Origin of the sequence: Winogradskyella ursingii, from assembly GCF_013403975.1 — a bacterium.
Classification (GTDB): domain Bacteria; phylum Bacteroidota; class Bacteroidia; order Flavobacteriales; family Flavobacteriaceae; genus Winogradskyella; species Winogradskyella ursingii.
Window position 1 is genome coordinate 57672 of record NZ_JABFDH010000001.1, and the last position, 57671, is coordinate 115342.

Genomic DNA, 57671 nt, shown 5'->3' on the forward strand with positions numbered 1-57671 from the left:
AAACCATCGTAAAAACCTGCAGAAGCGGTATTTTTAATTTCTTTTAAACCAAAACGCTCCACAGTAACAGGAGATTCAAAAATACGTTCAGGTGTACGAGATGCAGATATTACAACTTCATCAAGTGCGTTACCTTCAATCATCGTTACATCTACTGTTTGATCGTTTGACGTAATTTCAATGGTTTGATCTTCAAATCCGGTGTAACTAACGCGAATAGATAAGGGTGGATTTTGGTCTACCGTTAATGCATAATTACCGTCAAAATCCGATACTGTACCAGAAGACGTACCTACTACTACAATATTTGCACCAGGTAAGGGCAATCCTGTATTGTCCGTAATTTTACCTTTTATTGTGGTTTGAGAAAAAGATGCCACACAAAAAAGCATTGCAAAAAGCTTTAAGATTGTTTTCATTTTAGAGAATTAGTTAATTTATTAGATCAGCAATTTAAATAAATATATGAAAAGTCAATAAGAAATTCTCATAAAATTATGCATGCATAGTAAATTATTAAAAAATTAAAGCCACTACATTGAGTAATCCTCAACTAGGTGGCTTTAAATTATGAATTCTATAATTTAGAAAATTTATTCTACAGTAACAGATTTAGCTAAATTTCTTGGCTGGTCAACATTTTTATTTAACATTACAGCTATATGATAAGATAATAGTTGAAGTGGTATTGTGGTGAGCAATGGTGTTAAACACTCAATCGTTTCTGGGACTTCAATGACGTGATCCGCTAATTCCTTCACATTCTTGTCCCCTTTGGTAACAATTCCTATGATTTTACCTTTCCTGGATTTTATTTCTTGAATGTTACTCACTACCTTTTCATAATGTCCTTTTTTTGTAGCTATAACGACAACAGGCATTTGTTCGTCAATTAGCGCAATTGGGCCATGTTTCATCTCTGCAGCAGGATAACCTTCTGCATGGATATATGAAATTTCTTTTAGTTTTAATGCTCCTTCTAATGCTACTGGAAAATTGAAACCACGTCCTAAATACAAAAAGTTAGTAGCATCTTTATATATTTCGGCCACAGTTTGAACATAAGCATCAGACTTGAGAGCTTCTTCAACTTTACTTGGTATGGTTTCAAGTTCAATTAAATGATGTCTAAATTCTGAACTTGATATAGTACCTTTAGCTCTAGCGAGTCTAAGTGCAATTAAAGTTAAAACCGTTATCTGTGTGGTAAATGCTTTTGTTGATGCCACACCAATTTCTGGCCCAGCATGCGTGTAGGCACCAGCATCAGTTTCTCTGGCAATAGAAGATCCCACCACATTACAAACACCAAACACAAATGCTCCTTTGGATTTTGCCAATTTTATGGCTGCCAAAGTATCAGCTGTTTCTCCAGACTGCGAAATTGCAATTACAACATCTTTCTCTGTTATTACAGGATTTCTGTATCTAAATTCTGAAGCGTATTCTACCTCTACGGGTATTCTTGCCAAATCTTCGAATATATATTCAGCAACCAAACCAGCATGCCATGATGTGCCACAAGCGACAACTATAATGCGGTCTGCTGCCAAAAATTTTTTCATGTTATCCTCAACACCAGCTAGTTTAACTAACGCTTCGTTGCTAAGCAGTCGTCCTCTAAACGTATCGAAAATAGCATTAGGTTGCTCGTGAATTTCTTTGAGCATAAAATGATCATAACCGCCTTTTTCAATTTGCTCCAAATTAAGTTGAAGTTCTTGTACATAGGGATCTACCACTGCATCGCTCTTAATTTTTCTGACCTTTATATCCTTATCTCTTCTAATAATAGCCATTTCCTCATCTTCAAGATAAATAGCATTTTTTGTAAATTCGATAAAAGGAGATGCATCACTGGCAATAAAAAATTCATCGTCACCAATTCCAATAGCCAAAGGGCTACCTAATTTAGCTACAACAATTTCATTTGGTTTATTTTTATCGAATACAGCAATGGCATAAGCACCAATAACTTGATTCAATGCAATTTGAACTGCTTTCCCTAGTTTGATGTTATCATTTTTCTTAACATCCTCTATAAGATTGACTAATACTTCTGTATCAGTATCGGACTTAAAAGTATAGCCACGTTTTATCAATTCCTTTTTAAGAGAATCGTAATTTTCGATGATACCATTATGTATAATAACTAAATCACCTGAGTTGGAATAATGTGGGTGCGAGTTTACATCATTTGGAACACCATGTGTTGCCCAGCGTGTATGCCCAATTCCTAAAGTACCGTCTGTGCTTATTTCGTTTTCTAACTTTTCTTTTAGGTCAGAAACTTTCCCTTTTGTTTTGGATAGTTTAATGTTTTTACCGTCATATAACGCAATACCTGCACTATCGTAACCACGGTACTCTAATCTCTGCAATCCCTTTATAATGATAGGATAGGCATCTCGGTGACCAATATATCCAACAATTCCACACATGGGTTAATTTCTTTAGTTTGGTTCGGTATAATAGATTTCTAGCTGAACTCTCTTACTATCATCTTCTGTATTGCTGCCATGTAATACGGTACCTCTAGGTGTTAAAATAGAACTAATGGGAACAGTTAAATCTGAGTCGTCTGTTGATTGCACCTTACGTTGCATCAATAATTCTTCTAAATTAACATTTAGGGAAACAGACAAGCCTAATTCTACATTAGTAGAATCTCGTATTAAAAGATTATTGATATGTTCTGTAATTTTTAATTTGTATTTGATTCCCTTTCCATTAGGATCTTCTCCAACACGCTGAAGCGGTCCAAGATGACTAGTTAGTGATGCCGAAGGTAAGTTATTGTTAATACCATCTAAAAAATAATCTACCAATGGCGTTTTATTCTGTGCATCATACACATATATGCGATTTGGCTCTTTTTTCGGTGTTTCAACTAACGATTGGTCAACATAAAACACTAGATTAGCTTCGTTTACCAAGCGCTTTGATCTTATGAATTTTCCATTTTCAGTTACCACAAAATCATCCCTAAATGCTTCAAAGGCTCCCTCTTCATCAAAAAGTTTGATTTTTGCTACAGCACCTTCACCACCTTTAAGGAACAATCTACTATCACCATTTTCTTCATCACCGTCATTTAAAGGTAATGTAAAGTCATTTTCAAAAAAATTGACTCTCATAGGCTCAAATGTAAGTTCAAACAAATCCTGTTCTGTTGCAGAAGGATCATCTGTGGTAGCGTTAGTAGGTCTAGTATAATAAATTGTAATATTAGAATTTACTGCTCCGGTGTTAAGTACAATAAAACTACCATCATCGTTAACGGATTCTGCCTTAAAATAAATCCCTCTAAAATATTCGGCAAAATTATTAGCACTACTTAAATCTGCTGTGCCCTGTCTATCTATAATTTTAGTTTTCCAAAAATCTTTGTCTAGATGTAATCTTATACCTGGTGATAATCGTTGAGAAACTTCTAAATCACCGGCATCATTCACAGTTTTGAGAACAAACCCAGCGTCATTTACATTGATATTCCCATCTGGTCTAAGAGAAGATTGTTCTCCATTAATAACAGGAATGGGTTCACTTTCTAAGTCGCCTTCAGTAATTGTTTCCATAGTAGATACCGACATATCAGAAAAATAAGCTTGAGGCTCATTAAACTCTCCATCAGGATCAAAATCCCTTAAAAAATAATTGCTTTGAAAAAGACTTAGTTTTATCGGTTGACTGCCTATAACAGAATCCGTTTCGTAAGTCACATTGCCCATTTCATTAACTTCTATGGCATTGCTAAAATAAGGAAGGTATAAAACAACTGAGTCGATAGTTACCAGTCCATTTTCTATTTCTTCCATCTCGGCAAATTCTGGCTCATAATCCTCTAACGTGAGTTGTGACACAAAGCTCGCTGTTGTACTGCCGTATAAATCCTCATAATAACCTAAAGCAGAAAAACCAAGACTATTGGTTTGTACTGGACCTAAAGCATCTGTATAAGTTAATATATCGTAGGTCTCAGAAAGTTGATTGAAATTAGTGGCATTATCCTCATTGATAATGTCAGATTCCAGTGATGCAAAGTCTTTGTCACAAGCTATAAAGCTTAAAAGCAATAAGCTAACTGTTGTGATTTGAAGGGCATATTTTCTTAATTTCATAGGTGCTATTAGCTGTTGAGTACAGTATTTGTGTAAAATTCGGTATATGGGTCTGCAAATTCTTCAATAGAATGAAATCCTAATACCGGCTTTGATAAATTTTCGATATAAGTATCCAGTTCTTTTGGTAATTCTTCTGATCCTCTAATGACGGCATCAGAATTATCAATCGCAACTTTCATTAGATTAATATAATCTGGTTCTTCAAGTGGTTTGGTTGCCTCGCTATCCAATCCATCAAAGTTTATTTTAGAAACCATATTCTTATCTAACGTGCCATCAAAGGTTTGATTGTAAACAGAGGTCACAATTTTACTTTCTGTGAATAACGGCTCGTCTTTATAAAATTCTTTAAGATAAAGAGGGAGTAATGAAGCTAACCATCCATTAACATGAATAATGTCTGGTGCCCAGTTTAGTTTCTTTACGGTTTCAATAACCCCTTTTGCAAAGAAAATAGCGCGTTCATCATTATCAGGAAATAGTTTGCCGTCTTCATCTGTCAATGTGGCTTTACGCTTAAAATAATCTTCATTATCTATAAAATAAACCTGAATACGCTCTTTAGGGATTGACGCAACCTTAATGATAAGTGGCATATCCAAATCATTAATAACTAAATTAATACCAGAAAGTCTAATAACCTCATGCAGTTGGTGACGTCTTTCATTAATATTACCAAAGCGAGGCATAAATATTCGTATCTGACCTCCTTGTTTATTTACCATTCTCGGAGCCTCAAAGGACATGGAGGAAATCTCGGTTTCTGGTAAATACGGAACTACTTCAGAGGACACATACAATATTCGTTTATCTTTCATGTATAAGGGTGTTATAATGTTAAAAAAACAAGGTTTTAAATTTTTCGATTCAAAAAACCGAAAAGGCTTTAAAAGCTTGTTTGTTGATTTTTATAGCTTTAATTAAAAGTAAAAAACACGCAAAATTACAAAAATTTATGCAGAGTGTCAGTATTATATTATGTTTGCAAGCGTTAATTTTTTGTTATTACATTGAAAATATTTCAGAATAAAACCGAATTATCGTCCTATTTAGACGCTCTTAAAAAAATGGGTTTATCTATTGGGCTTGTACCTACAATGGGAGCTCTTCATCAGGGACACTTAACCTTGGTCAATGAAGCTTTGGAGAAAAACGATAAAGTTGTTGTCAGTGTGTTTGTTAATCCTACCCAATTTGATAACAAAGAGGATCTTAAAAAGTATCCTAGAACGTTAGAAGCCGATGTAACTTTGCTTAAGACAGTAAGTAAGGATTCTATTGTGGTTTACGCTCCAACTGTCGGTGATGTATATGGTGACGATGTAGCTTCACAGTCTTTTTCTTTTGAAGGCTTAGAACATGAAATGGAGGGTGCTTTTAGACAAGGTCATTTTGATGGTGTTGGCACCATAGTTAAGCGTCTTTTGGAAAATGTAAAACCTGACCATGCTTATTTCGGCGAAAAGGATTTTCAGCAATTACAGATTGTCAAAAAATTAGTGGCTCTACAGAACATGCCAGTTGAAATTGTAGGCTGTAAAATTCACAGAGCAAAAGACGGGTTGGCAATGAGCTCAAGAAATGCCAGATTAACTCCTGAGCACAGAAAGGCAGCTACATTTATATACAAAATACTCAAAACTGCCAAAAAAAAGTTTGGCACAAAAAGTGCTAAAAACATTACGGAATGGGTTCAGGAACAATTTCAATTACATCCACTGTTGGAACTGGAATATTTTATAATTGCAGACACCGAGACCTTAAAACCACTTAAAAGAAAATCAACACACAAAACATATAGAGCATTTATTGCTGTCTATGCTGGCGATATAAGACTTATAGATAATATCGCATTTAATTAATTATCTTTGCCATATGCAAATTCAAGTTGTAAAATCTAAAATTCACCGTGTAAAATGTACAGGTGCAGACCTAAACTACATTGGAAGTATTACCATTGACGAAGACCTGATGGACGCTGCTAATATTATACAGGGTGAAAAAGTTCAGATTGTAAATAATAATAATGGGGAGCGGTTGGAAACCTACTGTATTCCTGGTCCTCGAAATAGTGGTGAAATCACCTTAAATGGTGCGGCTGCACGTAAAGTAGCTGTAGGTGATATTTTGATACTTATTACCTATGGTTATATGGATATCGAAATGGCGAAGAGTTTTAAGCCATCTCTGGTTTTTCCTGATGAAACCACAAATCTATTAAAATAGGCCATTGAAGAAAACCAAATCAGTACTAAAAATAGCGTTACCACTTTTAATCGGTATCGCTTTAGTGTGGTATTCTTTAACTCAAATATCGATACCAACTTTAATTCAGTATTTTAAAGATGCCAATTATGGATGGATTTTCCTGGCAATTTTCTGTAGTATATTAAGCCATGCTTCTAGAGCATATCGTTGGTTATATATGGCAGAACCTTTAGGTTTTAAGCCTAGATTTGGTAATAGTTTTATGGCAGTGTATGCTGCTTACCTTATCAACTTTACTATCCCAAGAGCAGGAGAAATCGCACGTGCAACAATTTTAACCAACTACGAGGGTATCCCATTCGACAAAGGTTTTGGTACTATAGTTGCAGAGCGTATTGCCGATTTGTTTATGCTATTAGCGTTAGTGGTACTAGCACTTTCTTTAGAGTTTGAGTTTATTTATAATTTCTTTGCCTTAAAATTTAATCCAAGCACATTGATTATCGGTGCCGTCGGACTACTAATACTAGCAGGATTGATCTTTTTATACATTCAAAAAAGCGTCTCCATATTAGCGCTGAAAGTTAAAACGTTTATAAAAGGATTAATTGAGGGTGCGTTGAGCATCTTTAGAATGAAACACAAATGGGCATTTATAGGTCATACAATATTCATTTGGATCATGTATGTTTTAATGTTTTACATCACAACTTTTGCCTTGCCAGAGCTACACGGAATTTCTGTTGCAGCGATTTTAATTGGCTTTATACTGGCGAGTTTTAGTATTGCTGCAACAAATGGTGGTATAGGCTCTTTTCCTGAAGCTGTGGTAATTGCTTTTTCATTATTCAATATTTTAGAAGAACCTAGCAGAGCGTTTGGCTGGATTATGTGGTCTACTCAGACCTTAGTTATTATAGTAATTGGTGGTCTTTCCTTGGTTTACCTTCCTATTTTTAACAGAAAGAAAATAAGCGTATAGAAATATTTTTTACCTTGCTATCCCAATCTAAGCCATAGCAAAATGAAAAATCTATACACAATTATTGCATTCTGTTTCTTAACCTCTAGCTTATATTCACAAGCGATTTATCAAACTATTGAGTCTAATATTTTAGGTGAAAATCGCGAACTAAAAATTCAACTACCTAGAAATTACAATCCTGAAAACCAACAAAATTGTCCTTTGGTGTTGGTGTTAGATGGAGATTATTTATTTGAGCCTGTTGCTGGAAATATTGATTATCAAGCCTATTGGGAGGATATTCCAGACTGTATTATTGTGGGTGTGACTCAGGGACAGACAAGGGAAAAGGATTTTTTCTATGATGACGAAACATTTTTCCCTGCACATGAGGGAGCTGATTTTTATGAGTTTCTAGCCCAGGAATTACTGCCGTATATAGAAACAAAATATAGCCCTTCAAATTTCAAAATGGTGGTTGGCCACGATTTGGGTGCTAATTTCATGAATTATTTTCTGTTTAAGGATGAGCCTATTTTTAGGGCCTATGTAGCATTGAGCCCAGATTTTGCACCCGAAATGGTAAACAGATTACATAAGCGCTTACCCAGCATAGAACAGGAAACCTTTTATTACATGGCAACAGCAGATGCAGATGTAAAAGATCTTAGAACTGCGATTAACGAATGTGACAACAAGCTCAAAACCGTAGAAAATAAAAACGTACATTATAAGTTTGATAATTTCAAGGATGCCAACCACTACTCATTAGTTGGCAGGGGGATACCAAAAGCTCTCAATGAAATTTTTACGCTCTACAAACCCATAAACGGAAAAGAGTATAACGAAAAGGTACTCACTTTTGAAGGTTCACCTTTTGATTATCTTATTAAGAAATATGATGACATTGAATATTTCTATGGATTTAAAAAGAAAATTATAGAAAACGATATTAGAGCCATCGCTGCAGCTTCAAACAAAAAGAATGATTTAGAATCATTGGATAAATTGGCAAGGATGGTAAAAAAGGAGTTCCCGGAATCTATGTTGAGCGCTTATTATTTGGGTATGCTACACGAAAAAGAAGGAAATTTTAAAAAGGCACTTCAACGCTACAAGTCGGGTCTTTTATTGGAGCCTTCGCAGTACATTGACAAAGAAATTTTACTAGAAAAGATGTACGAAATACAAGATGCTGAAAAAAATTAAATGCATTTCGTCGAAAAAATATGCAAATTAACGATAATATAAGTATGTTTGATATCCCAAATTAAACCTACTTATCATGAGAAAAACTATTCTTATAGTTTTAACTTACCTATTATGTTTGCCTTTACTTGCGCAGGTTTCTTATAAAGACCTCAACTCCGCTAAACTTAATACTACACGTCAGTTAAAAATAAAATTACCCAAAAATTACGACCCTTCATCAGAAGTTAAGTATCCGTTAATCATAGTGTTTGATGGCGATTATTTGTTTGAGCCAGTTGTGGGACAAGTCGATTTTCAAACTTATTTTGATGATATGCCAAGTTCTATAGTAGTGGGAGTTGTGCAGGGAGAAGAACGTTTTTACGATGGGTATTGCGATGAGGTAACGGGTCTGCCAACAGAATCAGGGTTAAGATTTCATGATTTTGTAGCGACTGAGCTCATTCCGTATTTAGACGACAAATATAACACCAGTAAATTCAGGGTTGCCGTAGGTCATGATGTTATGGGCAACTTTATCAATTCTTATTTGTTCAAGGAGCACCCGATTTTTCAGGCTTATGTGAGCATTAGTCCCGATTTGTCTGGTAATGTTCAAGATTATCTTGGAAAGCGATTAGAGGTTTTCGATAAAGATATTTTCTATTATATGGCAACCTCAGAAAACGATGTGATCAATATTAGGGATGCAGTATTAAAAGCAGATGCCCAAATTTCAACAGTTGAAAATAAAAATCTCACTTATTATTTTGATGATTTTAAAAACGAAACACATTACACCTTAGTAACGGGAGCCATTGCCAGATCTTTTGATAAAATTTTTGAATTGTATAAGCCATTGCGTGAAAAGGAATTAAAAGAAAAAGTATTGCCGTATGAAGGAACGTTAGACGAATATCTTACTGACAGATATAATAGAATTGAAGAACTATTCGGAATTAAAAAAGAAATTACAGAAGAAGAGTTTGAAAAAGTTGTTAAGATTGCTGAACAGAGAGAAGATCTAGAATCACTTGAAAAAATAGGGAAACTGGCCAAAAAACTAAAGCCTAATTCCCTATTGGGAATGTACTACCTGGCTCAATATTCTGAAAAAACAGGAAAGACCAAAAAAGCAAAAAAACTATACGAGTCTGCATTAGAGTTAGAAGATGCAACGCATATTACCAGAGATTTTATCTTCTCTAAAATTGAAGAATTAACCGTCGCAGATACAGACCAAAACGAGGAGGATACAGATGAAGACAACTAAAAGAAAAACCATATCAACTGACTATTTTTTCGAAGCCTTATATAAAAGAGCAAAAACTTTTTTGTTCTCCAATGTGCCATCAAAATTGGCAACGCTTAAAGTGTTAGCTATTATAGCTTGGATCAAAGACATCAACTAAAAATGTTTTAATTTAGCCATTTCAAAAATTAAATTATTTTCCCGGTTTTTTGGGAAGAATATATGGCTAAACTAAAAACTACCTTTTTCTGCCAAAATTGTGGCAGCCAATACGGCAAATGGCAGGGGCAATGTACCTCTTGCAAGGAGTGGAATACCATTACGGAAGAGGTCATCCAAAAACCTGAAAAAAGCGATTGGAAAACACCAACATCAGCATCAAAACGGGTTTCAAAACCGCTTCTTATTAATGAAATAGACACGTCACAAGAAGCACGACTTAATATGCGCGATGCAGAATTCAACCGTGTTTTGGGTGGAGGTATGGTTCATGGTTCCTTAACGCTTTTGGGTGGTGAACCAGGTATAGGGAAAAGTACATTATTACTTCAAATTGCACTTAATCTAAACTATAAAACGCTTTATGTTTCAGGTGAAGAAAGCCAGAAACAGATAAAAATGCGAGCTGAGCGCATTAGGCCTAATAGTAGCAATTGCTACATTCTTACGGAGACAAAGACACAAAACATTTTTAAACAGATTGAAGCTTTAGAGCCAGATATCGTGGTTATTGATTCCATTCAAACTTTACATAGCGATTACATAGAATCTTCTGCAGGAAGCATTTCCCAAATCAAAGAATGTACCACTGAACTAATCAAGTTTGCCAAAGAAACTTCCACTCCTGTTTTATTAATCGGTCATATTACAAAAGATGGCCATATCGCAGGACCTAAAATTTTGGAACATATGGTAGATACGGTTCTTCAGTTTGAGGGTGATCGCAATCATGTTTTCAGAATTTTACGCGCAAATAAAAATCGCTTCGGATCAACAAATGAACTCGGCATTTACGAGATGCAAGGTTCTGGGTTACGTGAAGTTTCAAACCCATCCGAAATCTTAATTTCAGAAAAAGATGGAGAACTTTCTGGTAATGCTGTGGCTGCAACTTTAGAAGGTTTGCGACCGTTAATGATTGAAGTACAGGCCTTGGTAAGTACAGCAGTTTACGGCACACCACAACGGTCTGCCACAGGTTTTAATGCCAAACGATTGAATATGCTATTGGCTGTTTTGGAAAAGCGCGCAGGATTTCGTTTGGGAGCAAAAGATGTCTTTTTAAACATTACAGGCGGTATCACAGTAGATGATCCAGCAATAGATTTAGCCGTTGTAGCTGCAATTCTTTCCTCAAACGAAGATGTGGCTTTACAAAGTGATTATTGTTTTGCTGCAGAGGTTGGTCTTTCAGGTGAAATTAGACCAGTGCAACGTGTAGAACAACGTATTTTGGAAGCGGAAAAATTAGGTTTTTCCACGATTTTTGTTTCAAAATTTAATAAGATTGCTTTAAAGAATACTGGTATTAAAATTCAACTTATTTCTAAGATTGAGGATTTGGTTGGATTTTTGGTTTAAGCCGATTAACGTTCCGTCCTCTTTGTAAAATTTACTGGTTTATTTTTCTGTCTTGCTTCGAATATTAAGGTGTGATTCTTAAACAGAACACTAGTCTACAATCTATTGTTAAGATAATCAGTAAGATAACCGGATTTGAGGCTGTTTTTAGTCTATGAAATCAACAATTAAATGTTCTTCGTCGGATATTTTTAGCACTTAATCTAAAAAAGAGAGGGTTTTATTAGTAAGTTCTTGTGTAAATAACTAATATTGTGGTATATATTTAAAAACCGCATAGAAGGTTTTAACGTAAATATATTCCCTCCTAGAATATTTCCATTGAATTAAAATTTTAGTACATAATTATAATCAGTTCCAAACTATTATGGCTTATGTATAAAAAATTACTTATTTATTTTGTGTTTTTTCTTGGTGGGATCTCCAATGCTCAGACAAATGCACCCAGTATTCAAAGTGGTGTTACGTTTCAGTGGAGTGATAACCAAACTAATCAAACACAACCGGCTACAATAGAAAGTGTCACCGTAGACGGTAGTGTTTACTTTAATTTTGGAGTTCCTTCTGCTTATGAAATGACACAATTAGGTCCAAACGGACATGGAACAAACAAAATTAGACTTAACGGAGCCAGGATTGAAAATACAAGCGCAAGTGCCACATGGAATGCTACAGCACTAGGCGCCTTTAGATCGTTAAATTTAAACTATTATTTTGAGGCTAATGGTAATGGTGATAACATTTGTGATGATTTTACAAGTGAAGAAACAACTGATGCTCAAAGGCAGACTTTGTTTTATGCAGATGGTATTAAGGCGACCTCAAGTGGTGTAATTGCCGTAACTGAGCGAAATGCTAATAACTGTTTACATATAGAATTATTTGGCTTTCTTGAAGATAGCACAGTGGAACAATCTTTGGGAGAAACATTTGTTAACCAAACTAATACACAATACGGTTTTGGTGGTACAGGAAGTGCGGGCGATTTGGGTACGCCAGGAGCAATAAGCCCTCCACCTCCAAATTCAGACTATTGGTTGAGCGACAGAGTTATTGAAAATAGAGGAACTATTGGGATTGCCCTATTTTATTTAGATGACATTGCTCCAGCGGGCTCTTTAATAACAAGAGCAACAATTACGTCAGCTACAGTAGATAATGGAGATGGCAAGATGTTTATACTTACCCTACCAGATCAAGATAAGGATGGTCTTAGTGATTTAGATGACCTCGATGATGATAATGATGGTATAAATGATCTTGATGAATCTAATAATATAGATCCTTCAGCTGATGATGATGTTGATGGAATACCAAATTATAAGGATCAGGATTTTTGTACTTTAAATGCTTTTGGTATATGCGATAATTTAGACTTTGACGGTGATGGAATAGCAAATCATTTTGATCTGGACAGTGATAACGATGGTATTACGGATGTGGTGGAATCTAATGGTATAGATTCAGATAGAGACGGAATCGCAGATGGTAAAATAGGACAAACAGCAACTACTTTTGGAATACCTTTCACCGCAGGATCCGGTAATGTACCAGTAAATACAGATGGGATTTCCCATGCCAACTTCTTAGACATCGATTCAGATAACGATGGAATTCCTGATAATGTAGAAGCACAAACTACATTAAACTATCTTGAGCCAAGTGGTGTTGGATCATTGATTGTTGATTTAAATGAAGATGGAATAGATGATGCTTATGGGACGCTCATTATCCCTGTGGATACAGATGGAGATGGAATATACGATTATATCGATTTAGATAGTGATAATGATGGCATTCCTGATATTGAAGAAAATGGAATGGTAAATTCCGTTTCTGGCAATGATACCGATGGTGATGGATTAGATAATAATTTTGAAGGAAGCAATATAAACGATTCTAATGATGTCAATGATGAAATAGATGATCCAAGTTCATCAATATTACCTGATTTCGATGGTGATTTAAGTTTTGGAGGGGATTTGGATTATCGCGATTTGTTGGATATAAATCCACCATTATCTGCAACTGTAGATTTTGATGGTATAGATGATTATCTCTCAGGACCGAGCCTTATTTCGGGCAAAGACCAAATAACATTAATGGCTTGGTTAAAAATAGACACTTCCAATTCTTCCAAGCCTATTTCCGTAATTGGTGGTGAAGGCATTGCAGGATTGTTATTTGTTCAAAATGGAAACACAGTTAGTTTTGGTATTACAACTTCAGCCGGAACACTCAATATCATTAATGGCGGCACAATTGATTATGACGAATGGCACCATATTACAGGGTCTTTTTCTAATCTTACAGGTGAACAATCGCTTTACGTAGATGGTCAATTGGTGGCTCAACACGTAAATGGAAGCAATGTGGGCGAAACACTTCGAGCTTCTAATCAATGGAATGGTCGCTTTGAAATAGGAAGATTTTCTAATGAACAAAACGAGAAGTATTATCTAAATGGCAGTATAGATGAAGTTCGGGTTTTTGATATAAAGTTGCTAGATTCTCAAATACAACAAATGATCTATCAAGAAATTGAAAATAATTCTGGCGTTATACAGGGGAAAATTTTACCAAAAGATATCGCGGATACTAAGTCTTCTACAAAGGTAGGCTGGAATAAGCTTCTTGCTTATTACCCAATGTCTGGTATTGTTAATTCTAAAACTTTTGACGAGTCAGGTAATGAGCGCACACTTAGATTGCATAATATTACCACAGTTCAAGAACAAACGGCACCAATGCCATATGTAACAATATCGGATGGAGCTTGGTCCAACGAAAATACATGGCAACATGGTCCGGTATGGGATATCACAGATATTACGACAAATAAAGATTGGAGTATTGTTAAAATAGATCATGACGTTTATACAAACAGTTCGCATAAACATTTAGGACTAATAATCGATTCAGACAAAACTTTAAATGTATTAGGGAATAATAAAATCGAAAATAGTTGGTACCTGGAGCTCAACGGTACTCTGGACCTTAAAAACGATTCTCAACTTATTCAATCAAGTAACAGTGATTTAGTAACCTCAGCAAATGGTAAAATTTTGAGGAGACAAGAAGGATCATCTAGTGCGTATTGGTACAATTACTGGGCTTCGCCTGTTGGTTCTTTGGGCATTGTCACATTGGATGATAATAATACATCATCTAATAATTCAAATAATTCTAACTTCAATCTCGGAATGTTAAAAGAGCCTAGCGGTAATGATTTTCCGTTTACTAGTGCGTATACCGGAAACGGAAATATAAGTACCTATTGGCTATATACTTTCATTAATGGCGTCAGTTATTTTGATTATGCGTCACTAGATCCAAGTACTCCACTTGGCCCAGGTATTGGTTATACCCAAAAAGGGACAGGTATATCTGGCAGTTCACAACAATATCTCTTTGAAGGGAAACCAAATAACGGAACCATTATTGTTCCAGTTATAGATGCTGGAGGCCCTGGTTCAGTGCCTGCTGAATCAAAAACGGACTTTTTACTCGGTAATCCATATCCCAGTGCCATTGATTTACATAAGTTTATTGATGATAATGCAGGTGTCATAGACGGCACGATTCAATTATGGCAACAGTGGAGCGGCTCATCTCATAATCTACATGAATATAACGGTGGTTATGCTCAGGTCAATAAAACAGGTGCCACACGTGCTTATCAGTTTGTTGGAATTGAAGGTGCGACCAACGGTAACCAAGACGGTACAAAAACACCAACAAGATATTTGCCAGTAGGTCAAGGTTTCATGACCGAAATAGTATCGAGTGGAGATATTGTATTCAATAACAGTCAACGTGTTTTCGTGAAAGAATCAGACGCAGATGGTGCTTATAATAATGGGTCTGTATTTTTTAGAAATGGTGAGAATTCAAGTAATGAGGCAAAAACAGATGATGCAGAAGATAATGATACAATGCAACGATTACGAATAGAATTCAATTCTGTTAATGGTCCTGAGACGAGACGCGAATTGTTACTCGGATTTAGTGAAAACACCACAGATGAATACGATTATGGGTATGATGCCAAAAACATAGAAGAGTACGATGACGATCTCAATCTTATTATGGGAGACGATCTCTCAACTATTCAGGCTTACGGTCCAATTGTTTTTGATAAGGTAGTATCTATGGCATTTAAGGCTTCTGGAAACTACAATTATACCATTCAGTTATCCGAGTCAGAAAATGTATCCGTAGATCAAAAAGTTTATTTGCACGATAATTTAACTGGTGAATACTTTGACCTGAGAAACGATCAGCCGTATGAGTTCTCCTCCGAAGCTGGTGAATTCTATAGTAGATTTGAGGTTGTTTTTCAGGATCAAAATGCAGAGACATTATCTACAATAGATCAAGAAATAAGCGAATTGAGTCTATACTACGCGTATAACAGAAACAAAATTGTTGTATTAAATCCGAAGAATATTGAGCTAAATAGTATAGATTTATATAACATTTTGGGTCAATCAGTTTACAGTAACCAGCGTGTTCACGAAGGATCGTACAACGAGTACACAACCCAAAACTTAGCCACTGGTACTTACATAGTTAAAATAACAGCCAAAAATAATGCGGTGCAAACCAAAAAAATTATTGTGAAATAATATACAAACAAAATATACGAAACGGTCATTTCAATATTGCTGAAATGGCCTTTCCGTTTTTCACTAGAACACAACACCTTATTTTATTAAAATTTCTTTAATTTTGCGCTCTTATAATACGAGACTACAATGAGCCAAAAGTTCCCTGAATATAAAGGACTTAACTTGCCAAAAGTTGCAGAGGAAATCAGTAACTATTGGGAAGCCAATGATATTTTCAAAAAAAGTGTAACGACACGCGAAGGTAAAGCGCCATATGTGTTTTTTGAAGGGCCGCCTTCTGCGAACGGTTTGCCTGGCGTACACCACGTTTTAGCACGTGCGATAAAAGATATTTTTCCACGCTATAAAACAATGAAAGGTTTTCAGGTAAAACGAAAAGCAGGTTGGGACACGCACGGTCTGCCAATAGAGCTGGGTGTAGAAAAAGAACTCGGGATAACCAAAGAGGATATTGGTACTAAAATTTCAGTTGAAGAATATAATGAAGCCTGTAAAAAAGCAGTGATGCGTTATACCGATATTTGGAATGATCTCACTCAAAAAATGGGTTATTGGGTAGATATGGAGAACCCATATATCACCTACAAGTCCAAATATATGGAGACCGTTTGGTGGTTGCTCAAAAAAATATATGACAAGGGGTTAATTTATAAAGGTTACACCATTCAGCCATATTCACCAAAAGCGGGAACAGGATTAAGTTCGCACGAGTTGAATCAACCAGGCACATATCAAGATGTAACAGATACGACTGTCGTTGCTCAGTTTAAAGCAAACGAAGAATCGCTACCGGATTTTCTTAAAAATGAAGGAGATATCTACTTCTTGGCATGGACAACGACACCTTGGACACTTCCTAGTAACACAGCGTTAACCGTAGGTCCTAAGATTGATTACGTTTTAGTAGAAACCTATAATCAATATACCTTTAAGCCAATGAATGTGGTTATAGCAAAATCATTGGTCTCAAAACAATTTGATGGTAAATACAAACAAGTTGAAACTAAGCCAGAACTTCTAGACTACAAAGAAGGAGATAAGAAAATTCCATTTCATGTTGTGAAAGAATTTGTAGGTAAGGATTTAGTAGGCATTACCTATGAACAGCTATTACCTTTTGCGCTTCCAAATGATAACCCTGAAAACGCATTTAGAGTCATTTCTGGAGACTTCGTAACAACTGAAGACGGTACAGGAATTGTACACACAGCACCAACTTTTGGTGCAGATGATGCATTGGTAGCAAAACAAGCATCACCTGAAATTCCACCACTTTTAGTCAAAGATGAAAATGGAAATTTAGTGCCATTGGTAGATTTACAAGGTAGGTTTAGGCCAGAAGTGGGAGAGTTGGCCGGTAAATATGTAAAAAATGAATATTACAATGACGGCGAAGCACCAGAAAAATCTGTTGATGTTGAGCTTGCCATAAAACTAAAAACAGAAAACAAGGCTTTTAAGGTCGAAAAATATAAACACAGCTACCCAAACTGCTGGCGAACGGATAAGCCAATTCTTTATTATCCATTAGATTCATGGTTCATTAAAATTACCGATGTCAAGGGCAGAATGCACGAACTAAACACAACCATCAACTGGAAACCAAAATCAACGGGAGAAGGTCGTTTTGGAAATTGGCTGGCAAATGCTAACGACTGGAATTTGTCGCGTTCCCGTTTTTGGGGAATTCCTTTGCCAATCTGGAGAACAGAAGATGGTAAAGAACAAATCTGTATTGGTTCTGTAAAAGAATTAAAAGCTGAAATGAAAAAGTCAGTCGAAGCGGGCTTAATGAAAGAAGATATTTTTTCAGATTTTGAGGTAGATAATATGTCTGAAGACAACTACGATACCATCGATTTACACAAAAATGTAGTCGATAAAATTATATTGGTTTCAGAATCAGGAAAACCAATGCATCGTGAAGCAGATTTGATTGATGTATGGTTCGATTCTGGCTCAATGCCCTATGCACAATGGCACTATCCGTTTGAAAACAAGGAAAAAGTAGAAGATACTTGGAGAAAAGCCGACTTTATTGCCGAAGGTGTAGACCAAACACGAGGATGGTTTTACACACTTCACGCCATTGCAACCATGATTTTTGATGATGTAGCATATAAAAATGTAGTGTCCAACGGATTGGTTCTGGATAAAAACGGGCAAAAAATGTCCAAACGTTTAGGCAATGCGACTGATCCTTTTGAAACGCTTTCAAAATATGGTGCAGATGCCACGCGTTGGTATATGATAAGCAATGCCAATCCTTGGGATAACTTAAAATTTGATATTGATGGCATTGCAGAGGTAAGTAGAAAATTCTTCGGGACGCTCTATAATACCTATTCATTCTTTACACTTTATACTAATATCGATGGTTTTAAATATGAAGAAAAAGACATTCCACTTAATGAAAGACCAGAAATAGACCGTTGGATTTTATCAGAATTGAACACATTGATTCAAAAAGTTGATGAATACTATGCGGATTATGAACCTACAAAAGCAGCAAGAGAAATTTCGAGTTTTACCCAAGATTATTTAAGTAATTGGTACGTGCGTTTAAGTAGGAGACGTTTCTGGAAAGGAGATTACCAAACTGATAAAATTTCGGCGTACCAAACACTTTACACATGTATGGTTACGATAGCAAAACTGGGAGCACCAATTGCACCGTTTTTCATGGATCGCTTGTACTTAGATTTGAATGCAGTTACTAAAAAAGAGAATTTTGAAAGTGTGCATTTGGCAGAGTTTCCAAGCGTTGATGAAAGCGCTATTGACAAAGTTTTGGAGCGCAAGATGGAAAACGCCCAAACAATATCCTCTCTTGTTTTATCGTTGAGAGCTAAAGAGAAAATAAAAGTGCGTCAACCGTTGCAAAAAATCATGATTCCTATTGATTCGAAACAACAGAAGGAAGAGATAGCAGCCGTTTCAGATTTGATTAAACACGAAGTAAATATCAAGGAAATTGAACTTTTAGAAGATGCTTCGGATATTTTAGTGAAACAAATCAAACCAAACTTTAAAACACTTGGTCCGCGATTTGGCAAGGATATGAAGTTGATTGCCAATGCAGTACGAGGATTTGGTGCTGAAGAAATCAAAAAAATTGAGGAAACAGGCAGTTTAGAGGTAGATATTAACGGAAAAAATGTTACTTTAGGAATTGAAGATGTGGAGATAACATCACAGGATATCGAAGGCTGGCTAGTAGCCAATCAAGGATCGTTAACCGTAGCTTTAGACGTTACTTTAACCGAAGATTTACGAAGAGAAGGTATTGCTCGAGAGCTCGTGAACCGTATTCAAAACCTACGTAAAGACTCTGGTTTTGAAGTAACGGACAGGATTGATGTGAAACTTCAAAATGAAACACAAGTCGCGGATGCTGTAACTGCAAATAAAGCTTACATTAAATCCGAAACTTTAACAGAGAATTTAGAATTATTAGATAACTTAGACAACGGTATAGACATCACTTTTGATAATGTAAGTACCAAATTGTTTATTCAAAAACATTAATGACATGGCAACTGAAACAACAAATAGATACTCGGATAAGGATTTAGCAGAATTCAAAAAAATTATCCAAGACAAAATAGACAAAGCCGAGCACGATTTAGAACTCATAAAAAGTGCTTATATGAACGATCATAATAATGGAACGGATGATACTTCGCCTACATTTAAGGCGTTCGAAGAGGGCAGCGAGACAATGAGTAAAGAAGCAAATTCAGCTTTGGCAATTAGACAGGAAAAATTTATCCGTGATTTGAAAAATGCCATGATCCGTATTGAAAACAAGACCTATGGTGTTTGTAGAGTAACAGGAAAGCTCATAAACAAAGATCGTTTAAAATTAGTGCCTCATGCTACGTTAAGTATTGAGGCGAAGAATATGCAGAAATAATATAAATTCCTATGGAAATAGGAATAGGATGATAAATAATAATATTTTTATCGGATTAACCAGACCTTTCAGGTTTTTAAAACCTGAAAGGTCTTTTTACTTATTAGTCTTTTTTCTAGGTTTTCAATTTATAACCCAAGCCCAGAACAAGTCTCATGAAACGATAAATGCTGACGGAATTTTCAATATTGAGATTAATGGTAATGACATTTTTAAGATCAAAATTGAGACTTCAGAATCGGAAAATATTGTAATTAAATCTCTTAACGATGGCGAATACCAAAACCACTATGCTATCAGTACCAAAATTATTTTGGGGCAATTAAACATTTCGCTCAACCAACTCCCATTTACTACAATTGCAGATGACAAACGAAACGCGCACAAGGTTGTGGCGGCATCACTCTCAGTAATAATACCAAAAGATTTAAATGTGTCAATTAGCAGCGACATCGCTTCGGTCGAGGCTATTGGAGATTTTAAGAATCTTGTTGTTGAACTTAAAAGCGGAAGTTGTAGCGTAGATGGCACAGCAGACTTTGGTACCATACATTCTTTTGATGGTGATATAATTATTAAGACGAGGAAGGCAGATATTAATGCTAAATCCAACAACGGGATTATCTCCATTGCACAATTTGATGTCGCCAATTCCTTCTGGAAATTACAGTCTATAAATGGAAACATAACCGTTACTAAACAAGATTAATCCCTTATTTTTGCCCAAACACCTATTTATGTCGCTTAAGAAAGCCATTATTTTAATTGTCATCATTTTGCTCATTGACCAGCTCAGCAAAATTTACATTAAAACCACTTTTATGCTCAATGAAGATATCTCTGTATTTTCATGTTTTAAAATTGCCTTTGTCGAAAATGATGGCATGGCTTGGGGCACTAAATTGAGTGACGTGTTTTCGTTCATTTCAGATAAGTCAGCCAAACTTATTCTAACGTTATTTAGGATAGTTGCAGTTTCTGGTATTGCCTATTGGTTGTACGATGTGACCAAAAAGCAAAAGTCTAACATTTTAATATTTGCTATCACTATCATATTTGCCGGTGCTTTGGGAAATATTCTGGATTCAGTTTTTTACGGTATATTATTTAGTGATAGTTACCATCAGGTCGCTACCTTTTTACCAGAAGATGGTGGTTATGCAGGCGTGTTTTATGGTAAGGTAGTGGACATGTTGCATTTTCCTATTTGGGATGGCATATTACCAGAGTGGTTGCCAATAATTGGTGGTAAATACTTCTCTTTTTTCAATCCTGTTTTTAATGTTGCAGATGTTGCCATTAGTACAGGTATTGGGATTTTAATCGTGTTTAACAAACGAGCTTTTAATGAGTCGACTAAAACTGATACACTTGATTTGGAGTCACACAATAATCTAGCATAATATCATTTTCTGAAACTTCAAATTGGTGTTGGTCAACTTCAAAAAAAGATAATCCAATTTTTAATGTTCCTGGCTTACAATTGGCTAAAAAACGATCGTAAAATCCTTTGCCATACCCGATTCTGTGACCTTTTTTATCAAAGGCTAAAAGCGGTACAAAAACCACATTGATTTGGGCAGGTTGAAATTCTATCCCATCAATAGGTTCGGGAATATTATATTTATTCTTCTTTATTTTTGTGTTATCCGTCAACAAATAATGAGACATGGTGCAATCAACGAAATTGCTTTTTGATATGATAATGTTTTTGTCCTTTCCAGAGAGAATATTCAAAATATAATCCGTGTTTATCTCTTTGTGTTCTTCAATTGTTAAAAAAATATGATAAAAGGATTTATCCCAAATCTCCAATTTTAAAAGTTGGTTGGCAATGGACAAGCTGTGATCTTCAATTTGTTGGTACGTTAAATCGCGCCTTAGTTCTTTGTATTTTTTACGTAATTCAGCTTTCTGCATCAGTTTCAACGTTTGTAGAAATATGAAAAATTGCGTCACCTTGATATATAATTGGTGATTCATTCACGTTAAAGATATATCCGTCGTTCGGAGCTTTAACAAAATGATTGAAACTTCCATAAGGATCTGTAATATGGCCTAAAATGGCACCTTTCTTAACTTCAGAATTTATAGAAACCGTAGATTTGAACATGCCAGAAAACTTAGCACGAATCCATTTACTTTCAGAGACATAAATACAAGATTTTTTTGGTTGTGATACTTTAAATTTAGAGCCTAACATTTGTAAATGGTTAAGTATTCTTTTGGCTCCGTTAACTCCAGTATTGGTAATATTAGAATCTATGTGAAAGGACTTACCGCCTTCAAATAAAAGAATGGGAATATTTAGTTTGTAACATGTATTTCTAAAAGACTTATTCAGATTTTTTGAATAATATATAAAGGGAGCTCCAAATATTTCGGCTAGTTCTTTCAATTTAGGGTCATTTTCTACAATCCTAACTTGCGCGGCATTAAATCGCCCAGAGCCACCAGTATGGAAATCCAATACCAAATCAGCATGTGGCAATACTTCGGTCACCAATTTAAAGGCCACTCTACTTGCCAAAGAGCCTCCTTGTATACCAGGGAAAACACGATTAAGATCTCGGCCATCAGGAAATTCACGATCCATGTGTATAAACCCAAAAACATTAATGACCGGAAGACAAATAATGGTACCTTTTTTTGGCTTGTTGATGCCTTTGGCAATAATCTGCCTCACAATTTCCACACCATTGACTTCATCACCATGGATCCCAGCTGTTATAAGTACCGTTGGACCAGGTTTTTTAGAGCGTTCTATAATTATTGGTACTTGAATAGAGTTTTGGGTATGCAATTTTGCCACTTCAAAATTTACGATGGCACTCTTTCCAAGAGGAACGGATTCGCCCAAAATTTCTAAGATCTTTTTATCACTCATATTTACATTCTGTTTCGCTCAATAAAGGTAATAATAGCTCGTGCAATATTTTTACCTGTAGCGTTTTCGATACCTTCCAAGCCAGGTGTAGAATTGACTTCGAGTAATAAAGGACCGCGAGCAGATTGCAACATATCCACACCGCATACTGGTAATTTTAAAGCTCGTGAAGCCTTCATTGCCAATTTTAGTTCATCAGCATCGAGTTTAATGATATTGGCAGATCCACCTCTATGTAAGTTCGATCTAAATTCTCCATCTTTTCCTTGGCGCTTCATCGCACCAACAACTTGCCCATCCACAACTAAAGCACGTAAATCAGCTCCTTTTGCTTCTTTAATATACTCTTGCACAATGACTCTTGCTTGTAGGCCATTAAACGCTTCTAAAACGGATTCGGCTGCGTTTTTTGTTTCGGCCAGAACCACACCAAGACCTTGTGTGCCTTCCAACAATTTAATAATAACGGGTGTACCACCTACCGATTTTATAACTTCTTCCACATCTCTGGAGTAATTGGTAAAAACAGTTTTCGGCATTCCAATTCCAGCTTTACACAAACGCTGAAGACTTCGCAGTTTGTCGCGAGAACGGATGATAGCGTCAGAAGGTGCAATTGTAAAAACACCCATCTCCTCAAATTGACGTACAACGGCACAGCCGTAAAACGTAACCGAGGCACCAATTCTCGGGATAACAGCATCAACATAATCCAAGTAACGATCCCTATAATAGATGGTTGGTTTTTCTTTTTCAATTATAATTTCGCATTTGAGCGGATCTATAATTTCTACGTCGTGATTACGAATTTTAGCTTCTTCAACGAGGCGTTGGGTGGAATATAAATGTGGATTCCTAGATAATATAACTATATTCATAGTATGTTTTTGGTTTTATGGGATTGATTTTCAACATCAACGTCAACAATAAATTTTTTACTAAGAAATTGACGGCCTATCAGCACAGGAAATCGCATATCATCCCTTGTGCTTAAAGTTAAGTTGATTTTATAGGTTTTGCCAAAGAATATAACATCGGTTTTAATTTTGTATCGATTTTCCTTGTGGCCGTTGCTGCTTTTTACATCGGTATAGGTGTAGTTTTCAAAAATTATATCCTCACTTTTAAAGTTTGGATGTCCTTTACTTTCAAATGTACAGCGCAGTTTTCCATCTTCTTCTGAAATTTTAGAACAATGAATAGCTGAGGTGTATGCACCTGTGTCAATCTTTACATCAATCTCGAATAAATTAAGTCTTGGGAAGTCGATTTTATCTACGCGACCCAGTATTTTTTTTGTCATAAATTATTTTTAATAAAAAGGCCGAAAGGTAACAATAAAGTCAGTTGAAAATACAAGGATTTACTACCTTTGGTTAAATGCCAGAAACTACCTTAGAAATACAAATTAAGACGCTACCTCACCAACCTGGTGTGTATCAATATTTTGATACCAACGAGCGTTTAATCTACGTAGGCAAGGCCAAAGATATAAAAAAACGCGTCAGTAGTTATTTTACAAAACACCATGATTATGGGAAAACTCGGGTATTGGTAAAAAATATTGCCAGTATAAAGCATATTGTGGTCGAAACAGAAAATGACGCTCTGCTTCTTGAGAACAATCTTATTAAAAAATACCAGCCAAAATACAATGTACTGTTAAAGGATGACAAATCCTATCCATGGATTTGTATTAAAAATGAGCGTTTTCCAAGAATATTCCCCACACGTCGCGTCATTAAGGATGGCTCAGAGTATTTTGGGCCGTATACCCGAATGAAAACGGTTAAAACACTGTTGGGATTAATTAAAGGATTATACCAATTAAGAACTTGTAATTACGATTTGGCAGAGGAAAAAATCGAAGCTGGCAAATACAAAGTCTGTCTCGAATACCATTTGGGTAATTGCAAGGGTCCTTGTGAGGGTTTGGAATCTGAGGAGGAGTATCATTCCAACATTGCAGCAATTAGGGAAATTTTAAAAGGAAATTTTAAGGACTCGTTACAGCAATTTAAAATGCAGATGAAGAGTTATGCAGAAAACATGCAGTTTGAAGATGCTCAAAGAATAAAGGATAAGCTAGAAATTCTTGAAAATTACCAATCCAAATCAACCGTAGTTAATCCTAAAATAAGCAACGTAGATGTATTTTCGATTGTGAGTGATGAAACCTATGCTTATGTCAATTTTTTACAGTTAAGCTATGGTTCTATTATCCGCTCGCACACTTTAGAATTAAAGAAAAAACTCCAAGAATCCGACGAAGAACTACTGGAACTGGCAATAACGGAAATTAGGCAACGTTTCAATTCAAATTCTAAGGAAATTTACGTGCCTTTCAAGGTAGATTTGGGTGAAGAAATAAAAGTGACTGTTCCCAAACTTGGTGATAAGAAAAAGATATTAGATCTGTCTGAGCGTAATGCCAAATATTACCGAATGGACAAAATAAAACAGATAAAGATTGTAGATCCAGATAGACACACAAAGCGCATAATGGCACAAATGAAAGCCGATTTGCGTCTCTCGGAAGAACCTCGACATATAGAATGTTTTGACAACAGTAACATACAAGGCACCAATCCTGTTGCTGCGTGTGTAGTATTTAAAAATGGGAAACCAAGCAAAAAAGATTACCGACATTTTAATATAAAAACGGTTGAAGGTCCAGACGATTTTGCCTCGATGGAAGAAGTGGTTTACAGACGTTATAAAAGATTGCTGGAAGAGGATGAACCATTGCCACAACTAATAATTATCGATGGAGGTAAAGGCCAGTTGTCGTCTGCCTTAAAAAGTTTGGATATTTTAGGTCTGCGCGGAAAAATCGCAATTATTGGTATTGCAAAACGTTTAGAGGAATTATTCTATCCAGATGATCCAATTCCACTATATTTAGATAAAAAAAGCGAAACGTTAAAAATCATTCAACAATTAAGAAACGAAGCCCATCGTTTTGGTATAGAACATCATAGAAATCGACGAAGCAAAGGGGCACTTAAAACGGAGTTGGAAAATATAAAGGGTGTTGGTGAACAAACCATAATCGATTTAATGAAGGCATTTAAGAGCACCAAGCGTATTGCCAATGCAAAATTAGACGAACTTGAAGCGGTAGTTGGAATTTCGAGAGCAAATAAAATATATAATTATTATCACGAAGAATAGGTTGAAAATAACATTCACATATCATTCAAAAAAAGGGATTCAGTATCTCATTTTAGTGTTGTTGATTTGTTTTAGCATGAGTAGCATAAATCTATACGCTCAAGACAATCAAGATCCTAAAATTGGTTTAGTTCTCAGTGGTGGAGGAGCCAAAGGTTTTGCTCATATAGGTGCGTTAAAGGTCATAGATAGTCTTGGTATAAAAATAGATTATATATCTGGCACAAGTATGGGAGCAATAATAGGATCGTTGTATGCCACAGGATATTCAGGCAAACAATTGGAAGAAATGTTCAACAGCCAAGATTTTGATGCCTTAATTAATGACAGATTTCCAAGAGCCTCAAAACCGTTTTATGAACGAGAGAATACAGAAAAATATGCAGTAAGCTTACCGTTTGATAATTTTGAAATCAATCTACCTTCCGCATTATCAAGAGGTCAGAACGTTTATAATCTATTGTATCAATTGATGCTTCCTGTAAACGACATCAGTGATTTTGACCAATTACCAATACCATTTTTTTGTGTGTCTACAAATATAGAAACCGGAGAATCGATAATTATGGACCATGGTAGTTTGCCACTTGCAGTTGCCGCAAGCGGAGCATTACCTTCTTTGTTTCAACCTGTTATAATTGGCGATAAGATTTTAATAGATGGAGGTGTTACCAACAATTTTCCTGTTGAAGAACTTAGAGCAAAAGGAATGGATATTATAATTGGTGTGGATGTCCAGGATGCTCTAAAGGATAGAGAAGCATTGAAGTCGGCACCGGAAATTTTATTGCAGATCAATAATTTTAGAACTATTAATGCAATGAAAAACAAGGCTGCTTTAACAGATGTTTACATTAAACCAGATATCGAAGAATTTTCAGTTGTCTCTTTTAGTGAAGGTGAGGATATTATTGCCAATGGAGAAGCTGCCGCCAGAAAAAATCTCAACGCATTATTAAATATAAAAAACAAGCAAACCCATAATTATGAGCGAGAAGACCTAAATATTTTAGATAGCTTAAGAATTAATTCTGTAGATATAGAGGGGAATGAGCGTTACACCAGATCTTATATCATAGGAAAACTGAAGTTTAAGAGTAACAGAAAAATTAGCTACGAGGGTTTTAGAAGAGGTATAAATAACCTTATAGCTACAAATAATTTTGACACATTTCGTTATCGTTTAGAGCCGACTGAGGATGGTTCTGGTTTTAATCTAAAAGGGGCTGTTAAAGAATCTGAAACGACAACTTTTTTAAAATTGGGACTTCACTACGATGATTTATACAAGAGTGCATTACTGGCTAACCTCACGAAGAAACGCTTATTGTTTGACAACGATGTCGCTTCATTGGATATTATTTTAGGAGACAATTCAAGATATAATTTTAATTATTTTATAGATAAAGGTTATTACATTAGTATTGGGTGGAAATCACGTTTTAACCAATTCAACAAAAATGTGAATCCACTATTGGCCTTGGAGTCTGGATCGCCACTTCTGGAAGATATCAATAAAATAGATGCTCAGGTTTCGGATTTCACAAACCAGATTTACCTTCAGACTATATTTAGACAAGATTTTGCGTTACGTGCGGGAGCAGAACACAAAAGATTAAAAATCATCTCCGAGACCTTGTTTGACGAAGATCAGGAAGGAGAAGTCACCTTTGAAAATACGGACTACTTTAGCATATTCGGTAACTTAAAGTTTGATGATTACAGTGATGCGTACTTTCCTAAAAGTGGATTTTATTTTAACGGTACGTTTCATTTATACTTAAACGCATCAAGCTTTAATGAAGACTTTGATGAATTTTCTATAGCCAAGGCAGATATTGGATATGCTTTTGGATTAAGCGACAAGCTAACTCTAAAATCAGAAACGAGCGGTGGCTTTAAAATTGGTGACAAATCTACCAACACATTGGGTTTTGGTATAGGAGGCTATGGTGCCAATTTTATCAATAACTTTTATTCGTTTTATGGTTATGATTATTTAGAACTCTCAGGAGATAGCTTCGTAAAAGCAACCTTTACCCTAGATTATGAGTTATTCAACAATCATCATATTTTACTTGCGGCCAATTATGCTAATATTGACGATGGTCTTTTTGAAACCGGTCAGTTTTTTTCGTCCCCGAATTTTAGCGGTTATGCTTTGGGATATTCTTTAGAAACATTTTTGGGCCCACTCGAAGCTAAGTATACTTATTCGCCGGAAACAGGTAATAGTTATTGGTTTTTTAATTTAGGCTTTTGGTTTTGACAAAGTGCAAAATTTTGACCTTTGTTTTGATGTCACATGATTACCTAAATAATTTCTCTATCTCTAATACTTGATTAATTAGGTTGTAAATTACGTGTGAAAAGCGTCAAGGTTTTAATATTTCAAAAATAATTTTCATCTTTGTGTTAACATGAAACCATTCTGGCCAAATATTAAACTTCACTTGCATTTCCTTATCATTAGGAATCCAGAATAACATGTATGTCATGCTGAACTCTTGTACTGTGCGCAGTCGAAGTATGATTCAGTATCTCATCAAATTTCGTATCTTTAAGAACAGTTTGCTTTATACCTTTAGTCGTATAGACAAATAACCTTTTAAACACATTAAAGAATGCCATTCTATCATAAATTAGGGAAAATTCCGCATAAGCGGCACACGCAATTCAAAAAACCGGACGGTAGCTTTTATTACGAACAGTTGTTCGGCACCATAGGTTTTGACGGTATGAGTACCAACAGTTACCACGAACAGCGACCAACTCAGGTTAAGGAAATTAAAAAACAATACAGCGTAGCGCCAAAGATTGCTAAAGAAAACAATATGCAATCTTATCGATTTAAAGGCTTTCAGGTTAAGCCAGAAAACGACTATTTAGACAGCCGTAAAACGATACTTACCAATAACGATTGCAGTATCATTCTGGCTGCGCCAAAACAATCTACCAAGGATTATTTTTATAAAAATACCGATGCAGATGAATTGATTTTTGTCCATAAGGGCACAGGAAAACTAAGAACACATTTAGGCAATCTCGACTTTAAATACGGTGATTATCTCGTTGTGCCGAGAGGTATCATTTATAAAATGGATTTTGACACTGACGACAATAGATTGTTTATTGTTGAAAGTAGAAGACCAATCTACACGCCAAAACGCTATCGTAATTGGTTTGGGCAATTGTTGGAACATTCGCCATTCTGCGAGCGTGATTTAAGACAACCTTACGAATTGGAAACCAATAATGAGTCGGGAGAATTTCTAATCAAAATAAAAAAGCAGGATGATATTTTCGATATGGTCTATGCCTCGCATCCTTTTGATGTGGTGGGTTACGACGGATATAATTATCCGTATGCATTTTCAATCCATGATTTTGAACCGATTACAGGGCGCATTCATCAACCACCACCAGTGCACCAAACCTTTGAAACAGATGCATTTGTAGTTTGTAGCTTTGTACCACGATTGTACGATTATCATCCTAAAAGCGTACCTGCACCATATAATCATAGTAACATTGATAGCGATGAAGTTTTGTATTATGTCGATGGTGATTTTATGAGCCGAAATGATATTGAAAAGGGGCACATATCATTGCATCCAGCAGGCATTCCGCACGGACCACATCCAGGAGCAATGGAACGCAGTATTGGTAAAGTGAAAACAGACGAGTTGGCCGTAATGGTAGATACATTTAAACCATTAAAAGTAACCGAAGAGGCTTTGAAGATTGCCAGTGGTGATTATTACAGGTCTTGGTTAGAGTAAAAACGAAAATAGAATCAAGAATAGAGAAAAGAGAATTTGAATAATAGAAAAGGACAAAACTATAAAAATCTCAAAATTTAGAATTTGGGAATTGAAATTGTAGATGACGATTTTAGCGTTACTAACGGTTTCTAAATGAAGAGAAGTTTGGGATGGTTTCACAAATTAAAAGATGTTTGTTTCAATTCCAAGTTATATAGCTTAAGGTTCCTCTAGAACAGAAAAGTCATTCTCTCATTTTATTGATATAGCATTGGGTTCATCATTTGAACTTGAAACACAATTAATCATAGCAAATAAAAGACAGTACATTTTAGTTAATAAATTAAAAACATTAGAAAGTAAAATAGCTGAGTTTTAAAAGATGACCATGGGTTTCCAGAATAAACTTTAATCGTCTTTTCTCTCTATTCTAACTTCTTAATTCAATAAAAGATATGAGCAAAGAAATAAAATCAGTAGACTATGGTCTAGAAAAAATTTTTGAAGGAGCGCAGGACTTTCTTCCGCTTCTAGGAACAGATTACGTAGAGTTTTATGTAGGTAATGCCAAACAAGCCGCACATTTCTATAAAACCGCCTTCGGTTTTCAGTCCTTTGCATACAGAGGATTAGAAACAGGCTCAAAGGACTCGGTGAGTTATGTGCTAAAACAGGATAAAATTCGCTTAGTGCTTACCACACCACTTAATAGTAAATCCAAAATAAACGACCATATCGTAAAACATGGAGACGGAGTTAAGGTTGTGGCACTTTGGGTAGATGACGCGCGTAAATCTTATGAAGAAACTACCAAGCGTGGTGCAAAATCCTATATGGAACCAAAGGTTGAAACCGATGAACATGGTGAAGTCGTAAGAGCAGGAATTTACACTTACGGTGAAACTGTGCACATGTTTGTAGAACGTAAAAACTACAACGGAAAATTTATGCCTGGGTTTGTAGAATGGAAAAGCGATTACAATCCAGAACCTGTTGGCTTAAAGTATATTGATCATATGGTTGGCAATGTAGGTTGGGGAGAAATGAACACTTGGGTAAAATGGTACGAAGACGTAATGGGATTTGTGAATTTTTTGTCGTTCGACGATAAACAAATCCATACTGAATATTCAGCATTGATGAGCAAGGTAATGAGTAACGGCAATGGCAGAATAAAATTCCCGATTAACGAACCTGCTGAAGGCAAAAAACGGTCTCAAATTGAAGAATATCTCGATTTTTACGAAGGATCAGGTGTTCAGCATATTGCAGTGGCAACTGATGATATTGTGACTACCGTAGCTCAGTTAAAATCCAGAGGAGTAGAATTCTTATCTACACCACCACAAGAATACTATACAGCTGTGCCAGGAAGATTAGAAGAATTTAGTCATGAGCTGAGAGAAGATATCGAAACTTTAAAAGGATTAGGTATTATGATTGATGCAGATGAAGAAGGTTATTTGCTTCAAATATTCACAAAACCTGTAGAAGATAGACCTACACTTTTCTTTGAAATAATTCAACGTATGGGAGCTCGAGGTTTCGGTGCAGGAAATTTTAAAGCTCTGTTTGAATCCATTGAACGCGAACAAGCTAAAAGGGGAACTTTATAAATTAAAAATGCGCGTTTAACTCCCTGTAGCTAAACGCGCTTAAAAAAACCAACTCAAATAATTCTAATTCTAACATGTCAAACTTGTTGGATTAAATTTTAACACGTTCTATTTATGCATCGCATAAGTTTAAAAATGTGAGCATTAAGCGAAATTATTGTTAATATTAGCCAAGGATTTTGATTGTATTTTAACCTTTTAATACATTTGGAATAGTAATTGTAATTCATATAATTATAACGTTGAAAGAGCGTTATTTTAATTGCAACACTGAGAGTTATGAAACATTTATTTACAATTATATTACTGCTTGTGGGATTGTCCACTTCAAAGTCACAGATGGACCCAGCGTTTCAAGAAGGTGAATGGTTTGAATTCAGGATGAGCTATAGTGGCTGGTTTAAGGCTGGTGAGGCTACGCTAAAAGTAGATGAAAAAGAATTGAACGGTAAAAAAGTTTACCACGTTGTAGGAAAAGGAAAAACAACAGGATTGGCTAATGCCTTTTTTAAGGTAAGAGATCGCTACGAAAGCTATTTTGATAAAGAAACAGGAGCACCTTATAAATTTATCCGAAAAATTGATGAAGGTGGCCACACCAAAGACATTGAAATAGATTTTAAGCACCGAGAAAGAAAAGCGGTTGTTAATAATAAAAAGCATAAGGAAGTAAAGACTATTGCCACTGAGCAAGATGTTCAGGATATGGTTTCGATGTATTATTATTTACGAAACAATATTGATATTGCTACTTTGCGAGAAGGTGACGAAATTAAAACTAACATGTTTTTTGATGAAGAAAACTACGGTTTCAAACTCAAGTACTTAGGCAAGGAAACTATTAATGTAGATGTTAATGGCAGTGATGTTAAAGTTAATACCCTAAGGTTTAGACCTTACGTTATGGCAGGTCGCGTGTTTAAGGAGGAAGAAAGTCTGACGCTTTGGGTCAGTGCAGACAAAAATAAGATACCTTTGAAAATAAAAGCAGATTTGGCTGTTGGTTCCCTACGTGCGGATTTAGTAAAATTCTCAGGTCTCAAACACCCTTTTAAAATAGTAGTAGATTAAAATAATATGCACGACTTACATAAATTTGATAATATCGTTAAAGAACTTCAAAAAAAGTACATAGCGATAGAGCAAGATACAGATGACCATTTATACGGCTTGCTCTACAGCAAGCCGATTACATATTGGGATTATATACAGACCGATGCATTGCTCAGCCTTCAGATTCAGCGAACAACTCTTCCTGATGAAATGGTATTTATTGCCTATCATCAAATCAATGAACTTATCTTTAAAATGATTCTATGGGAAATTTCCCAAGTTGCAGAAAAGGAAGAACTAAATGTTGAGTATTTCGAAAGTAAAATAATGCGTATCAGTCGTTATTTTGATATGTTGACCACATCCTTTAACATTATGCGTGAAGGCATGGAGGTGGAGCAATACATGAAATTTAGATACACCTTAACACCAGCCAGCGGATTTCAAAGTGCGCAGTATCGTTTGATAGAATTTGCATCAACTGAGTTAATTAATCTTATTGATTATAGATTTAGAAAAGATATCAATCGCGACACACCATTTACACATGCCTTTGAGCATTTGTATTGGCAAGCCGCAGGAAAAGATCACAAAACTGGTAAGAAATCCACACTTTTAATTAATTTTGAAAAACGTTACAAAGAAGATTTTTTAAGGTTTATGGAAACCTACAATACTAAAAATCTTTGGACGCGGTTTAAGGAGTTGCCAAAAGCAGATCAAAAAGACGATGATTTGGTAAAAGCCATGAGACATTACGACTATACGGTTAATGTAACTTGGGTAATGGCGCATTACAATGCAGCCGTACATTACATAGAAAGTGGTATAGGTGATGGTGAGGCTACAGGAGGTAGTGATTGGAAAAAATACATGCACCCCAAATATCAAAAGCGTATTTTCTTTCCTGATCTTTGGACAGAAGATGAATTGGAAAACTGGGGACAAAACATATAATTTAGTTATTAAATGCAGTTAAAGAGATTAGTAGCACTAACCATAGTTTTAATAGGGATTTACAGTTGTAAAGAAGATAATTCAGCTGAAGTTAATTACGATAAAGAACTTGCCGAAATTGTTGAAGAAGAAAAAATTCTCGAATTTGGTTTTGATCTAGATAATTACATTGTGAAGCGTGATACCATCAAAAGTGGTGATAGTTTTGGTGAAATATTAGCGGCTCACAATATTGGCTATTCCACAATTTTTCAAATAGCCGAAAAAACAAAAGACACATATGATATAAGAAAAATATTGCCTGGCAAGCCCTATACTCTATTGTATGATAAATCTACTGAAACGGATAGTTTGCCAAAACCGAGAACCTTTATCTACCAACCTAGTGTAGAAGAATATTTGGTTATCAATTTTAAAGACTCAATACAAGCTTACAAAAGCAAAAAACCAATCAGTTATGTCGAAAAAACAGCAACAGGCATTATAGAAGACAACATTTCTTTGACTTTACAAGAAAAAGGTCTAAGTCAGGTTTTGGCCAATAAACTTGCAGACGATATTTACGCGTGGACCATTGATTTTAGAAGATTACAAAAAGGAGATAGATTCAAGGTTATATATACAGATAAATTTATTGACGACACCATTTATGCTGGTGTACACAATGTTAAAGCCGCCTATTTTGAACATAAAGGAGACTCGCTTTATGCTTTTGAGTTTGTAACCGATTCATTAAAAGGAATTAAGGACTATTTTAATGAAGAGGCAAAAAATCTAAGACGTGCGTTTTTAAAAATGCCTGTAAAGTTTGGTCGTTTGTCCTCACGCTATAATCTTAAGAGACGAATAGCTTATTACGGTTACAAATTAAGGCCACATAAAGGAACAGATTTTGCGGCACCTATTGGTACACCAATCATGGCAACTGCAAATGGTACAGTTACTGAATCTACAAGGCGCGGAGGTAATGGAAAGTATGTTAAGATTAGGCATAATGCTACTTATAGTACGCAATACCTGCATATGAAAGCCCAAAAGGTAAAAAGAGGCAAGTATGTAAAACAAGGTGATATTATTGGTTGGGTCGGTATGACCGGTAATAGTGGTGGACCTCATGTGTGCTATCGTTTTTGGAAAAACGGAAAACAAGTCGATCCGTTAAGAGAGAAATTGCCAGAAGCTGAGCCTATTTCAGATAGTTTAAAAGTAAAATTTTTAGAACACATAGCGCCCATAAAGCAACGATTGGATAATATCTTTTTCTTTGAGTCCAATACGATTGAAGGAGAAGCGACAATAACAGAAGATTTAAAACCAGAAATACAATAAATGGCATTAAAATCTACCAATCCAACCCAAACGGAATCTTGGAAAAAACTGCAATCTCATTTCGATGAAATAAAAGCTAAACACCTCAAAGACTTATTTAAAAACGATTCCGATCGAGCCGAAAAATTAACTATTAAGTGGAAGGATTTCTATGTAGACTTCTCTAAAAACAGAATCACAAATAAGACTATTGATTTGCTTATTGGTTTAGCCGAAGAAATGGATCTCAAAGAAGCGATTTCAAAATACCTTCAAGGAGATATTATCAATGCTACCGAAAGTAGAGCTGTATTGCACACCGCTCTTAGAGCACCAAAACATGAAGAGATTTTTGTTGATGGTGTTAACGTTATACCTGAGGTTCACGAAGTAAAAAATAAGATTAAAAACTTTACCAATGCTGTGGTTAAAGGCGATCATAAAGGATTCACAGGGAAGTCCATAACCGATATTGTTAATATTGGTATTGGTGGTTCAGACCTTGGGCCAGCTATGGTGGTAGAATCACTTCAGTACTACACCAACCATCTCAATACCCATTTTGTGAGTAACGTAGATGGCGACCATTATGCCGAGGTAGTAAAAAAACTAAATCCAGAAACGACTCTGTTTGTTATTGTTTCTAAAACATTTACAACACAAGAAACATTATCAAATGCCAATTCTATTAGAGCTTGGTTTTTGGAGTCTCAGCCTAAAGAAGCAGTTTCAAAACATTTTGTGGCTGTTTCAACCAATATTAAAAGCGTTAAGGAGTTTGGTATTGATGAGGAAAACATTTTCCCAATGAAAGAATGGGTCGGTGGCCGTTTTTCACTTTGGAGTGCCGTGGGTCTATCTATAAGTCTTTCTGTTGGATATGATAATTTTGAACGTCTTTTGGAAGGAGCTTATCAAATGGATGAGCATTTTAAACAGGCAGATTTTAAAGAAAATATTCCGGTAATTTCTGCATTATTGACCGTTTGGTACAGTAACTTTTTTAGATCAGAGAGTGAAGTTGTTATTCCATACACTCAATATTTAAATCAGTTTGCAACGTATTTGCAACAGGGCATCATGGAGAGTAATGGGAAAAGTACAGATAGGGACGGAAATAAAGTAAACTACGAGACAGGTACATTGATTTGGGGAGAACCTGGCACTAACTCGCAACACGCCTTTTTTCAACTCATACACCAAGGTACAAAGCTGATACCTGCAGATTTTATTGGTTTTGTAGAATCACTTCATGGAAATAAAGAGCATCATAATAAGTTAATGTCTAATTATTTTGCCCAAACGGAAGCTTTAATGAATGGTAAAACAGAAGCAGAAGTTTTGGAAGAATTTAGCGGACAATCTTTATCGGAATCTGAGATTAAAAAATTATTACCTTTTAAAATCTTTGAAGGTAATAAACCAACGACGTCCATTCTCATTAAAAAACTTACACCAACAAGTTTAGGTCAGCTTATAGCTATGTATGAGCATAAAATATTTGTGCAAGGTGTTATATGGAATATTTACAGCTATGACCAGTTTGGCGTTGAATTGGGGAAACAACTTGCTAAAACAATATTAGAAGAGTTAAAAGATTCATCTTCTAAAGAGGGACACGATACTTCAACCCAAAACCTCATCGATTATTATAAGAATAATTCATCTTTCTAGTTAAATTTCAACTTATATATAAATTCTTATTTCAATTATGTTAAGAATTTTCAATAGTTAATAACTGTTAAAAACCTTAACGTTTTGTTAATAAAGATGACCATATTATGCGTAATTTTGCCAAAAATTAAACTCATAATAATCTTTAAAACAAAATGAAGAAAATTACTAAATGTTTATTAGTTGTTGCAGTAATGTTGTTTACTGCATTTTCTTTTTCGCAAAGTACAATCACTGGAAAAGTTTTTGGTTCTGACATGAACGCTTCACTTCCTGGTGCCAATGTCATAGAAAAAGGAACATCAAATGGAACAACCACCAATTTTGATGGTGAATTTGAACTGACAACAACTTCATCTTCTGGTGAAATTGTAATTTCTTACGTTGGTTACGTTGCTCAAACCATTGCGTTCAACGGAAATCAAGACTTAGGAACAATCACCTTGATGTCTAGTGAAGTAGGCTTGGAGGAAATTATGATTGTAGCTTCGGTAGCTGTAGATAGAAAAACACCAGTAGCGGTTTCTACTGTTAGAGCTGAAGAAATTGCATTGAAACTTGGAACACAGGAATTCCCTGAAGTATTAAAATCTACACCTGGAGTGTATGCAACTAAATCTGGTGGAGGATTTGGCGACGGACGTATTAACTTACGTGGTTTCGATTCAGAAAATGTTGCCGTTATGATTAACGGTGTACCTGTTAATGATATGGAAAACGGACGTGTTTTTTGGAGTAACTGGGCAGGTCTAGGTGATGTAACTAGTACGTTGCAAGTACAAAGAGGTCTTGGAGCAGCGAGAGTTGCTGTGCCATCTATCGGTGGTACCATTAATATTTTAACCAAAACTACAGATGTTGAAGAAGGTGGAAATGTAATGACTACCTTAGGTAACGATGGCTATACCAAATTTGGTGTGACTTACTCTACTGGGTTGATGGATAATGGTTTTGCGGCTACGGTTTCTGCTTCAAAAACTGATGGAGATGGCTATGTGAGAGGTACTCAATTTAATGCTGTAAATTACTTTGTCAACGTTTCAAAGGAAATCAATGATTTCCATAAATTATCTTTCACTGCATTTGGTGCAAAACAGCGTCACGGTCAAAGACAAAACAGACAACTTATTGAGGTCTACAAAAGAAGTCCTGACGGAATTAAATACAACCAAGATTGGGGTTATAAAAATGGTCAAGTGACATTTATTGAAGATAACTTCTACCACAAACCTCAAATATCTTTAAACCATTATTGGACATTAAATGATAAAACGGATATATCAACAGCTGCTTACGTATCGTTTGGTTCTGGTGGAGGTGGCGGAACTCTGGGAAGTGACGCTGATGCACCTGGGTTTGAAAATGACGGAAGATTTAAATTCACTGATCCTGAATACAGAATTGGTAATTTTGGACCGTTAGATTTTGATAGAATAGTTGACGAAAATATTGCAAATGGCGCTAACGGATCAAATGCAGCGTTGAGAGCATCTAGAAATGACCATAATTGGTATGGTGTCTTATCTACGTTAAAATCTGATTTATCTGAAGATTTAGTACTATTAGCTGGATTGGATTACAGAAATTATACAGGTATTCACTTTAGAGAGGTAACAGATTTATTGGGAGGTCAGTTTATTATAAATGAAGATGACGTTAATAATTCAACAGGCGTAGCAAGAGAAGGAGATAAAGTTGCTTACTATAATGATGGTTTAGTGGGCTGGCTTGGGTTCTTCGGTCAATTAGAATATGACATAAATGAAGATTTTAACACATTTGTATCTGTAAATGCTTCAAATACTTCTTACAAGAGAAAAGATTACTTTAATTATTTGGATGGTGACCCATTACAAGAAACAGATCGTTTTAACTTTTTTGGTTTTGGCGCCAAAGGTGGTGGTAACTATAGAATAGATAATATGCATAATGTTTTCGTAAATGTAGGCTACTTTGAAAAAGCGGCAGATTTTGATGCAGTTTTTCCTAACTTTAACAATGAGGAAATTAATGAAAATGCAGAAAATCAAAAAATTGCTAGTTACGAAGTTGGATACGGATTTAGAAGTGATAAGTTCACTGCGAACGTTAATCTTTACAGAACAGCATGGAGAGACAGAACGGAAACCATATCTTTTCAGTTAAACGAAGACGAAACAGGATTTGCAAACATTTTGGGTGTAAATGCAATTCACCAAGGTGTGGAAGTTGATTTCGTATATAAAGCAACAGACAAGTTAAATGTTAGAGGAATGTTGTCTTTAGGTGATTGGAGATGGGAAGAAAATGTTACTGATGTTAATATTATTAATGAAGAACAAGAAGTTGTTGATACAGTAGATTTATTTATTGAAGATATCCCTGTGGGTGATGCAGCGCAAACTACATTCGCTTTGGGTACAGACTATAGATTCAGTCAAAATACCAGATTTACTATAGATTACAATTACTTTGCTCGTTTGTATGCAGATTTTGATCCAAGTGATAGAGGTACGGAAGGTGCGCCAGATCCATGGAAAGTGCCAGATTATGGAGTTTTTGACACTGCCTTTTCACACACTTTTCCTTTTGGAAGCTTCGAAGCGACTTTAATTGCTAGAATGAATAATGTTTTTGATACTGAATACATAGCAGATGCTTTAGACGGTACAGATTCAAATGCAGAAACAGCATTAGTCTATTACGGTTTTGGAAGAACATTCAGTGTAGGCGCAACAATTAAATTTTAAAAAAATTAGAAAAATGAAAAAAATAATTTATTTAACCGCATTTATAGGTTTGACCTTTTTAGGTTGTGACCCTATAGAAGATATCAATAATGATATCGAAGAAGAAGTGATTGTTGGTGTAGATGAGTTTACACTGACTTCAGATGACTATACAGATCTAGTTGATCAACCGGATGATGCAGAACCAGATTATTACGAAACCTTTGAAGCATTCAGAGATCTTGATGACGCTAAGGCAACGTTACCGGCGTTTTTAAGTGACAGATACCCATTCTGGGGAAATGGTTCTTCTGTAACCGTAAATTTTAATCTTTATGATGGTAACCCAGAAGACGTTAGTGCTTTTGCAAATGCAGAGGTTTATACACTGGGAGCGGAAGATTATCCAACTGCTAACAGTAATGCCTTCTTAATGGGTGAAGATATCGAAACTACATTAGATGATGTTTTAGCAGAACAATTTGTAATGCCTTCAGAAGGACAAGTCGTTAGATTGTCTTATAACCAATTCACCGAAGCTCCAGAAGTAGGTTTGGCAAGTGTTTATGAAGCTGCATTCCCTGCAAATTTTAATGATTTTGAACTTATTGAAATCTTAGATGATGGTTTAGAAGGAGGAGATGATAATTTAGGTTGGAGAAATCAATCAGCTTTTGCTGAAGGGTCTGGATTTGCTGGAGGTGCAAATGCAACTGAAGAGTTGTTAATTTCACCTGAAATTGACTTAACCAACAATGGTGGTCTTTTTCTACAAATAACTCAAGAAATAGATTTTTTAGGAGATCCAGATTTAATCAGTGTTGAGATTTCTACAGATTATACAACTGGTAGTGACCCTATGACAGCGACTTGGACCGTCTTTGATTATGATAAGACGATTTATCCGGATATGACAACTTCAGAAGATTTCGATTTTTCTCAGTTTGATGGTGAGACAATTCATGTGGCATTAAGATATAGTTCTACTGACACAGATTCTTCAAGATGGAGAGTTGAATCATTTGCTATAAGAACAACAGGATTCGAAGGAGAGACAGAAAATGTATCGGTATACTACAGATACTCAGAAGGAAGTTGGAATGAAACTGAAGGAGTATATTATCTTACAAACGATGATTATGACTCTATGGGTGAAGAATCTGGTCAACCAGGCCGTTTTAATAACTTCAGTGATTCAGTTGCACCAGGAGATTATTTGCCACAATTTTTAAGTATAGAATATCCTTTTGCTCAAGAAGAAGATGAAATCTTTGTTATATATAGATTTTTTAGAGGAGGTAGCGTTGGTACCGTAACTAGAGGTAACCTTTATACATTTGTCAATGGTAGTTGGGTAGAGCAAACATCGTCATTACAGTTTGGTCTAGAAAATGGAATATGGGTGCCAGATAACACCATTAGATACACTTTAGCTGGGTCTGATTATGATTTGGTAGCTACAACTCTGCTAAACGAAGAAGGATTTGAAGCAGCAGCAGGAAACTTAAATAACTTCGGTAATTTTAACAGAACTGGAAGTGGAACATCTTGGAATGATGAAATGATGTTAAGAGCAATGAACATTGTTTTAGATAACCTTAATCCTAATGCAGAAGAAGGTCAGAAGTATGTGGTAACCGCAAATACTTTTGGTGCAAGTTCTACTGAAGATTTCAGTGTTATCAAAGTAGAAGGTGAATGGGAATACCAAACAGAAGACTAAATAAACTTATAGTCTAAATAAAAAAAATGCCCATCGTCACGATGGGCATTTTTTATTACTTGATATATTTATAACCATTAATTTTTCCAACGGACGGTTTCCATAATACGCTTTATATCTTTTTTTAGATATTCTGAAGCCGGATAAATACTATCGTAATTAGGTTTTGCATAAAAATAAAGCGAGCCGCTTAAAAAATGGTTGATACTATCAGTAACGTAGAACTGGGATTGTGACGCTGCATCTCCACCAATTTCATAAATCATTCCATAGACTTTAAATTCTGGATTGAGAAATTCATTCTGGGAAATTTCGTCAGCTTTAATAGTATGTTTTTGAGTGAGGTTTTGTGAATCACGTAAAAGGTTATCTAAATTATTGTCTTCAACCTTTTTATAGGATAAGTAAATAGTGCCTTTTAATGAAGGGTATGTGATATCCATACCAATAGCATCTCCTTTGATTTTTAATTCAGAAATAGGTTCAGCTATTTCATTTTTTTCAAATGAGAATGGTAATGGTGTATTTACTTTTTTATATACAGCATTTGGGTATTCTAATCTGAGATAGGCTTTTGGTTTTGGTAATGGATCATCACCACAACCAAAAAATAGTAAACTTATAAGTGGTAATACCAATCGCTTCATTAAACTTTGTCTAAAAGTGTGAGTTTTATTTGCTTTATGCGTTTGCGCTCCAAAGACTCTATAGTAAAAACGTAATTCTTGAAATTTATTTTACTCCCAATTCTTGGAAATCCACCTGAAATTTCCAAAATAAAACCTGCTAAGGTTTCAGCTTCGCCTTTTTTGGTTTCAAAATCCGTATCGTCTTCAATACCAACAATTTTATAAACGTCCTTTAATGGGGTTTTGCCTTCAAAGCTATAATTATTGTTGTCAATTTTGGTAAATATCAAGTCTTCGTCATCGTATTCATCACTGATATCGCCAACGATTTCTTCAATGATATCTTCTAAGGACACTAAGCCAGATGTCCCTCCATATTCATCTACAACAACAGCCAAATGAACTTTCTTTGTCTGGAACTCTACCATTAAATCATCGAGTTTTTTATTCTCTGGAACAAAGAATGGATCCCTTAAAATAGAAGTCCAATCAAAAGATTTCTTATTGAGATGAGGTAATAGGTCTTTCGCGTAAAGTACACCTGTTACCGTGTCAATGCTTTCTTCATAAACAGGGATTCTAGAATATCCGTTCTCAACAATTTCAGCAATAATCGTTTCAAACGGCGTGCCTACTTTTAGAGCAAATAGATCCATTCTCGGGCGCATTACTTGTTTGGTGTCTGTATTGCCAAAAGATACGATACCCTGTAGCAATTTTTGCTCCTCTTTTGTAGTGTCTTGTGAATTGGTTAACTCTAAAGCCTGTGATAACTGGTCTACACTTAGATTAGATTTTTGTTTCCCAAATGTATTTTGAAGTTTTATTGTAACAAAACGCATTGGTAAACTTAGTGGCGAAAAAAGAATATCTAAAACCTTTATTGGTCTTGCAACAAACGATGAAAACTTAACACTATTTCTACTGGCATAAATTTTAGGGATGATCTCACCAAAAAGTAATATTAAAAAAGTTACGATTACTACTTCTAAAAAAAACCGAAGAATGGTGCTGGAAATATTTTCAAATATAGTTTCGCCAATAAAGGCAAATAATAGAACTATAGCAATATTTATAAAGTTATTGGCTATAAGTATGGTGGCTAATAGTTTTTTAGGACGCTCCAAAAGCTTTGCTATAATTTGCATAGCTCCAGACTTGTTGTCTAAGCCTTCTTCAATATTAGATTTTGTTAACGAAAAAACAGCTACTTCGGCACCAGAAATAAGTGCAGAACACATTAACAAAATAATTAAAATAATAATGCTAGTAATTAGCGAAGTGCTAGAAGCTAATAAATTAATAATTAAAACCGTGGGTTCAGGGTCCAAGACGTATAGATTGATTAAATAAAATTAAAATGGCAAATCATCATCTCCGTTAGGTGCACCGCCACTTTGGGATTGATGTTGATTCTGGGATGTTGTTTCGGAAGCGTTATTAGGTTTTTGTTGGTGAGAATTTTGTTGCTCATTTTTGTTGGTCAAAAATGTAAAATCGGTACACTGAATTTCAGTAGAATAACGCTCCATACCTTTATCGTCTGTCCATTTTCTGGTTTTAATGCGACCTTCTATATATACTTTATCACCTTTGGTAAGGTATTTTTCGCAAATCTCTGCTCCTTTATTTCTAACTACGATATTATGCCATTCCGTATTTGAAACTCGCTCATTAGTCTGTTTGTTGGTATATGTTTCGTTGGTTGCCAAAGGAAAGCGTCCTACACAATTTTTATCGTCAAAATAATGCATTTTCACTTCATCTCCCAAATGACCAATTAGCATAACTTTATTCAATGTTCCTGACATAATCTATAAATTTTACGCAAAGTTACTCTTTTTGCAATCACTACTTTAAAAGTAGTAAAAAAATGTGATTTTATAAATCCGGAAAATTAAACGCATCAATAAAATTACTTATAAGAATAGGTGTTGGGTAATTTTTAAGACTATCTATAGGTATTGCAGTCTCAGGTAAATGCTTAGTTTCTACAATCCAAAATTTAGTATAGAGATTTCTGTGCGATAATTTATGCAACACGTCTACCTCATTGTATAATGAATAGTCAAACTCTAAGCCTGATAAAGGTGTATTATTTAAATCTAATTGATGAAACTCAGTTGATTTTAAACTTTTTTCTGATTCAACCAAAGGAAATTGATAGAGGTTCTGCCAAATCCCTTTTTTGTTACGCTTTTCAAACATGATTCTGTTTTGAGAATCTATACAGACCAAAAAGTTATAATATTTTGTGGTTACTTTAGTCTTTTTTAACTTCACAGGAAGTACATCTACTTTCTTTTTTTGAAGTGCCATGCAACCCGTATTCAAAGGACAAACCGAACACCTAGGATTTTTTGGAGTGCATTGCACCGCACCAAATTCCATAATCGCCTGATTGTATTCTCCAGGATTACTTTGGTCTATGAGTGTTGAAGCTAAATGTTTAAATTCTTTAATGCCTTTGGAAGAGTTTATAGGTGTATCAATCCCAAAATAACGTGATAATACTCTATATACGTTGCCATCTACAACGGCTTCGACCTTGTTAAAAGCAAAGGAAGCGATGGCACTAGCCGTATAATCTCCCACACCTTTTAATTTTATTAGGTCTTTATAGTTGTCAGGAAAAACACCATTAAGATCAGAAGCTACGTGTTTTGCGGTTGTGTGCAAATTTCTAGCTCTAGAGTAATATCCAAGGCCTTGCCAAAGCTTTAAAACATCATGTTCAGTTGCATTTGCCAAGTCAAAAACCGTCGGGAATTTCTTCACAAAAGCGTTATAATAAGGTAATCCTTGTTTTACTTGGGTTTGCTGTAAAATAATTTCTGAGAGATAGATATAATAAGGATTCATGGTGTTACGCCAAGGAAGTTCTCGCTTATTATTTGAGTACCAGATAATTAGTTCTTGGGTAATCTTCATGTAATCATTTTGGATAATGGACAAAATTAAACGTTTATCACGTTAAATTTTAATTAATTACGCTTGAAATATTGAATTTAAATTGCCTATATTTGCATCCCTTAGAATTTATAGTAACCCTAAAATTAATAACTATGACAAAAGCTGATTTAGTAGCTAAAATATCTGACAAGTTAGGTATAGAGAAAGGTGATGTACAAGCTACAGTTGAAACCTTTATGGAAGAAGTAAAAACTTCATTAGAGAGTGGAGATAACGTGTATTTAAGAGGTTTTGGAAGTTTTATAATTAAAACAAGAGCTGAAAAGACAGGTCGTAATATTTCGAAGAATACAACAATTAAGATTCCAGCTCACAACATACCAGCATTTAAGCCTGCAAAAGTATTTTTAGAAGGCGTAAAAACGAATGTTGAAGTCAACTAAACTAGACGCATTTAAACAAAATATTAATTAAAAAGCATTATTTATTATGCCAAGTGGTAAAAAAAGAAAAAGACACAAGGTAGCGACGCATAAGCGTAAGAAACGTAGACGCGCTAATCGTCACAAAAAGAAATAAATTGTAAAAAGTAGTTTTATAGCTACTTTTTTCAGTTTTAGAACGCCCTGATTCTTAATGTTTAAGCTAAAATATTATAGTTAATACTTTTAGTGACTACAAAAAGATTAAATAAGTTCTTAAAAGAAACGTTCTTTGATATAGAATTTAGAAAGCATTTAATAGAGTGTTTCTAAATTTGTTGGATTCCCGATAGCGATCGGGACCTGTGTCAAAAAATTTAGTAAAATCCATCTATCTCAATTAAGAGTTAGATATAAATTAACATTATGAACAAGGAATTAATCGTAAGATCGAGTTCAGATATTGTTGATTTTGCCTTATTAAAAGATGGAAAACTTATTGAATTACACAAAGACGAAGAGGATAACAACTTTGCGGTTGGTGATATATTTATTGCCAAAATCCGTAAGGTTATGCCTGGTCTAAACGCTGCGTTTGTTAACGTAGGGTACGAGAAAGATGGTTTTTTACACTATCATGATCTTGGGCCGCAATTGCCTTCGCTTTTAAAATTCATTAAGCGTGTAAGCACAGGAAAATTAAGAGATTATACTCTCAAAGACTTTCCGATGGAAAAGGATTTGGATAAACATGGCAAGATTGCAAACGCCATCAAATCCAATCAATCCATTTTGGTACAAGTAGTAAAGGAGCCAATTTCAACAAAGGGACCTCGCATTAGTTCAGAATTGTCTATTGCAGGGAGATACATCGTCTTAGTCCCTTTTTCTAATCGTATTTCAATTTCACAGAAAATTGAATCTCAAGAAGAAAAAGACCGATTAAAGAGACTCGTAAAAAGTATCACACCCAAAGGATTTGGCGTTATTATTCGTACCGTAGCAGAAGGCAAAAAAGTTGCCGAGCTAGATAATGATTTGCAGAATTTGCTGAGTAGATGGACAGCAATGTGTAAAAAGCTATACAAGGCACATCACCCTACCAAGGTTTTGGGCGAAATGAATAAAGCTTCCTCAATTTTAAGGGATATTTTTAACGATTCGTTCACAGGTATTGTCGTAGATGATGAAGCTTTGTACGTAGAAATAAAAGATTACGTGCAACAGATTGCACCGAAAAAAGAATCTATAGTTAAGTTCTACAAGAATGGTGTACCAGTTTTTGAAAAATTTGGCATAGAGCGCCAAATTAAAACATCATTCGGTCGTACCGTCTCAATGGCTCGTGGAGCCTATTTGGTTATTGAACATACAGAAGCAATGCATGTTGTGGATGTAAACAGTGGTAACCGCTCTAATAAAGAGAAAAATCAAGAAGATACGGCTTTGGAAGTTAACTTAATCTCAGCCACAGAAATTGCCAGACAATTACGTTTACGTGATATGGGTGGTATTATTGTTATCGATTTTATCGATATGAACAGGGCAGAGAATAGAAGAAAATTGTTTAATCATCTTAGGGATGAGATGAAAGATGATAAAGCCAAACACAAAATATTACCGCCGAGTAAGTTTGGATTAGTACAAATAACCAGACAGCGCGTTAGGCCAGAGCGTAACATTAAAACTAAGGAGGAAAATCCCGACTTAGTAGGAGGAGCAGAAATCGAAGCACCAATTAAAGTGGTAGCTCGTATTAAGCAAGACCTCGAAACGCTTTTAAAGAAAGACTATAAAAAGATTACATTAAATGCACATCCTTTTATAGCAGCCTTTTTAACCAAAGGGTATCCATCCATCCGTACAAAGTGGTTCTTTGAACACAAAAAATGGGTAAAAGTTTTACCCAGAGATGCTTACACTTATCTTGAATATCATTTTTTAGACAAAGATGGTAACAAAATCAAATAATATCTATTAAAAAAAGCCCTTCAGAATTTCTGAAGGGCTTTTTTGGTTTAGATAATGCATTGATTAAAATCAAGCGCTAACTAAGGGTAATTTCTTCCTTGCATAATATCTAATTAGCTTTTCTTTCTAAGTAATGTTTTAAGTTCTTCTTGATAGAGGATTAATTGTAAAGCTAAAACCATGGTAGTTTGCCAAAAAGCAAATAAATAAGTCTCTTCAATCATTGATTTAGTTAACCTTAAAGTTAGTAATATTAAAATTGAAATTGTAGCTGTAATTTTAAAGTATCTATTGGTTTTAACTTTGAAAAGTAATTTATAAGAATAAAACATTAATAAAGGTGAAAGAATTGCAATTGAAATTATATTTGAAGATTCTTTAATTACCATTGAATTAATATAATTTGAATTAAAATCTGTTGGTATTTTTTCTATAAAATAAATTATAACACCAACAATAAATAATGATAAAAACAAAACAATAAATGATAAACTAACTGAACTTATAAGGTTTATAATGATGCTATATCTTATCTTTTTTAAGTTAAAAAGTGTAATCACAACACCGAATGATGAAATAGTAAAATACAAAGAATTGTATTTAAAAATTTCTAGTTTTTGGAATAACAAAACTAGAGTAAAACATACAAGCACTGGTAAGATGACTTTAGAAATAAGGACAGATTTATTCATTATGGATGCTCTCATAGAATTCGATTATTAATCACAATTTATTTCACTTATGGTATCATTACTAGTAAGCAATTCTTCAATTTTTTCTTTATCTACTCGAATAGCTGTTTTTGAAATAATTGTGGCTTGACCAACATTAATTAACCCATTGAGCGGATTCTCCCTGCATATTTTCCCATGCTGCTTTTGCAACATTATGAAGAGTGTCCTGCCACCATGAATCATTTGATCTTTGAACAATTCAATGACTCTAACATACATAGGTAGTTTGGATTTTGATAACTATAACCAATAATTTCTTACCATATGATAAATCAGTATTCCTAATATAATCACAATAATTCTTTCTAAAATTTGTTTGTACCGATTTATCTTGATGTCCCTTATAAATAAATAAATGAATAAAATAATCACTACTAGTAATAGGATAAGAAAGATATATCCTAAAATACTCGGCGTATATACAGACATAACATATCTTTTAGGCAGACAAGATATTACTAAGCTTAAAAAGGATAGTGAATAAAACAAAAAACTGAGTCTTTTACCGTTATTTGATTTCATAATTTTCTAACTTAATCGTTACAACCTAATTCACTAATAGGTAGTTCACCCATTAAAACCTGCTGTACTTTATCCCAATCTGGCCTATTCTTCGTGGCTTCAATAATAGTAGAATCACCATCATTAATATCAACAAACTGGTTTATTTTTGACTGAAAACTTTCCCATAGTTCATCTGAGCCATCGAAGGCATTTGATATTTCTTCATCTCCGAAAATCCAATCAATTAAATATGAACCATTTTCTACAGTATTAGAGTCAAATCTATCTACACCTCTAACAAAAAAACTAAATGAACCATCTAGGTTTAGCTCATATCCAAATTGCCTTGTGCCACTTACGGGATGGTTACCAGCATAAGGTGCGTTCATCGTCATAAAATACCAATAGCTGTTTGTGTATTCCGTACAGACAACAACACCTTCATCAATAGGTATATCTATATAGATAATACTGCCCAAAGGATTATTGGAGTTCCAAAGGTCAGTTTCCGTTTGGCACATAGAGGGTATCTCACAATACGGGTCAAAAGTTGTGTCTTCAACGAAATTATTAAAATTTCTACGTATATAATCTAAAAGTCCATCTGCAGTAAATTGGCTGTTTGTATCCGGATTGTTTGGAAGCGTTGTAATATTTACTGAAAAGTAGTCGAGATTAACCATGGTTCCATTTGCTTCGTCCAAGGGTTGAATCTCAAAATTATTTGCCCATGAGCTTGGTAGGTTTTCTATTTTATCCAAAACACTCTGAGGTGCAGTGTGCTGAGCCAATGTTTGCCAATTTTCTATTTGTAAACAGTCTATTTCAAGTAATAGAAATGGATTTGCTTCGAGTTGATTCATTAATTCTACTTCTAAAATCTCAAGCAACTCATCAATAACAGATTGTTGAGCTTCTACACTACAATTATTTTGTCTTACAAGAAAACTTTTAAATACTCTCCACTCGTCAGGAGTAAGAATTTCTCCTAAAGCTTCAAAGACCTCATGATCTAACATCGTTGAGTTGTTATCACCTAGAATGCCCACATCATTAAGACAATCTGCAATTTCTTGCCATTCTGGAGCAGGATCTTCCATTGGCGTAGCATCTGTTGTTTCATCGGTATTGTTATTGGTTGTATTGCCTCCTGTACCGCCGCCGCCATTATTGTTGGAATTATTGTTGTTAGTAGAGTTATCTCCTGGTCCAGCTCCATCTCCGCAGCTAAGGTCCTCTTCATAAATCCAAATAAATGTATCATTGCATCTAATTGTTCTTGGTGGATCGCAAGTAGATGGTGCTGTAGTGCAGTCACATTGTTGGCCATACGAATGGCTATTACCTGTGCATAACTCGTTATAAACGCATGTTTCTCCTTCAATAACGTCTACAAGTTTTGGAGTACAACCGGTAGTTCTGCCGAGTATTAAATTATTATCCTGAATAACCTGTATATCGAGAACCATAGTGTCAAAAATCTTATACCCATCTGTATCAAGCGTGTAATGGTAGCCCAATAGGTATTGCTCATAGCTGCCGTCATCAAAAGCTTTATAAGTATAATTCTCTAAAATATTAGGTAGAACGGAATCTCTAAAGGCGAAGAACGTATAGGTCGTATAGCCATCATTTTCGATAATCTGTACCTTACTATCATCTATGGAAAAACCATAAGTATTTGAGGTAATGGTGTCTCTACTTTTTAGACCATTATTTCTAATGGGAGCAATCCTTTCTGCAATTTCACCGTTGTCTACTTCAAAATGGCTCCAGGGTACAACTCTAATATTTTTGTTGTCTGGAAGATTATTTTCTTTTTGGTCTTCAATAAGTGGTATGTCTTTCTCACAAGAGACATAAGCGGTTAGCAACCTAAACATAGGATTGCAGATAATAAACGGTTTTTCATGTATATATTGATTAATTGATTACGTATTAATCGTTATAAAATTAGGGTCTTAGGAGGGAGCTTTTATTAGGATTAGTTAAAGTTATTTATAATTTGTAAACCATTAAAATGAAGGGTTGTTAAAATTTGGGGCAAACGGATGGTTTAATTACGGTTTTTCCGTAACTCATATAAACTTATTGTTAAGTGATTTTTCATTTACATGCAAATCAAGAACATAACTAAGAAGCAGGATTAGGAATGTCCGCATGTACCGCGTTTATAGCTTTCACCACTTCATCGGATAAAGTAATATCAATACTATTAATATTTTCTTCTAATTGTTTCAAATTAGTAGCTCCAATAATATTACTCGTTAAAAAAGGTCGTTCGTTTACAAAAGCCAGAGACATTTGTGCTAAGGTCATACCATGATCCTCAGCAATTTTTAGATAACGTTTTGTGGCTTCGGTACACGACTTACTGCTATAGCGTTTAAATCTTGGGAACAATTTTAAACGCGCATTGCTCGCAGCATTTCCTTTAAGATATTTGCCAGACAAAACGCCAAACGCCATAGGTGAGTATGCCAATAACCCGATATGTTCTCGGTGTGCAACTTCGGCTAAATCACTTTCAAATCCTCTGCATAATAAAGAATAGGCATTCTGTATGGTAATCATTCTGGGAAGTTCATTGCTTTTCGATTCTTGCAAATAGCGCATCGTTCCCCAGCCAGTTTCGTTAGAAATACCAACCTGTCTTATTTTTCCTGACTTTATGATTTCATTAAGATGGTGAAGAACCTCATTGAAGTTATCTTCCCATTCGTCATTTGGATTGGGTTTATAGTCCCGAGTGTCAAACGTATTGGTATCACGTTCTGGCCAATGCAATTGGTATAAATCTATATAATCTGTTTTAAGTCTTTTTAGACTATTTTCAACAGCGTCATTAAGAGCTTCTTTGCTAAAACCATTGGTTCTGATGTGTGCTGTATAGTCGCCAGTACCTGCTATTTTAGAAGCTAAGATTATTTTATCTCTGTTTCCTGTTTTTTCAAACCAATTTCCAATAATACGTTCGGTTTCAGCATACGTTTTTGCTTCTGCTGGTACTGGATATAATTCAGCTGTGTCAAAAAAATTAACCCCTTTATCCAATGCTAAATCCATCTGGGCAAAACCTTCTTCTTGAGTATTCTGGTTGCCCCAAGTCATTGTACCGAGGCATATTTTACTTACTTTGATATCTGTATTGGGTAGGGTTGTATATTTCATAACATTTCCCGTGAAGGCGGGAATCTTTTTAATGGTTAAACAATATAAGATGAGACATCTCGACTACGCTCGATGTGACAGTCCAAATTACTTGAAGTAATAGAACAAAAATAACAAGACCTCACAGGTATTTATAACTTGTGAGGTCTAAATGTTTGTTAAGGTTTGATTTAAGAGATTCCTGCGTTCGCAGGAATTTGTTATATCTCATTCAGCAATTTAGAGATCTCGTCCAATTTAGGCGTCAAGATCACTTCAATTCGTCTGTTTTTCGCTCTGCCTTCAGCAGTTTCATTTGTCGCGATTGGCGCATATTCGCCACGACCAGCTGCCGTTAAGTTTTCTGGGTTTATAGATGGATTTTCTCTTAAAATATTGACAATTGCTGTCGCACGTTTGGTACTTAAATCCCAGTTACCACTTAATTGTGCATTGCCTTTATATGGGACGTTGTCAGTGTGACCCTCAATTAAAATGGCGATTTCGGGATTATCTGCCAAAACACTTCCTAATTGTTTTACGGCCTGTTTTCCTTGTGCGCCAACATACCAACTACCAGATTCAAAAAGTAGCTTGTTTTCCATCGAAACATATACTTTTCCGTTACGCTGTTCTACAGTAAGTCCTTTACCTTCAAAATTAGTTAGCGCCTTAGAAATGGCGTTTTTCAGCTTTCTCATATTGGCATCTTTAGCTGCGATTACATTTTCTAATTCGGCAACACGTTGCGAACGGTTTTCCAATTCTTTCTTCAATGTTTCTAGCCGAGCATTTTCCGCTGCCAATGCTTGTTCTTTTGCTTCAAGTTGAGCCAGAAGCTCTCTGTTTTTTTGTGAATTAGCAGCAATGGCGGCAGAACTATTTTCTTCAAGTGCTTTATAAGACGCTTTTAAATTGGCGAGATTACTTTCTGCCGCTTTATAATCGGTTTGGAGTTTATCTCGCTCTGCAACCGCTTTTTCATAAGCAGATTGTAATTGTTCTAAATCATTATTAAGTCTATTGTTTGATTTTGAAAGTTGTTCCAATTCGTCTGAAAGACTTCGGTTCTCCATTTTCAGATTAGCATTTTTGTCTTCAAGTTCGGTGTAAAGCTTCTTTGAAACGCATGAAGCACATAGCATTAGCGTTAGCGCAAGTGTTGAAATTTTTTTAATCATGATGAATTTAGGTGTCTGTTAACTGTTTTAAATATCCAATTCAAGCAGAATAGGACAATGATCACTATGTACTGCTTCGGTTAGTATAACGCTTCGTTTTATTTTTTCTTGTAATGGTTCGCTCACCATAGCATAATCCAATCGCCAACCTTTGTTGTTAGCTCTTGCGTTGGCACGATAGCTCCACCATGAAAATTCTTGTTTTTCAGGATGTAGATAACGGTAGCTATCTATAAAGCCGCTATCAATAAAGTCTCCCAGCCACTCACGCTCTTCTGGTAAAAAACCGGAAACCCCTTTCATTTTTGGGTTATGAATATCAATTTCCTCGTGGCAAATATTATAGTCTCCGCAGACGACCAAATTTGGATATTCTTTCTGTAAATCATTGAGGTAATTATGAATTAAATTCATGTACTCAAACTTATGAGACAATCTTGCATCGTTAGTTCCAGACGGTAAATACATACTCATCACAGAAACATTATCGTAATCTACCCTAAGATTTCGGCCTTCAAAATCCATAGATTCAATACCGGTGCCAAATTCAATATTTTTTGGCTGATTTTTACATAAAATGGCGGTTCCGCTATAGCCTTTTTTCTGAGCACTGAACCAATAATTGTATTCATAGCCTGCGTCTTTAAATAGGTCTAAATTTAATTGCTCTGCCATCGCTTTTATTTCCTGTAAACAAATCACATCAGGATTGGTGGCTTTTAGCCAATCGATAAAACCTTTATTTATGGCGGCTCTGATACCGTTTACATTATATGAAGCAATTTTCATTTGATTGATTTTTTTGGTTCAGCACGAAAATAAATAATACATACTTTTACAGCGATATTTTAAGCCTGTTTTAACGAATGGCGCAAGACATTTTTGGAAATAAAATATTTCTTGCTATTAATAGTTATAACCATACATGAAAATTGCTATTTCATTTCTATTACTGTGCTGTGCTTTTGTGAGTTTTTCTCAAGAGCGAAGCAGTAATTTTAAAATAAAAAAAATAGCAGTTAGAGACTCCATTAAAATTGATTCCGTAAGCATCAATCCATCACGATTTGTGGTAAGATCTAAAGACGGAAAACAAATCGATTCTACCTTATACACAGTTGATTTTTCAAAATCAATACTTACATTTAAAGTGCCATCGGAATTGGATTCTATCACGGTTGAGTATCTACGTTATCCTGAATTTTTCACCAAAGTTTACAGACAATTGGATGAGGATGTGATTGTTGAAAATACCACCGGATTACAACAATTGTACAAACTTGAAAATACCAAAAAACGAGAAGTGTTTACACCGTTTGATGGATTGACTACTTCTGGAAGTATCTCACGTGGTGTCACCATTGGTAATAATCAGAACTCTGTATTAAATAGCGAATTGGATTTGCAGATTTCAGGAAAACTGAGTGATAAAGTCTCATTGCGAGCTTCAATCCAAGATGCTAATATTCCGTTACAGGAAAGTGGCTATTCCCAGCGCTTGGACGAATTTGATCAAGTGTTTATTGAATTGTTTAGCGATGACTGGAACATCCGAGCAGGCGATATAGATTTGGTAAATACCAAAAGCTATTTTGCCAACTTCACAAAACGTGTACAAGGTTTGTTGGTTAACGCCAATTTGAACCATAATTTGTCCGTATATGCTTCTGGTGCTTTAGTGCGTGGACAGTTTACTACCACACAGTTTACAGCACAGGAAGGCAATCAAGGTCCTTACAAATTAACTGGGCCTAACAATGAGTTATTTGTTTTAATTGTCTCGGGAAGTGAAACGGTTTACGTCAATGGCGTACCATTAGAACGTGGTGAAAACAACGATTATATTATAGATTATAACGCTGGCGAGATTATTTTTAATTCAACTTTTCCCATTACTTCCGAAATGCGAATTACGGTAGATTACCAGTTTAGCGAGCGTAATTACAGCAGGTTTACGGTCTTTGGCGGTAGCAGTTATGAAACAGACAAACTCAGTTTAAATGTATCTGTATATTCCGAAAGTGATGCAAAAAATCAACCTTTGCAACAGAATCTATCTACAGAGCAAACACAAATTTTAGCAGATGCTGGTGATGATATGGATGCTATGATAGCGTCATCGGCTACACCAGAATCTTTTTCCGAAAATCGAATTTTATACAGAAAGGAATTTGCTGGTACGGAAGAAATTTTTGTGTTTTCTCAAAATCCAGAGGACGAATTATTCAGTGTTAGATTTACTTTGGTTGGAGCCAATCAAGGAGATTATATTTTGAGCAATGACAATGCCGTGAGCAATATTTACGAATATGCTGCACCAGTTGGTGGAGTGCCTCAAGGTAACTATGCGCCGATTATTCAATTGGTAGCACCAGAGCGTTTACAAGTCGCAGTGATCAACGGCCGTTACAAACCAACTGGACGCACCAATGTGTTTTTTGAATTAGCGGGAAGTAAAAACGATGAGAACCTGTTTTCAAATTTAGATGATAATGATAACGATGGGTTTGCAACCAAAGTGAGTATTGCTCAAAACATTATAAAATCAGATAGTTTATGGAATTTATCCGCTCTGGTTGATGCTGATTTTATTCAAGAAAATTTCCAAACTATTCAACGGTTGTATCGTGCAGAATTTAATCGTGATTGGAATTTAGATACACAACAACCCAATAATGCCAGCGTCAATTTTGGGAACCAGTTGTTGTTGACTTCAGGTCTCCAATTATCACATTCAGAAAAAGGCACAGCCAATTATAATTTTGAGCACCTTAATTATTCTGAAAATTTTAATGGCAACCGACATAATATTTCGGCCAACTTAAGATTGAAGAATTTCAGGATATTTTCGAATTCAAGTTTTTTAAATAGTGAGAGCACAATCAATCAATCTACATTTTTACGGTCTTTTAATCGCTTAGTTTACGGCAGAAACAAAAAATGGGCAGGTGTAAAATTTGCCACTGAGGATAACGAACAGATGGTGAAAGCAACAGATTCCCTAACACCCTTGAGTCAGAGATTTAGAGCTTACGAAGCCTTCGTTGGCATTGGAGACAGCGCCAAAGTTTTTGCTGAAGTTGGTTACGTTAAACGTTTTAACGACAGTTTGAGAGGCAATAATTTGGACCGCGTAAACAGTTCTGATACGTATTATTTAAAGTCCAGATTAATTCAGAATAGAGCTACCAATTTGCAATTATTTATCAATTATAGAGATTTAAAAGCCGAGGATGAATCTACTCAAAATGAACAAAGTTTAAATAGTCGATTAAGTTTCAACCAAAAGTTATTCAATAATATTATTTTATGGAACACCAATTTTGAAACTAATTCTGGTACATTACCACAACAGGATTTTACATATGTAGAGGTTGAGGCTGGGCAAGGAGCCTATGCGTGGATTGACTATAATGAAAATGGAATTCAAGAACTCAACGAATTTGAAATTGCACAATTTGCGGACCAAGGCAATTATATTCGCGTATTGCTGCCAAATCGGGTTTTTGTGCGGACGCATCAAAATAGATTAAGCCAAACACTGACATTGAATCCGCAACAATGGAGTAATTCAGAAAATAAAACAAAACAATTTTTTTCACATTTTTACAATCAGACGTCGTATTTAATCGATAGAAAAATAAGGAGAGAAGGCAATAATTTTAATCTCAATCCTTTTAAAGATGATGAGGACAACCAATTGGCATTAAACAATAGTATACGAAATGTGCTATTTTACAATAGAGGGAAACAACGCTATACGACTTCTTATACCATATTAGAAAATGCGAATCGTAATTTGCTTTCCATAGGTTTTCAAGAAAATAAATTAACTAGTCACCAGATAAATTTTAATCACAAATTCGCTACTAACTGGCTAGCAAATCTCACGGCAAGCTTTAGTAGAGACATGAGTGTTAGCGAAAATTTTGCCAATCGCAATTATGAGATTGACGAAGAGCGCTTATTTCCAAAATTATCATATTTATTTAGTGAAAATGCGCAGTTCGATGTGTTCTATCAATTTACTTCTAAAAACAATACCATTGGTAGTTTAGAGTCTTTGGCACAACATAATTATGGCTTGTCATTCACCTATAACAATGCTCATAAAATAGCCTTAACTGGCGAAATAAATTACTTTCAGAATGATTTTGAGGGCAATGCCAATACACCTGTAGCTTACCAAATGCTTGAAGGTTTACAACCAGGAAAAAACTTTACTTGGAGCTTACTTGCGCAAAAAAAGCTAACTAAATTTTTAGATTTGAATTTGAATTACTTCGGCAGAAAAACTGAAACATCAAAAAGTATTCATACAGGAACTATTCAATTAAAGGCCTATTTCTAAAAATAGGTATATTCTTACGCAACCTATTAGGTCATTTCGTATCTAAAGGGTATAATTGTTATTGCAACAATCAATTTATAACTTAATTAAACAATCAAATGAAAAATATCGTATTAGCAATTGTCTTGCTATTTTCAATCTTTACCTTACAGTCTCAAAATCAAAATGATACAATTGTAGACCCACATGAAAAAGATAATGAGGTAAAAATAAATGCGGTATTCTTATTGGCAGGTGCTTTTGAAGGTTTTTATGAACGTAATATAAATGAGGAATCCTCTGCTGGAATTTCTGTGTTTCTCCCTTTTGCCAATGATATAGATTATGATATCAACTATTATGTCTCTCCTTACTATAGAATATTTTTTGGTAACAAATATGCTGCTGGTTTCTTTTTAGAAGGTTTTGCAATGCTTAATTCTGTTGAAAGAGAATTTTCTTCTGGTAGCAATGGTAACCTTACTTTCGAAGATAAAACGGTCACCGATTTTGCTCTTGGTTTTGGGTTAGGAAGTAAATGGCTAACCACAGGTGGCTTTGTTTTTGAACTTTCTGGTGGTATAGGTAGAAATCTTTTTGAAAATGATTTTGATGGAGAAAGCTTAGTCGGAAAATTTGGATTCAATCTTGGCTATCGCTTTTAATAATATTAGCTCTTAACTATAAGTTAAACTAAAAGCAATATTGAGGGCCATTCAATAATTTCGATTTGACATAATTTTATTATTTTTATTCAAATTTCGTATTTCTAAAATTCAGAAAATAGTAGATCTTACCAACGTAAACTCTAATTTATAGTAGATTAATTTATTATGAAAGCGCATTCACGTATTCCATATATTTATATTGTCGATGATGATGAAGATGATAGATTTCTTGCGGCAGAGGCTCTGTCTGCAACGATGCTTCCTCATAAATTTATGGCTTACGATAATGGAACAGATTTTATTGAAGCGTTATCCAAAAACGAAAATAATTTGCCAGATGTGGTTTTTTTGGATTACAATATGCCGATAAAAAATGGTTTAGAGTGTCTTGAAAGTCTAAAGGATTTGAATTTGCTCAATAAAATAAAGGTATATCTT

46 protein-coding genes (2 of these 46 cut by a window edge) are annotated in these 57671 nt (G+C 35.1%); 28 read left to right on the plus strand and 18 right to left on the minus strand.

Annotation, left to right across the window (positions count from 1 at the left end; translation table 11 throughout):
* The 4 genes from HM983_RS00265 to HM983_RS00280 form a co-directional block, all read right to left on the minus strand.
* Positions 1-419 carry the 5' portion of a TonB-dependent receptor gene (locus HM983_RS00265; protein WP_179343233.1) on the minus strand. It extends 2365 nt beyond the left edge of the window, so 419 of the gene's 2784 nt are visible here — the first part of the coding sequence; the start codon lies at positions 417-419; its stop codon lies off the left edge, out of view.
* A gap of 174 nt (positions 420-593) precedes the next feature.
* Positions 594-2441: a glutamine--fructose-6-phosphate transaminase (isomerizing) gene (glmS, locus tag HM983_RS00270; protein WP_179343234.1), complete on the minus strand. Its 1848-nt coding sequence runs from the start codon at positions 2439-2441 to the stop codon at positions 594-596.
* Between the two features lie 12 nt (positions 2442-2453).
* Positions 2454-4121 (minus strand): DUF4270 domain-containing protein, encoded by a 1668-nt coding sequence (locus HM983_RS00275; RefSeq protein WP_179343235.1) that lies wholly within the window; start codon positions 4119-4121, stop codon positions 2454-2456.
* Between the two features lie 8 nt (positions 4122-4129).
* Positions 4130-4942: a glycogen/starch synthase gene (locus tag HM983_RS00280; protein ID WP_179343236.1), complete on the minus strand. Its 813-nt coding sequence runs from the start codon at positions 4940-4942 to the stop codon at positions 4130-4132.
* A 192-nt stretch (positions 4943-5134) separates the two neighbouring features.
* On the opposite strand from HM983_RS00280, the gene panC reads away from it, so the two are divergent.
* From panC to HM983_RS00340, 12 genes are all read left to right on the plus strand, one after another.
* Positions 5135-5986: a pantoate--beta-alanine ligase gene (panC, locus tag HM983_RS00285; protein ID WP_179343237.1), complete on the plus strand. Its 852-nt coding sequence runs from the start codon at positions 5135-5137 to the stop codon at positions 5984-5986.
* 13 nt (positions 5987-5999) lie between these two features.
* Positions 6000-6350: an aspartate 1-decarboxylase gene (gene panD, locus HM983_RS00290; RefSeq protein WP_179343238.1), complete on the plus strand. Its 351-nt coding sequence runs from the start codon at positions 6000-6002 to the stop codon at positions 6348-6350.
* 4 nt (positions 6351-6354) lie between these two features.
* Positions 6355-7314 (plus strand): lysylphosphatidylglycerol synthase transmembrane domain-containing protein, encoded by a 960-nt coding sequence (locus tag HM983_RS00295; protein WP_179343239.1) that lies wholly within the window; start codon positions 6355-6357, stop codon positions 7312-7314.
* A 42-nt stretch (positions 7315-7356) separates the two neighbouring features.
* Positions 7357-8505, plus strand: coding sequence for an alpha/beta hydrolase (locus HM983_RS00300; RefSeq protein WP_179343240.1), 1149 nt, complete (start codon positions 7357-7359; stop codon positions 8503-8505).
* A 76-nt stretch (positions 8506-8581) separates the two neighbouring features.
* Positions 8582-9760 carry an alpha/beta hydrolase gene (locus HM983_RS00305; protein ID WP_179343241.1) on the plus strand — a complete coding sequence of 393 codons (1179 nt, stop codon included), beginning with the start codon at positions 8582-8584 and terminating at the stop codon, positions 9758-9760.
* Positions 9747-9899 carry a hypothetical protein gene (locus HM983_RS00310; RefSeq protein WP_179343242.1) on the plus strand — a complete coding sequence of 51 codons (153 nt, stop codon included), beginning with the start codon at positions 9747-9749 and terminating at the stop codon, positions 9897-9899. Before HM983_RS00305 ends, HM983_RS00310 begins: the two co-directional genes overlap by 14 nt.
* A 62-nt stretch (positions 9900-9961) precedes the next feature.
* Complete coding sequence (gene radA, locus HM983_RS00315) at positions 9962-11320, plus strand: DNA repair protein RadA (RefSeq protein ID WP_179343243.1); 1359 nt, start codon at positions 9962-9964, stop codon at positions 11318-11320.
* Positions 11321-11694: 374 nt separating this feature from the next.
* A complete protein-coding gene (locus HM983_RS00320) occupies positions 11695-15948 on the plus strand; it encodes a LamG-like jellyroll fold domain-containing protein (protein ID WP_179343244.1) in 4254 nt (1417 codons plus the stop codon).
* Between the two features lie 129 nt (positions 15949-16077).
* A complete protein-coding gene (gene ileS / locus HM983_RS00325) occupies positions 16078-19479 on the plus strand; it encodes an isoleucine--tRNA ligase (RefSeq protein ID WP_179343245.1) in 3402 nt (1133 codons plus the stop codon).
* A 4-nt stretch (positions 19480-19483) separates the two neighbouring features.
* Positions 19484-19867 carry a TraR/DksA family transcriptional regulator gene (locus tag HM983_RS00330; RefSeq protein WP_179343246.1) on the plus strand — a complete coding sequence of 128 codons (384 nt, stop codon included), beginning with the start codon at positions 19484-19486 and terminating at the stop codon, positions 19865-19867.
* 28 nt (positions 19868-19895) lie between these two features.
* Positions 19896-20576, plus strand: a complete 681-nt coding sequence (locus tag HM983_RS00335; protein WP_179343247.1) for a DUF4097 family beta strand repeat-containing protein — start codon at positions 19896-19898, stop codon at positions 20574-20576.
* A 28-nt stretch (positions 20577-20604) separates the two neighbouring features.
* Positions 20605-21270: a lipoprotein signal peptidase gene (locus HM983_RS00340; protein WP_179343248.1), complete on the plus strand. Its 666-nt coding sequence runs from the start codon at positions 20605-20607 to the stop codon at positions 21268-21270.
* Here the strand turns inward: HM983_RS00340 and HM983_RS00345 are convergent.
* The 4 genes from HM983_RS00345 to HM983_RS00360 are packed head-to-tail and all read right to left on the minus strand — an operon-like array spanning position 21224 to position 24057.
* Positions 21224-21787, minus strand: coding sequence for a 5-formyltetrahydrofolate cyclo-ligase (locus HM983_RS00345; protein WP_179343249.1), 564 nt, complete (start codon positions 21785-21787; stop codon positions 21224-21226). The genes HM983_RS00340 and HM983_RS00345 overlap by 47 nt on opposite strands.
* Complete coding sequence (locus HM983_RS00350) at positions 21774-22754, minus strand: succinylglutamate desuccinylase/aspartoacylase family protein (RefSeq protein WP_179343250.1); 981 nt, start codon at positions 22752-22754, stop codon at positions 21774-21776. Before HM983_RS00350 ends, HM983_RS00345 begins: the two co-directional genes overlap by 14 nt.
* A 2-nt stretch (positions 22755-22756) precedes the next feature.
* Positions 22757-23632 carry a 30S ribosomal protein S6--L-glutamate ligase gene (rimK, locus tag HM983_RS00355; RefSeq protein WP_179343251.1) on the minus strand — a complete coding sequence of 292 codons (876 nt, stop codon included), beginning with the start codon at positions 23630-23632 and terminating at the stop codon, positions 22757-22759.
* Positions 23629-24057 (minus strand): ATP-dependent zinc protease family protein, encoded by a 429-nt coding sequence (locus HM983_RS00360; protein WP_179343252.1) that lies wholly within the window; start codon positions 24055-24057, stop codon positions 23629-23631. The genes rimK and HM983_RS00360 overlap by 4 nt, the downstream gene beginning before the upstream one ends.
* Before the next feature lie 77 nt (positions 24058-24134).
* Between HM983_RS00360 and uvrC the strand changes: the two genes are divergently transcribed.
* From uvrC to HM983_RS00415, 11 genes are all read left to right on the plus strand, one after another.
* Complete coding sequence (uvrC, locus tag HM983_RS00365) at positions 24135-25928, plus strand: excinuclease ABC subunit UvrC (protein ID WP_179343253.1); 1794 nt, start codon at positions 24135-24137, stop codon at positions 25926-25928.
* Positions 25929-26004: 76 nt separating this feature from the next.
* Positions 26005-28197, plus strand: a complete 2193-nt coding sequence (locus HM983_RS00370) for a patatin-like phospholipase family protein (protein ID WP_179343254.1) — start codon at positions 26005-26007, stop codon at positions 28195-28197.
* 355 nt (positions 28198-28552) lie between these two features.
* On the plus strand, positions 28553-29710 hold the full coding sequence (locus tag HM983_RS00375) for a homogentisate 1,2-dioxygenase (RefSeq protein WP_179343255.1): 1158 nt from the start codon (positions 28553-28555) through the stop codon (positions 29708-29710).
* Between the two features lie 253 nt (positions 29711-29963).
* Entirely contained in the window at positions 29964-30071 is a 108-nt protein-coding gene (locus tag HM983_RS15810) for a four helix bundle protein (RefSeq protein WP_246277433.1), read from the plus strand.
* Between the two features lie 76 nt (positions 30072-30147).
* Positions 30148-31308, plus strand: a complete 1161-nt coding sequence (gene hppD / locus HM983_RS00385; protein ID WP_179343256.1) for a 4-hydroxyphenylpyruvate dioxygenase — start codon at positions 30148-30150, stop codon at positions 31306-31308.
* A gap of 279 nt (positions 31309-31587) precedes the next feature.
* Positions 31588-32379: a DUF3108 domain-containing protein gene (locus HM983_RS00390; RefSeq protein ID WP_179343257.1), complete on the plus strand. Its 792-nt coding sequence runs from the start codon at positions 31588-31590 to the stop codon at positions 32377-32379.
* Positions 32380-32385: 6 nt separating this feature from the next.
* Positions 32386-33318: a tryptophan 2,3-dioxygenase family protein gene (locus HM983_RS00395; protein ID WP_179343258.1), complete on the plus strand. Its 933-nt coding sequence runs from the start codon at positions 32386-32388 to the stop codon at positions 33316-33318.
* A 12-nt stretch (positions 33319-33330) separates the two neighbouring features.
* The gene (locus HM983_RS00400; protein ID WP_179343259.1) at positions 33331-34647 is read left to right on the plus strand and encodes a M23 family metallopeptidase; all 1317 of its coding nucleotides are present in this window, start codon (positions 33331-33333) and stop codon (positions 34645-34647) included.
* On the plus strand, positions 34648-36300 hold the full coding sequence (pgi, locus tag HM983_RS00405) for a glucose-6-phosphate isomerase (RefSeq protein ID WP_179343260.1): 1653 nt from the start codon (positions 34648-34650) through the stop codon (positions 36298-36300).
* Between the two features lie 155 nt (positions 36301-36455).
* A complete protein-coding gene (locus tag HM983_RS00410; RefSeq protein ID WP_179343261.1) occupies positions 36456-39029 on the plus strand; it encodes a TonB-dependent receptor in 2574 nt (857 codons plus the stop codon).
* Between the two features lie 13 nt (positions 39030-39042).
* Positions 39043-40731, plus strand: coding sequence for a choice-of-anchor J domain-containing protein (locus HM983_RS00415; protein ID WP_179343262.1), 1689 nt, complete (start codon positions 39043-39045; stop codon positions 40729-40731).
* A gap of 77 nt (positions 40732-40808) precedes the next feature.
* On the opposite strand, the gene gldD is transcribed toward HM983_RS00415, so the two are convergent.
* The 4 genes from gldD to mutY form a co-directional block, all read right to left on the minus strand.
* Positions 40809-41378 (minus strand): gliding motility lipoprotein GldD, encoded by a 570-nt coding sequence (gene gldD, locus HM983_RS00420; protein ID WP_179343263.1) that lies wholly within the window; start codon positions 41376-41378, stop codon positions 40809-40811.
* Positions 41378-42691, minus strand: coding sequence for a gliding motility-associated protein GldE (locus HM983_RS00425; RefSeq protein WP_179343264.1), 1314 nt, complete (start codon positions 42689-42691; stop codon positions 41378-41380). The genes gldD and HM983_RS00425 overlap by 1 nt, the downstream gene beginning before the upstream one ends.
* 24 nt (positions 42692-42715) lie before the next feature.
* On the minus strand, positions 42716-43171 hold the full coding sequence (locus tag HM983_RS00430; protein ID WP_179343265.1) for a single-stranded DNA-binding protein: 456 nt from the start codon (positions 43169-43171) through the stop codon (positions 42716-42718).
* Between the two features lie 70 nt (positions 43172-43241).
* The gene (mutY, locus tag HM983_RS00435; RefSeq protein WP_179343266.1) at positions 43242-44291 is read right to left on the minus strand and encodes an A/G-specific adenine glycosylase; all 1050 of its coding nucleotides are present in this window, start codon (positions 44289-44291) and stop codon (positions 43242-43244) included.
* A 134-nt stretch (positions 44292-44425) separates the two neighbouring features.
* Here mutY and HM983_RS00440 point away from each other — a divergent pair, with 134 nt between their 5' ends.
* Complete coding sequence (locus tag HM983_RS00440; RefSeq protein ID WP_110474016.1) at positions 44426-44716, plus strand: HU family DNA-binding protein; 291 nt, start codon at positions 44426-44428, stop codon at positions 44714-44716.
* A 405-nt stretch (positions 44717-45121) separates the two neighbouring features.
* Positions 45122-46666, plus strand: a complete 1545-nt coding sequence (locus HM983_RS00445; protein ID WP_179343267.1) for an Rne/Rng family ribonuclease — start codon at positions 45122-45124, stop codon at positions 46664-46666.
* A gap of 113 nt (positions 46667-46779) precedes the next feature.
* On the opposite strand, the gene HM983_RS00450 is transcribed toward HM983_RS00445, so the two are convergent.
* From HM983_RS00450 to HM983_RS00475, 6 genes are all read right to left on the minus strand, one after another.
* On the minus strand, positions 46780-47373 hold the full coding sequence (locus HM983_RS00450) for a hypothetical protein (RefSeq protein WP_179343268.1): 594 nt from the start codon (positions 47371-47373) through the stop codon (positions 46780-46782).
* Positions 47374-47385: 12 nt separating this feature from the next.
* A complete protein-coding gene (locus tag HM983_RS00455) occupies positions 47386-47619 on the minus strand; it encodes a hypothetical protein (protein WP_179343269.1) in 234 nt (77 codons plus the stop codon).
* A gap of 314 nt (positions 47620-47933) precedes the next feature.
* Complete coding sequence (locus HM983_RS00460) at positions 47934-49787, minus strand: hypothetical protein (protein ID WP_179343270.1); 1854 nt, start codon at positions 49785-49787, stop codon at positions 47934-47936.
* Between the two features lie 250 nt (positions 49788-50037).
* Entirely contained in the window at positions 50038-51075 is a 1038-nt protein-coding gene (locus HM983_RS00465; protein WP_179343271.1) for an aldo/keto reductase, read from the minus strand.
* A 200-nt stretch (positions 51076-51275) separates the two neighbouring features.
* Positions 51276-52235: an OmpA/MotB family protein gene (locus HM983_RS00470; RefSeq protein ID WP_179343272.1), complete on the minus strand. Its 960-nt coding sequence runs from the start codon at positions 52233-52235 to the stop codon at positions 51276-51278.
* A gap of 27 nt (positions 52236-52262) precedes the next feature.
* Positions 52263-53024 carry an exodeoxyribonuclease III gene (locus tag HM983_RS00475; protein ID WP_179343273.1) on the minus strand — a complete coding sequence of 254 codons (762 nt, stop codon included), beginning with the start codon at positions 53022-53024 and terminating at the stop codon, positions 52263-52265.
* 136 nt (positions 53025-53160) lie between these two features.
* Here HM983_RS00475 and HM983_RS00480 point away from each other — a divergent pair, with 136 nt between their 5' ends.
* The 3 genes from HM983_RS00480 to HM983_RS00490 form a co-directional block, all read left to right on the plus strand.
* Entirely contained in the window at positions 53161-56586 is a 3426-nt protein-coding gene (locus HM983_RS00480; RefSeq protein WP_179343274.1) for a hypothetical protein, read from the plus strand.
* Positions 56587-56684: 98 nt separating this feature from the next.
* Positions 56685-57230, plus strand: a complete 546-nt coding sequence (locus tag HM983_RS00485) for a DUF3575 domain-containing protein (RefSeq protein ID WP_179343275.1) — start codon at positions 56685-56687, stop codon at positions 57228-57230.
* A 168-nt stretch (positions 57231-57398) separates the two neighbouring features.
* A protein-coding gene (locus HM983_RS00490; protein ID WP_179343276.1) for a response regulator crosses the window boundary here: on the plus strand, positions 57399-57671 show its 5' portion. Its footprint extends 177 nt past the window's final position; the window shows 273 of its 450 coding nt (coding positions 1-273); its start codon is at positions 57399-57401; its stop codon lies off the right edge, out of view.

Bases quoted from the DNA above. Each gene is read 5' to 3' on its own strand.
- glmS (WP_179343234.1), bottom strand. From the start codon at position 2,441: ATGTGTGGAATTGTTGGATATATTGGTCACCGAGATGCCTATCCTATC.
- HM983_RS00445 (WP_179343267.1), top strand. From the start codon at position 45,122: ATGAACAAGGAATTAATCGTAAGATCGAGTTCAGATATTGTTGATTTT.
- HM983_RS00350 (WP_179343250.1), bottom strand. From the start codon at position 22,754: ATGAGTGATAAAAAGATCTTAGAAATTTTGGGCGAATCCGTTCCTCTT.
- panD (WP_179343238.1), top strand. From the start codon at position 6,000: ATGCAAATTCAAGTTGTAAAATCTAAAATTCACCGTGTAAAATGTACA.
- HM983_RS00310 (WP_179343242.1), top strand. From the start codon at position 9,747: ATGAAGACAACTAAAAGAAAAACCATATCAACTGACTATTTTTTCGAA.
- HM983_RS00300 (WP_179343240.1), top strand. From the start codon at position 7,357: ATGAAAAATCTATACACAATTATTGCATTCTGTTTCTTAACCTCTAGC.
- HM983_RS00360 (WP_179343252.1), bottom strand. From the start codon at position 24,057: ATGACAAAAAAAATACTGGGTCGCGTAGATAAAATCGACTTCCCAAGA.
- HM983_RS00465 (WP_179343271.1), bottom strand. From the start codon at position 51,075: ATGAAATATACAACCCTACCCAATACAGATATCAAAGTAAGTAAAATA.
- HM983_RS00275 (WP_179343235.1), bottom strand. From the start codon at position 4,121: ATGAAATTAAGAAAATATGCCCTTCAAATCACAACAGTTAGCTTATTG.
- HM983_RS00460 (WP_179343270.1), bottom strand. From the start codon at position 49,787: ATGTTTAGGTTGCTAACCGCTTATGTCTCTTGTGAGAAAGACATACCA.
- HM983_RS00305 (WP_179343241.1), top strand. From the start codon at position 8,582: ATGAGAAAAACTATTCTTATAGTTTTAACTTACCTATTATGTTTGCCT.
- HM983_RS00470 (WP_179343272.1), bottom strand. From the start codon at position 52,235: ATGATTAAAAAAATTTCAACACTTGCGCTAACGCTAATGCTATGTGCT.
- HM983_RS00475 (WP_179343273.1), bottom strand. From the start codon at position 53,024: ATGAAAATTGCTTCATATAATGTAAACGGTATCAGAGCCGCCATAAAT.
- ileS (WP_179343245.1), top strand. From the start codon at position 16,078: ATGAGCCAAAAGTTCCCTGAATATAAAGGACTTAACTTGCCAAAAGTT.
- mutY (WP_179343266.1), bottom strand. From the start codon at position 44,291: ATGAAGATTACCCAAGAACTAATTATCTGGTACTCAAATAATAAGCGA.
- uvrC (WP_179343253.1), top strand. From the start codon at position 24,135: ATGCCAGAAACTACCTTAGAAATACAAATTAAGACGCTACCTCACCAA.
- HM983_RS00390 (WP_179343257.1), top strand. From the start codon at position 31,588: ATGAAACATTTATTTACAATTATATTACTGCTTGTGGGATTGTCCACT.
- HM983_RS00320 (WP_179343244.1), top strand. From the start codon at position 11,695: ATGTATAAAAAATTACTTATTTATTTTGTGTTTTTTCTTGGTGGGATC.
- HM983_RS00485 (WP_179343275.1), top strand. From the start codon at position 56,685: ATGAAAAATATCGTATTAGCAATTGTCTTGCTATTTTCAATCTTTACC.
- HM983_RS00375 (WP_179343255.1), top strand. From the start codon at position 28,553: ATGCCATTCTATCATAAATTAGGGAAAATTCCGCATAAGCGGCACACG.
- HM983_RS00430 (WP_179343265.1), bottom strand. From the start codon at position 43,171: ATGTCAGGAACATTGAATAAAGTTATGCTAATTGGTCATTTGGGAGAT.
- HM983_RS00370 (WP_179343254.1), top strand. From the start codon at position 26,005: ATGAGTAGCATAAATCTATACGCTCAAGACAATCAAGATCCTAAAATT.
- HM983_RS00415 (WP_179343262.1), top strand. From the start codon at position 39,043: ATGAAAAAAATAATTTATTTAACCGCATTTATAGGTTTGACCTTTTTA.
- HM983_RS00340 (WP_179343248.1), top strand. From the start codon at position 20,605: ATGTCGCTTAAGAAAGCCATTATTTTAATTGTCATCATTTTGCTCATT.
- HM983_RS00345 (WP_179343249.1), bottom strand. From the start codon at position 21,787: ATGCAGAAAGCTGAATTACGTAAAAAATACAAAGAACTAAGGCGCGAT.
- HM983_RS00480 (WP_179343274.1), top strand. From the start codon at position 53,161: ATGAAAATTGCTATTTCATTTCTATTACTGTGCTGTGCTTTTGTGAGT.
- HM983_RS00450 (WP_179343268.1), bottom strand. From the start codon at position 47,373: ATGAGAGCATCCATAATGAATAAATCTGTCCTTATTTCTAAAGTCATC.
- HM983_RS00410 (WP_179343261.1), top strand. From the start codon at position 36,456: ATGAAGAAAATTACTAAATGTTTATTAGTTGTTGCAGTAATGTTGTTT.
- rimK (WP_179343251.1), bottom strand. From the start codon at position 23,632: ATGAATATAGTTATATTATCTAGGAATCCACATTTATATTCCACCCAA.
- HM983_RS00400 (WP_179343259.1), top strand. From the start codon at position 33,331: ATGCAGTTAAAGAGATTAGTAGCACTAACCATAGTTTTAATAGGGATT.
- radA (WP_179343243.1), top strand. From the start codon at position 9,962: ATGGCTAAACTAAAAACTACCTTTTTCTGCCAAAATTGTGGCAGCCAA.
- HM983_RS00395 (WP_179343258.1), top strand. From the start codon at position 32,386: ATGCACGACTTACATAAATTTGATAATATCGTTAAAGAACTTCAAAAA.
- HM983_RS00440 (WP_110474016.1), top strand. From the start codon at position 44,426: ATGACAAAAGCTGATTTAGTAGCTAAAATATCTGACAAGTTAGGTATA.
- gldD (WP_179343263.1), bottom strand. From the start codon at position 41,378: ATGAAGCGATTGGTATTACCACTTATAAGTTTACTATTTTTTGGTTGT.
- pgi (WP_179343260.1), top strand. From the start codon at position 34,648: ATGGCATTAAAATCTACCAATCCAACCCAAACGGAATCTTGGAAAAAA.
- hppD (WP_179343256.1), top strand. From the start codon at position 30,148: ATGAGCAAAGAAATAAAATCAGTAGACTATGGTCTAGAAAAAATTTTT.
- HM983_RS00335 (WP_179343247.1), top strand. From the start codon at position 19,896: ATGATAAATAATAATATTTTTATCGGATTAACCAGACCTTTCAGGTTT.
- HM983_RS00455 (WP_179343269.1), bottom strand. From the start codon at position 47,619: ATGTATGTTAGAGTCATTGAATTGTTCAAAGATCAAATGATTCATGGT.
- HM983_RS00280 (WP_179343236.1), bottom strand. From the start codon at position 4,942: ATGAAAGATAAACGAATATTGTATGTGTCCTCTGAAGTAGTTCCGTAT.
- HM983_RS00330 (WP_179343246.1), top strand. From the start codon at position 19,484: ATGGCAACTGAAACAACAAATAGATACTCGGATAAGGATTTAGCAGAA.